Consider the following 44,081-nt stretch of genomic DNA (forward strand, 5'->3'; position numbering starts at 1 on the left):
GGTGCCGCGCAACGACCCGACCCTCATGTTCACCAATGCGGGCATGGTGCAGTTCAAGAACGTCTTCACCGGGCTGGAGAAGCGCCCGTATCAGCGCGCCACCACGTCGCAGAAATGCGTCCGCGCCGGCGGCAAGCACAATGACCTCGACAATGTCGGCTACACCGCCCGGCATCTCACCTTCTTCGAGATGCTCGGCAACTTCTCGTTCGGCGATTACTTCAAGGAACGCGCGATCGAGCTCGCCTGGAATCTGATCACCAAGGATTTCGGCCTGAAGAAGGACAAGCTGCTCGTCACCGTGTACCACACCGACGACGAGGCGGCGAACTACTGGAAGAAGATCGCCGGCTTCTCCGACGACCGCATCATCCGCATCCCGACCTCCGACAATTTCTGGGCGATGGGCGACACCGGTCCGTGCGGTCCGTGCTCGGAGATCTTCATCGATCGCGGCGAGCACATCTTCGGCGGCCCGCCCGGAAGCCCCGACGAGGACGGCGATCGCTTCCTCGAATTCTGGAATCTGGTGTTCATGCAGTACGACCAGGTGACGAAGGACGAGCGCGTGCCGCTGCCGCGTCCGTCGATCGACACCGGCATGGGCCTGGAGCGCATGGCGTCCATCCTGCAGGGCGTCGACAGTGTGTTCGAGACCGATCTGTTCCGCAATCTGATCGACGCGACCTCGTCGGCGCTCGGCCGTGGGCCGGGCGAACAGGACGCGGCGTCGTTCCGTGTCATCGCCGATCACCTGCGCTCGTCTTCGTTCCTGATCGCCGACGGCGTGCTGCCATCGAACGAAGGCCGCGGCTACGTGCTGCGCCGGATCATGCGCCGCGCGATGCGCCACGCGCAGCTGCTCGGCGCCAAGGAGCCGCTGATGTGGCGGCTGGTGTGGGCGCTGGTGCGCGAGATGGGCCAGGCCTATCCCGAGCTGGTGCGCGCCGAGGCGATGATCGAGGAGACGATGCGGCTCGAAGAGACGCGCTTCCGCAAGACGCTGGAGCGCGGCCTGTCGATCCTCGACGAGAAGAGCGCGACCCTGAAGAAGGGCGACATGTTCGACGGCGAGACCGCGTTCACGCTGTACGACACCTACGGCTTCCCGCTCGATCTGACGCAGGACGCGCTACGCAACCGCGGTATCAACGTCGACATCGCGTCGTTCACCGACGCGATGGACCGCCAGCGTGCCAAGGCGCGTGCCTCATGGGCTGGTAGCGGCGAGGCGGCGACAGAGGCGGTGTGGTTCGGCCTGCGCGACAAGCACGGCGCCACCGAATTTTTGGGCTACGACACCGAGACCGCCGAGGGCGTCGTCACTGCGCTGGTGAGGGACGGTGCCGAAGTCGACGCGCTGAAGGCCGGCGAGCAAGGGGCGATCGTGTTCAACCAGACGCCGTTCTACGCCGAGTCCGGCGGTCAGGTCGGCGACACCGGTGTGCTGACCGCCGACGGCGTGCGCTTCCGCGTCACCGACACGATGAAGAAGGCCGGGGATCTGTTCGTGCATTTCGGCACCGTCGAGGAGGGCGCCATTTCGCTCGGCGATGCGCTTGCGCTCGAGGTCGATCACGCCCGCCGCTCGGCGATCCGCGCCAATCACTCGGCGACCCATCTGCTGCACGAGGCGCTGCGCCAGGTGCTCGGCGATCACATCGCCCAGAAGGGCTCGATGGTCGCGCCCGACCGGCTGCGCTTCGACTTCGTGCACCAGAAGCCGATCACGCCGGACGAGCTGCGCCAGGTCGAAGACATCGCCAACGACATCGTGCTGGAGAACGACGAGGTCGTGACCCGGCTGATGGCCGTCGACGACGCCCGCGAGGCCGGCGCCCGCGCGTTGTTCGGCGAGAAGTACGGCGACGAGGTTCGCGTCGTCTCGATGGGCAAGGCCGCGCGCGATCACGGCTCGAACGTGTTCGGCTGGTCGGTCGAACTCTGCGGCGGCACGCACGTCAAGCGCACCGGCGACATCGGCCTGGTGTCAATCACCGGCGAGAGCGCGGTGGCCTCCGGCGTTCGCCGCATCGAGGCGCTGACCGGCCGGCAGGCGCGGCAGGCGCTGAACAATCTGCGCAACGATCTGCGCGTGGTGTCGGCGGAGCTCAACGCATCGCTCGGCGATGTCACGTCGCGCGCCAGTGCCATCGTGCAGGAACGCAAGAAACTCGAACGCGAACTCGCCGAGGCGCGCAAGAAGCTGGCGATGGGCGGTGGTGGTGCGGCCGCCGGCGGCAGCGGCGATGTGCGCGACATCGGCGGCGTCAAGCTGATGGCGCGCGCGGTCGAAGGCATCGAGATCAAGGATCTCAAGAGCCTGGTCGATCAGGGAAAGAAGCAGATCGGCTCCGGCGTGATCGCGCTGATCGCCAAGAGCGAGGATGGCAAGGGCTCGATCGTGGTCGGCGTCACGCCCGATCTGGTGTCGCGGTTCTCGGCCGTCGATCTGGTCCGCAAGGCGTCCGAAGTGCTCGGCGGCAAGGGCGGCGGCGGTAAGCCCGACATGGCGCAGGCCGGCGGCCCGGATGGGTCCAAGGCTGATGCCGCGCTCGAAGCGATCGCGGCCGCGATCGGCGGATAGCATGACCAGCGGCATGGCGTGGCGGGCCGAGCAGGCCTGCCTCGACGCCTGGCCCAGCCTGCGCAGCGCGATGCGCGGCGACTGGCTGCTGCGGTTTGGCGAAGGCGTCTCGCGCCGCGCCAACTCGGTCAATCCGCTGCACGAGCGCGCGACGTCGATCGCGCCGCATCTCGCCGACTTCGCCGCGCTCTATCGACATCATGGCCAACCGCTGATCGTCCGCGTGCCGACGCTGCTGGCCGGCGCGGCGCAGATCGATCGCGAACTCGATCAGCACGGCTTTTCGCGCGAGGGCGAGACCTGCACGCTGCTGCGCGACTTTGCCGGCGAGCGTTTCGAAAGCAGTCCGCCTCTTTCAGATGCGTCAGCTGCAGATGCGTCAGCTGCTGCGCCGGCCATCATCATCACCCCACGCGCCGACGCCTCCTGGCTCGCGGCGATCGCGCGGCTGCAGGCACAGTCGAGCTCGCATGCGGCTGTCTACGCCCGTGTCATCGACGCAATCGCTGTACCGACCGGCTTCCTCGCGCTCCACCAGCACGGCCACATCGTCGCCACCGCCTACGGCGCGCTGCACGGCGACCTGTTGGTGGTCGAGTCGGTGGTCGTCGACGAGTTGCTCCGCGGCCAGGGCTTGGGCCGGCGCATGATGCAAGCTCTCTTTGCCTGGGCCACCAGTCACGGCGCCACAGCCGCCTGTCTGCAGGTCATCGCCGACAACACCGCCGGCTGCGCGCTGTATGCCAGCCTCGGCTTCGACCACGAGCTATATCGCTACCACTACCGCCGCGCCCCGGCGAGGTAACAACCTCACTCCATGTCACACCGTCGCCCGCAGCGAAGCTACGCGACCCCGGAATGACAAGGGAAAGTGTCGGGCATGAAGGGGGCAGCGTTGTGCCTCCGCCTCTCCCCGCGTCATTCCGGGGCACGCAGCGAAGCTGCGTGAACCCGGAATCTCGAGGTTGTTACGAAGGCCGTACCCAACAGCTGTGAGATTCCGGGTTCGCGCTACGCGCGCCCCGGAATGACGAGGGGGAAGTGTGCTGCGCGCGCCCCGGAATGACGGTGAGGGGCCAACCCGCTTCGCCGGTACGCCTCACACCGCCACGCTGGACAGCGGTTGCTCGATGGTCTGCGGAGGCGGGGCGGCGGTGGCTTCGTCGAGACAGAACGCGACGGCGTCGTGCAGGTTGAGCACGATCGTGTCAGCCTGTACGGAGCCTTGTCCGTCCTGTCCCGTCGTGCCGGTCGCCGACAGCAGCGCCACCATGATCTTCGCCTGCGGCGCCTTGCGGCGGAGGCGGCGAACGGCGTAGCGGATGTGCGTGCTGTTCGGGATCTCCAGATAGGTCAGGCAAATCAGCGCGACGTTCGACACGTCGAGACCGAAGATGTTCTTGGTCGACAGCGCGCTCGGCGCGTCGGCCCGGGAGCCGAGGCCGTGTACGCGGCACAGATGCGACAGCATCAGGGCGGCGGCCTCGTCGAGCTCGGAGCGTGCGCCGATGCACAACACCGCGGCCGCGCCTTGCCATTGCGGTTCGAGTTCGGTCGGCTTCAGCGTCGGCAGCCCGTCATTGGCATGGTCTTCCGGCGTGTCGTCGACGGCGGCGGCCGCCTCGGCGTCCTCGGTCGATTGTTCGCCGTCCGGTTCGTGCTCGACCTCGTCGGTGAGGTCCTCGGTGAAATCCAGCACCGTCTCCTTGATCCGGGCCAGCCGCACCGTGTCGAGCGCGTCGCGTTCGAGATCCGCCTGTGCGAGTTGCAGGCCCTTCATCGCGACGTCGTCGTAGTACGATGACAGCGAGCGTTCCTTGAGAAACTGCTCGGCCTTTTCGGCGGCCTCGGTCGGGTCGCCGGCCAGCATCCGCTGATAGAAGATCTCCGGCGGAGAAAGCGCCGGCCGGTCGCCGAACATCACGTCGAGAAACGCCAGCCGCTCGACATGCCGTCCCAGAACGACCAGGCAGACCGTCAGCGGCGTGGCAAGTACCAGCCCGATCGGTCCCCATAGCGCCGTCCAGAACGTTGCCGAAATCACCACCGCGACCGGTGATAATCCTGTGCTGCGGCCATACATCCACGGCTCTACGACATGTGCGATCGCCGGTTCGATGATGAAGAAAAGCGCTGCCGTCCAGATCAGCATCGACCAGCCCGGATCCACCGCCACGGCCAGCGTCATCGGAAACGCCGCCGCGATAATCGAGCCGATGTAGGGCACGAAGCGCAGCACCGCGGCCAGGATGCCCCACAGTGCCGGGCTCGGCACGCCGATGATCCACAGTCCGGTGCCGATCAGCACACCGAAGCCGGAGTTGAGCAGCAGCTGATTGAGGAACAGCCGGCTTAGTCTGCCGGCCGCATCGTCGAGTGCCGCGGTGGTGCGCTGCAGATCGCGGGTGCCGGCGAGACGGATCAGCCGGTTCCTCAGGTCTTCCTTCTGCAGCAGAATGAAAACGACGAAGATCACGATGATGCCGGTCATCGCCAGCGGAGAGATCAGCGGCGCGATCAGCGAGCGAAGGTTGGCCAGCGTCCCCGGATCGGGCTGCAGCACCTCGACGGGGACCGGTGCGACGGGACCTCCCGCCGACGTGGTCGGCGACGGGTTGCTCAGCGACGGCGTCGCTCTGTTGGGCTTGTTGAGCTCCTTGCTGAGATCCTGCAGCATGCCTTCGGCACGCTCCAGGGTGGAGGAGCCGCCGGTGACGCCGCGCAGCGAGGTGATCTTGGACTGGATCGTCGACTGATATTGCGGCAGGTCGTTGGCGAGGCGCGACAGCTGCGTGGCGATCAGGCTGCCGAGCGCGAAGATCACCACGAAGGCGAGCAGCACGGTTGTGATCGCCGCCACCGCGCGCGGCACCCGTATCGACTGCAGCAGATTGACCGGCCGTGCCAGCACGAAGCTGAGGAGGATCGCCAGCGCCACTGGCACGAACACCTCGCGGCCGACATACAGCGCCGAAATGATAATGACGGCCAGGATGGTGACGGCGCAGGCCCCGACCAGGCCGGCAACGTCTTCCAGGCTTTGCGCTTTCCCCAGCTTCATCCGTTCGACGCTTTCGATGCCGTTGCGATCGGACGAAGCGCCGACCTCCCACGACCAGCCGCCTCGAACGAGGCAGCAGCCGCACCGATCGATAAGTAAGCTCGTGAAACTCCGTTCCGCTCGCGCAGCGGAACAGGCGCGCTCTCCCTAACGCACTGCCTCTCCGCGATTCATTCCGGGCCGCGCAGCGCACCTGCGTGAACCCGGAATCCCGAAGTTGCTGCGAAGGAAGTTGCTGCGAAGACTGTGCCCCCGACTACGAGATTCCGGGGCCGATGGCGCCCCCGGTCATTCCGGCGCGCCCGCGCGGCCCGCAAATCCGCACTTCGTTCGCGGCGGAATCAATGACTTCCGCACGGACTAGAACGCCGTCGATGGCTTGCTCGTTCGGGTTGGTAGATCGGATCCAAGTCTGGAAGGTAGAGGTATTCTATTCCCACTCGGGTTCCGGGCATACGGAACTCTGGATATACCCCGTTGAGCAGGTCGACACGTCGACCTGTTGGGGGCGACCTATGAAAACAACAAGCCATGCGATGACGCGTGCTGCGATTTCCTGTGCCGCAGGCACGATGATTGTCGTCCTGATGGACGTCTCTCCCGCCTTCCCGCAAGGCACCGCAACGCCGCTTCCATCTGTCACCGTCGACGCGCCGCAGCAGGCACGTCGATCGACATCCGCCTCGCGCGGCCGTAGCAGTTCGTCGACGTTGCGGCGCATCGTGCGCGCACGCCAGCCGTCTAACCAGCTGCCGCAAGCTACGCGCACCGCGACTGCTGCGCGCGAGACTGCGTGGGGACATGTCGACGGCATTGTCGCTACCCGCAGCGGCACCGGCACCAAGACCGATACGCCGTTGATCGAGACGCCGCAGTCGATCTCCGTCGTGACGCAGGATCAGATTCAGGCGCAGGCGTTCCAGAGCGCGGGGCAGGCGGTCCGGTACCTGCCGGGAGTGCGCAGCGAAGTCACCGGCGCCGATGCTCGCTTCGACGCGGTATACATTAGAGGCTTCCTCGGTGATCAGTATCTCGACGGCTTGCGGCTGCTGAATTTCGGCATCTACAACTACACCATCGTTGATCCGTTCAATCTCGAGCGCATCGAAGTGCTGCGCGGTCCGGCCTCGATTCTGTACGGGCAGGCGTCACCCGGCGGCATCGTCAATATGGTCAGCAAACGACCGAGCTTCGAGCCCAATCACGAGATGTTCGTGTCGACCGGCACGCGCGGCCGGATTCAGAGTGGCGTCGATCTCAGCGGCCCGCTCGACAGTAACAAGGAGCTTGCCTATCGGCTGACCGCGTCCGGCTTCGACGTCGGCAGCCAGGTCGACTACCAGGGCTATCAGCGGGTTTCCATCGCACCGTCCTTGACCTGGCGCCCGACCAACGACACCACGCTCACCGTCCTCGGCACCTATCAGCGCGATCCTAGGGCTGGATTCTACAATCAGATTTCGCCTTACGGGATCGGCACGATCTATCCCTATAAGGGGCAGACGATTCCGACCAGCTTCTTCTCCGGCGAACCCGGGTTCGATCACACCTCGCGCAGCTACGGTTCGATCGGCTATCTGTTGGAGCACAATGTCGGTAACGGCCTGACGCTGAGGCAGAACTTGCGCTACATGGACAGCGACACCGACATCGCGGTGACATCGCCGAATTTTTCGACCGATCCGACCAAGCTGACGCGCGGCGCCTATACCACGCGGGAGTACATCAAGTCGTTCTCCGTCGATACGCAGGCGGAGGGCAGGTTCCGGATCGGATCGTTCGAGCACACCACGCTGTTCGGCATCGATTATCGCAACGCTTCGGACAAGGCTTACAACGGCACCGGAACGGCGACGACGATCAATGCCTTCGCGCCCGTCTACGGCACCATTCCCGTCGTCAATCCGGTTTCCGCGAACGGCCAGAACGTCCAGCAGTTCGGCGTCTATGCCCAGGATCAGATCAAGGTCGACAACTGGGTCGCGCTGCTCGGCATTCGCCGCGATCAGGCGGATTCTCAGACCAAAAATCTCTACAGCGGCGTTCAGACCGCTGACAAATCGGACTCCGCCATCACCAAGCGGGGCGCGCTCTTGTACAAGTTCGACAACGGCGTGTCGCCCTACGTTCAGTACACCGAGTCGTTCCAGCCCACGGTAGGAACGGATTTCTTCGGCAACGCCTTCGTGCCGACCCGCGGCCAGCAATACGAGGCAGGCGTCAAATACCAGCCGAATCCGAAATCGCTGTACACGCTGGCGTATTTCGATCTGACCCAGCAAAACGTGCTGACGACCGATCCCGACCCGACGCATGTCGGCAAGAGCGTGCAGACCGGTGAGATCCGTTCGCGCGGCGTAGAGGTGGAGGCCAAGGCGGAGGTGAACGCCAACCTCACCGCGCTGGCGTCCTACACCTATCTGGATCTCACCGTCACCAAGTCCAACAATGCGGCGCAGCTCGGCAAGCGTCCGATCGGTATACCCACCCATTCGGCGAGCGCCTGGGCGGACTACACCTTCCACAGCGGCCCGCTGGACGGCTTCGGCGTGGCGGGCGGCGTGCGCTACATCGGAGAGAGCGCCGGCACCACCTCGAACTATCTGCCGAACTCCACGACGCCGTTCAACGTGCCGGCGGTGACGCTGGTCGACGCGGCGATCCACTACGACCTGAGCGCGCTCGGCAAGCAGTTCATCGGGATGAAACTGTCGGTCAACGCCACCAATCTGTTCGACAAAATCTATGTCGGCATCTGCCAGGATTTCGGCTGCTATTACGGCCTGCGTCGCGAAGTGATCGCGACCCTGCGCTATCGGTGGTGAACCAGGCTTGAGGACCGGAGCGGTGAGGCGGGCTACCCTGCTGAAATGGCTGTGGATACACAAGTGGAGCAGCCTGATCTGCACCGTGTTTCTGCTGCTGATCTGCGTCACCGGGCTCCCGCTGGTCTTTGAAGACGAAATCGCCGATCTGTTCGACGACGCGCTCCCTTACGCTGCCATGCCGCCGGACGCGGCCCGCATCGATCTCGATCGGCTGATTGCGAAAAGCCGGGCCGCCTATCCGGACCAGACTGTGATGTTCGCGGTCGTCGGCGACGACGAGCCGAAGGTCGTGGTGTCGCTGGCGCCGTCGTGGGAGGCGTTTCAGGCCGACCGGCGGTCCATGCGCCAGATCCGGTTCGACGCGCGCACGGGAGACGTGCTCAAGAACGGGGCGCCCCTCGATGGGCGAGCAGCGTCGGTCATGAACGTGGTGCGGCAACTCCACGTCGATCTGTTCGCGGGCCTGCCGGGCGAACTGTTTCTGGGCGCGATGGGGCTGCTGTTCGTCGTCGCGATCGTCTCAGGCGCGGTGGTGTACGGCCCCTTCATGCGGCGGCTGGAGTTCGCCACGATCCGGTCGGGGCGCTCGCGTCGGCTGAAATGGCTCGATCTGCACAATCTGCTCGGTGTCGTTCCGCTGGTGTGGCTGCTGGTGGTCGGTGTCACCGGCGTGATCAATGAACTGTCGAAGCCGATGTTCTCGTTGTGGCAAATGACGGAGGTGCGGGCCATGCTTGCTTCGTTCGCGGGATCGCCGATCCCGGCACAGCCGTCATCGCCCCGCGCCGCGCTTGAGGTCGCAGAAGCCGCAACGCCGGGGATGACTCCGGTCAGTGTCACATTTCCGGGATCGCCGTTCGGTTCGCCCTATCACTACATCGTCTGGACCAAGGGGCACGACCCGCTGACCTCGCGGTTGTTCAAGCCGGTGCTGGTCGATGCGCGTAACGGCAAGCTGGCGGCGGTCGTGCAGATGCCGTGGTATCTGACCGCGCTACAGGTCTCGCGCCCATTGCATTTTGGTGATTATGGCGGGATGCCGCTGAAGATCATTTGGGCGCTGCTCGATTGCGTCACCATCGTGGTACTCGGCAGCGGCTTGTATCTCTGGTGGGCGCGTCGCAGCGACTTCGCCGGCGCAGCCGAGATTGCTCCCGCCGCCGGCACAGCGGCCGCCGACACAGCGAATGTGCTGTCGCCGGGGCCCGCCGAATGAGAGCGCAAACGCTGTTGCGGATTTGGCGCTGGCCGCTCGCGCTCGCGGCTCTGATCGCGGCGGGGCTCGCGGCAGCGTTGCTCGGCAACGATGCGATCTGGCGGTCGTTGTCCTGGGCGGCGCTTGCCGTCCCGCTGATCATTATCGTGATCGCGCTGTCGCGTGGCGGCTTCGGCCGCGCCCGTTAATCCACCGCTGCTATCCCCTCGCGGACCTGTTTCTTCCGCGTATCGCGCTCATCGTGGATGATGGCGATGACCTTGCCGACCGGGGTGCCGAGGGTCTGCAGCACGGTGGAGGCGATTTCGAAGCTGGCTTCGAGAACCTCGCGGACCACGTCGGTGGCGCCGAGCTTGAACAGCCGGCGCGCGTGTTCGGCGTCGCGGGCGCGGACGATCACCGGCAAGTCGGGGCGCTCGGCCCGCGCAGCGGCGACGACGTGCTCGGCCGCCACCGCATCGTGCATCGTCACCACCAGCGCCGGCGCTTCGGCGAGCCCGCATTTGCGCAGGAACGCGCGCTGCGTGGCGTCGCCGTAAACCAGATTGCGCCCGGCGCGGCGTGCCCGCCCCACCGTCTCGGGATCGATCTCGATGCCGATGAACGGCTTGTCCTGCTTAGTCAGGATGTCGCCGAGGATGCGGCCGACGCGGCCATAGCCGACGATGATGATGCGGCCCTCCTCGGCGGGGCCTGGATCAGCGTGACCATCGGCCAGCGCGGTCGCGTTGCGGACGCGCTTGCTGGCCTTGCGCGCCAGCCGCGCCAGATATGGCGTCAACATCATCGTGCCCGACGACACCAGCAGCATGAACTGCTCGACCTCGTGAGTGACCAGTCCCGACGAGCTGGCGAGCCCGAGCACCAGGAATGCGAATTCGCCGCCGCCGGCGAGCAGCAGGCTCGCTTCGGCCACCACCGGCCAGGACAGGCCGAACGCGCGGGTCAGCCCGGCGACCAGCGCCGCCTTCAGCGTCACCATGCCGAACACCGAGGCCGCCACCATCAGCGGGTAGCGCGCGACTTCGGCGAGATCGATCCGCATCCCGACCGAGATGAAGAACAGCCCGAGCAGCATGCCCTTGAACGGCTCGATGTCGACTTCGACCTGGCGGCGAAACTCCGTCTCGGCCAACACCAGCCCGGCCAGGAAGGCGCCGAGCGCCATCGACAGCCCGGCGACGTGAGTCAGCAACGAAGTGCCGACCACCACGAACAGGATGGTGGCCATGAACAATTCGCGGTTGCGGGTATGCGCCACCAGTCGGAACAGCCGTCGCAACACCAGACGTCCGAAGCCGACGATCAGCAGGACCGCGGCGATAGCCTGGATCAGCGCCATCGCCAGACCGAACCATACCGAGCTGGCGGCGTTCGCGCCTTGCACGGCCCCGCCATTGGCGTTGCCCAGCACGACGATCAGAAACAGGATTGGCACCACCGCCAGATCCTGAGCCAGCAGCACCGCGAAGATGCTGCGCCCCGCCAGCGTCGTCAGCCGCTTCTGCTCCGCGAGAAGCTGCAGCACGATCGCGGTCGAGGAGAGCGCCAGACAGGCGCCGATCACCAGACTGGCCTCGACCGTGTTGCCGAAGCCGATGGCGATGCCGGCGATCGCCGCGGTGGTCAGCACCACCTGCAGCATGCCGAGTCCGAACACCAGCCGGCGCATCGTCCAAAGCCGGTCGAACGACAGTTCGAGCCCGATGGTGAACAGCAGAAAGGCGACGCCGAGTTCGGCGAGCCGATCGACCGCTTCCTGCGAGGTGATGGTGATGGCCTGCAGCCAGGGTATTCCGTCGCCGAGTCGTCCAAGGCTATAGGGGCCGAGCACGAGGCCGGCGACCAGAAAGCCGAGGACCGGGCTGATGCGCAGCCGCGTCATCAGCGGAATCACTACGCCGGCGGTCCCGAGAAACACCAGGGCTTCGCGGTAGACGCCGATATCGCTTGCAGTTGTCATTTTGATTCCAGATCACGCGACCGGTGTTTCGGCGCGGGGCTCGATCAAATTCCACCGGCGTGCGTCAAAAGATCGCAATGCCCCATGCGCGTCGTCGGCCGGATCTCGTTCGGCGCGGAGCCCGCATGCGACGCGGCGATGAGTTGAAGCGCGGCGGGTGGCACCTCTCGTCGTCATGTCGAAGAACGGTTGATATGGAACATAGCACGCCGCTGATTTCGACCATCGTCGCTGGCGTGGTGCCGGCGTTTATTTTCAGCGGTGTGGCACAGCGGATCCGTCCGGTCTGGCGCGATCGTCCGTCCAAACGCTCTGTTGTGTCGTCCGCCTAGAGATTATCGGTCGCGCCGCCGTCGCCGGCGTGCGAGCCACAGCCAGAGCCCGGTCAGATAGAGCGTCGGCAGCGCGATCCCGCACAGCAGGACGATGATGCTCCCAGGCAGGCCGAGACGCAGATCGGCATGCAGCGGGCTCAGCCAGTCTCGTCGCAGGGCCGGGACCGTATCTGCTGCCTCGACTACCGGACTGGTGCATCCGGTTCTCACGGCTATCGCGAGGTCACCGCGCCGAGAGGATGGCGAGCGCATATTGACCTGGTAAGCGCCATCGGGTCCTCGCGGAAGAAGGACGCCGACGATCTCGGCATCTGGATGCGCCAGAGCTGCGGCCGCAAGTGCGCCGCGCAGATCCGAGCCGGCGGGACAGACAATCGCCGCAGACCGGCCGGAGACCGATTTCGTCGGCGCCGCGCCCGACAAGCCCAGCCATTGCGGCTTGGTGAGCGCGAGGCCTGTCGTCGCCAGCACCAGCAACGGTGCCAGCAGATACGCCGCCGACACGCCGTGCCATTCGATCAGACGGCGCTGGCCGGCGGCGGATCCACCGATCCACAACGACCGCCACCATTTGCGCTGCCGCGGCCACCACAGATACGCGCCCGACAGCAGCGACAGCGCCAGGGCGACGCCGCAGCAGCCGACCACGCTGGCGCCCAGCGGGCCCGGCAGCAGCAGCCGGCGATGCAGATTCACTGCCGCGGCGAACCACGATCGATCGAACGCGAACAGCCCGAGCGGCTCGCCGCTCTGGCGCTGCACGAACACCACGCCGAGGTCGCCTTCGGGCAGGCGGCCGAACACGATCGCGGCGTCGCCGGGCAGGAATCCCGTACCCGGCGCGTTGGCTCCGATCACCTTGAGCTCCGGATACCGTTCGCTCGCCCGCGCGATCCAGACGTCCGCGCCGGCATCCGGCCGCCCCGCGATGTGCGGCGGCTTGACGATTTCCCGCCCGACTTCGAGGGCGACCAGCGGCTCCTTCAGCACCAGCAGCGCGCCGCTCGCGCCGATCAAAGCGAGGCCGGTACCGACGGTGAGTGCGAGCAGAAGATGCAGCGCACGCCAGATGCGGCGAGCCGACAGCCGCGCGGCGTGATCGGAACGCTTCGTCACTGCGACAGCAGCTTCAACGTGCCGTTACGATAGATCGGCCCCTGCACCTTGCCGCCGGTGAGCACGTTGGTCTGATATTGCTGGCTGACGCCGTCGAGGGCCGTCGACAGTTCGGCACGAAAGCTGGCGAAGCCGGCCGAATCGATCTGCTTCGGCACTTCACCTTTCGCAAACAGCCGCTGCTTGGCTTCGTCGGGCGCCTGTGCGCGGATCCCGCCGCTCACCATGAGGTCGACGATCAGGCGGTCGCCCCGCCACCGGGCGGAGCCGCTGGCTCCGAGTTCGGCGTCGTCGAGCAGCAGCGATCCGGCGACCAGATAGTCGCCGCTCGGCACCGCGGTGAAGCCGAGGCGCAAGGTGCCGGTCTCGCCGTCCTCCGACCGCCACGCCCAGCGATGTTCGCCACGATAGGTGACGGCGGTTTGCGTCAGGCCGGGCCTGAGTTCGTACGCCGAAGCGGGGCAGGGCATCGTCGACGCCCACACCGCGACGATCGCGGCTCGGGCCAGATGAGACATGAAGCGCATCGTCTGATCTCCTGAACGGTTCACCAGCGGTAGCGAAGGCTGGCGATGACCGAGCGGTCGAAGCCGGCGTTGCAACTCGTGGCCGAACAGCTCACGTAGTACTGCTTGTTGGTGAGGTTGGTGGCGTTGACGGCGAGCCGCATCCCCTTCAGATCGCGATGAAGCTGGCCGAGGTCGTAATGGACCGCGGCGTCGAACAGCACGTAGGACGGCACGCCGATGGTATTGGCAGAATCCGCGAAGCTCTCGCCGACATAGCGCGTGCCGAGGCCTGCGCCGAAGCCGGCCAGCGGCCCGCTCTGGAACGTGTAGTCGCCCCACAGCGACGCGGAGTCCGCCGGCAGCCCGGTCGGACGATTGCCGAGCTCGGCGGCACTGTTGCTTTTGGTTACGGTGAGATCTGCGTGGGTGTAGGAGGCCACGAGATTGAGGCCGGCGATCGGGTTGGCGACGCCCTGAAGCTCGAATCCGCGGGACCGCACCTCGCCCACTTGAAGACGATTGAGCGAGTTGTTCGGATCGGTGGTCTGCACGTTCTCCTGATAGAGATCGAACACCGACATGGTGACGAAGCTGGTCGCCCCGGCCGGCTGGAATTTGACGCCGATCTCCGCCTGTCGCCCGGTGGTCGGCTTGTAGGACTGGCCGTAGAAGTCGGTCCCGAGCACCGGGCTGAACGAAGTCGAGTAACCGATATAAGGCGCAAGACCGACGTCGCTCAGATAGACGAGCCCCGCCCGGTAAGTGAACGCCTTGTCGTCCTGCGTCGCGGTCGAGCCCTTCAGCCGATTGTCCGTTGCGGTGTTCGACCAGTCCTGCCGACCGCCGAAGCTCAGCACCCAATGGCGATCGAATTTGATCTGCTGCTGGCCGTAGATTCCGACCTGGTCGGAGGTCTGCCAGGTCGAGGCCATCGGCGTGGTCGCCGCGCCGATCGGCTGATTGTAGACCGGGTTGAAGATGTCGATCGACGGGGCGCGGCCGCTATTGAGGTAGTAATCCTCGGTCGACCGACGATAGTCGACGCCGGCCAGCGACACGAACTGCGTCGAGCCCATCCACCAGTCGGCCTGAATCTGATTGTCGGACGCGTAGGTGTCGCCGACGATGCGGAATTGATACAGCGCGCGATTGAGCGTCCGCTGGTCGGCCGCGAGACTCATGCCCGACGCGGTGTTGGTCAAAAGGTCGACATGGCCGTAGCGGAAGTTCGACCGCATCGTGAACGTGTCATCGAGACGATGTTCGAACAGATATCCGGCTGAATACTGCGTGCGATCGTTGTCGAGACCGGGCTGGTCGAGGAACTGGTTGCGCGGCAGCTGCCCGTTCTTGTTGGGAAGCAGTGTGCCCTGGATCGGAATGTAGGGGCGCGGCGGCCCGAACTTTTCGTGGCTGTAGTCGGTCAGGATCGTCAGCGTGGTGTCGATGTCCGGCCGCCAGGTGAACGCGGGCGCGATGAACACCTTGTCGTCCGGGACCGCCTTGAACTGGGTGTTGCTGTCGCGCGCCAGTCCGGTCAGCCGGTAGAGAAACTGGCCGTCCTTGTCGATCGGCCCGCTGAGATCGAACTGCCCCTGCAGCCGGTCGAAGCTGCCGCCCTGCAGCATCACTTCGTGGAAAGGCTTGTCGAGCGGTCGCTTGGTGATGAGGTTGACCAGCCCGCCCGGCGAGTTCTGGCCGTACAGCACCGAACTCGGCCCGCGCAGAACCTCGACGCGTTCGAGACCGTAAGGCTCGGTCTTCGGCCACGCCTGGGCGGTGGTGCCGCGCAGGCCGTCGCGCAGGATTCCGCTGCTGCTGGCATCGAAGCCGCGAATGCTGAACGTGTCGAAACGCTGTGAGATCGCCGGTGTCGTCGCCACCACGCCGGCCGAGTAGCGCAAGGCGTCGGTCACCGATTGAACGTTCTGCGCGTCCATCTGTTGGCGATTGATCACCGAGATCGACTGCGGCGTCTCGATCAGCGGTGTGTTGGTCTTGGTCCCCGTCGTGCTGGCCCGGGCGACGAACCCGGATGCGTCCGCGTCACGTGCGTAGGTCGCCCGCGAGGTCGGGCGGGGGAGCGCTGCGGGAGCCGCGGTCACGGTCGGTCGTGTAGCTCTCCGCTTCGGCTTGCTCTGCTTCGGGGCGCTGACGACCACGGCAGGCAGCGCGTTCACGGCCGGGGAGGCGGGCGCAACTGCCGTCGCCTGGGCCCGCGCATCCTCGGCCGCCGCGCCGATCAGCAGCAATGCACTCATCGGCAGCGACGTGGCGTATCTGCGGCTGCGCCGCATCGCTCGCTGGCGTGAAGCAGTTAGTTCGGCTGGACGCGGCTGTGTGGTCATCGTGATATTCCTCCAGGACGCGGCACAGAAGCGTGACTGCGAGGAATGCGACAAGCCGTCGGACTTTTGATTTCCGGACGAATTCTTACGATTACAAACGTTCTACGTCGTCGGGCGGGGTAAGGCGGCCGCGGAGTGGAATTACAGCAGATCGCGCGGAGAAATTCCGAAGCGCTTTCGGAACACCGCCGAGAAGTAAGCGGGCGTGTAGCCGACGCGATGCGCGGCCTCCGAGACGTTGGTGGCGCCGCTCGACAGCAGCCGATACGCCTCGTTCAAACGTGCGTCCTGCAGGAAGTCGTTCACGGTGGTGCCGAAGGCTGCCTGGAATCCATCCGTCAGCTTGCGGGTGTTCAGCCCCACCGCGGCCGCCAGAGCCGGCAAATTCGGCGGAGCCCCGAGCCGTTCCAGGAGGATGGCGCGGGCTTTCTTCAAGCGCTCGACATCGCCGAGCGACGGCCGCAGCGTCTCGATCGCGGAGTTGGTGTCGACCGCGTCGCAGGCCAAAGCGAGGATCTCGATCGCCTTTGCGGACAGGAACAGATCCCGCGCCGCGCCGACGAAGGGGCACACCTCAAGCTGTGAGCACAGCGCCTGCAGGGCACGCGGCGCCTCGATGTGTTGCAGGCTCGGGCGATCGGTGCAGAACAGCGGCGTCAGCGGATCGCGTTCGCCCTCGCCGCCCGGTGAAAAGGCGGCCTTGACCATCACGTAGTGCAACGGCTCGTCGGCCGTCACCATCTGGCGACCGGAGGCATGGGCCGGCGAACGGATCACGCACACCGTGGGACCGGCGATGCTGAACTCACTGCCGCAGCCGTCGATCCGCGCCCGCATCGCGCCGCGCAGGATGACGACCACCTTGGTGCCGTGATGCAGCTGTTCGTCGACCCAATCGCCATCGGGCTGCTGCAGAACGCCGCTGGCCAGATCGAGCTGCGAGATCGCGCCCGTCCACCTGTGCTCCAATGTCATGCTTCCGCCGTCGAACACCGCTGGTGACAAGGAACAACACTATGACACCGAAGCCTGGCGACGGCACCGGGACGACGCGGGGCGGAGTCGAGAAAAGCTCGAAGGTGGCCGAGGCGAAATGGCGCTGGTGGCATTCGCCGTTCACGCTGACGCGCGCGTCACGGCAACGATCGTCGCGCCGGCCGCCTTGGAAACGCGGGATGCGACCGGCGCCGCGAGCCCCCGCAGCTTTTCGGCCGGATCGGCTTACGCCGGCAGCGAGCGTGGCGCGAACAGGATCACGCTCATCCCGACCAGGCAAATCGCGGCGCCGATCATGTCCCAACTGTCTGGCCGGTGGCCCTCGATCGCCCAGCCCCACAGCAGCGCCGCGGTGATGTAGATCCCGCCATAGGCGGCGTAGGCGCGACCAGCCAGCGGACTGTTGGCCAGCGTCAGCAGATAGGCGAACAGCGCCAGCGCGACGATCCCGGGGATCAGCCACAGCGGCGAGCGGTCCAGCCGCAGCCAGGCCCAGAACGCAAAGCAGCCGGCGATCTCCATCACCGCGGCGGCACAGAAGGTGAGGAGGGAGGTCATGGGCGGCGAGGACTTTCAGGGACGGAACCGGGCGTCGAGGCGTCCAGCATAAAGCGCACGGCTTGCGGGGAAAGGGGCGCGCCCGACAAAGAAAAAGGCGCGGAGGGCATCCGCGCCTTTTTGATTCAGTGGTGCGCCGCGACTTAGGCGGCCCGGTTTTCGCTCATCGCCTTGTTGAGGTTCTGCGCGACCTTGTCGAGGAAGCCCTCGGTCGACAGCCAGCGCTGGTCGGCGCCGACCAGCAGCGCGAGGTCCTTGGTCATCGCGCCGGCTTCGACGGTCTCGACGCAGACCTTCTCGAGCAGGTCGGCGAAGCGGGCGAGCTCTTCGTTGCTGTCGAGCTTGGCGCGATGCGCGAGGCCGCGGGTCCAGGCGAAGATCGAGGCGATCGAGTTGGTCGAGGTCGCCTTGCCCTTCTGGTGCTCGCGATAGTGGCGGGTGACGGTGCCGTGGGCGGCTTCGGCTTCCACCGTCTTGCCGTCCGGCGTCATCAGCACCGAGGTCATCAGGCCGAGCGAGCCGTAGCCCTGCGCCACGGTGTCGGACTGCACGTCGCCGTCGTAGTTCTTACAGGCCCAGACGTAGCCGCCCGACCATTTCAGCGCCGAGGCGACCATGTCGTCGATCAGGCGGTGCTCGTAGGTCAGACCCTTGGCGTCGTATTCTTTCTTGAACTCGGCCTGGAAGATCTCTTCGAAGATGTCCTTGAAGCGCCCATCATAGACTTTCATGATGGTGTTCTTGGTCGAGAGATACACCGGGTAGTTCCGCATCAGGCCGTAGTTCAGCGAGGCGCGGGCGAAGTCCTTGATCGACTCGTCGAGGTTGTACATCGACATCGCGACGCCGGCGCCGGGCGCCTTGAACACTTCGCGCTCGATCACCTGGCCGTCCTCGCCGACGAACTTCATCGTCAGCGTGCCGGGGCCGGGGAACTTGATATCGGTCGCGCGATACTGGTCGCCATAGGCGTGGCGGCCGATCACGATCGGCTTGGTCCAGCCCGGCACGAGCCGCGGCACGTTCTTGCAGATGATCGGCTCGCGGAAGATCACGCCGCCGAGGATGTTGCGGATCGTGCCGTTCGGCGACTTCCACATGTTCTTGAGGCCGAATTCCTTCACCCGCGCTTCGTCCGGGGTGATGGTGGCGCACTTCACGCCGACGCCGACCTGCTTGATCGCGTTCGCCGCATCGATCGTGACCTGGTCGTCGGTCTTGTCGCGATACTCCATCCCAAGGTCGAAATACATCAGTTCCAGGTCGAGGAACGGCGTGATCAGCTTGTCCTTGATCATCTGCCAAATGATGCGGGTCATCTCATCGCCGTCGAGTTCGACGACGGGATTTTTCACCTTGATTTTCGCCATGCGGGATCGGGCCTTCTTTGGGACAGCGCTTCGTTCTGGGCGGGATTGGGCTTGAGCCGCGCCCGCTATAGCACCGGGTGCGCTGCGCCGAAAGGTGAATGGACGGGCAAAGGCGCAGGTTTTGCAACGTTCCAGCGGACGCCGGCGCACCGCTCCGGCAGGGCCGCGCGCGAACCGCTCCGCAGCTTCAACCTCATGTGAAGAATGAAGCGCCGCTCGCGTTCTTAACGAACCGTCAAAAGTCTTGGTAAACAATTTATTTCGCTTGAGAAAAGCCCTCAGCCTTGGCAACCCAAGAGCGCCGAAAGCAAGGCCGGAGGCGGCCTGGTTCAAGCTCCGCTATAATCTCACACCGCTCTCGCCCGGCTCATCGGCCGCGACCTGAGGGCGCTCATCCGAAAGCTTAGAAGATGGCCGGTTCAGGCACCGATAAATCCAAGCGCCAGACCGACCTAGCCGGTCCTGTTGTGATCCTGGTTGAGCCCCAGCTCGGCGAGAACATCGGGATGTGCGCCCGCGCCATGGGTAATTTCGGCCTGAAGCGTTTACGTCTGGTAAAACCGCGCGACGGCTGGCCAAATATCGCCGCGACGCGCGCCTCCGCGGGCGCCGACCACATCCTCGATGCGGTGGAGCTGTTCGACAGCGTCGAGGCCGCGGTGGCCGATTGCGCGCTGCTGTTCGCCACCACCGCGCGCGCGCACGATCAGGCCAAGCCGGTGCGCGGGCCGGAGGCCGCCGCGCAGGAGATCGTCGCCGCGACCGCGACGGGCGCGACGGCGGGCATCATGTTCGGCCGCGAGCGCCATGGCCTCGAGAATGATGAGGTCGCGCTCGCCAACCGAATCGTCACCTTCCCGGTGAACCCCGCCTTCGCCTCGCTCAATCTGGCGCAGGCGGTGCTGCTGATGGGCTACGAATGGTTCAAGCACGCCACCGGCGGCGCGCTGCCGTTCGACATGCCGGAGCGCTCCGAGCCGGCATCGCAGCATCAGATGCAGGCGTTCTTCGACAACCTCGTCGCCGAACTCGATCGCGTCGAGTTCCTCCGCCCGCCGGAGAAGCGCGACACCATGCTGGTGAACCTGCGCAACATCTTCACCCGGATGGACCCGACCAAGCAGGACATCCACACCCTGCACGGCGCCATCATGGCGATCGCCGAGGGCCGCAAGGGCCCGGCCAAGGGCGGTGTGCTCGACGGCGAGCAGGCGACCCGGCTGCGCGCGCTGCTGGCCGAGCGCGCGGCGGCCGGCGGCGGCGACGCCGACGGCGGGTCGCTGCGCGGGCTCGCCCGCATGCTCCGCCGCAACCCGACCGACGCCGAGCGGCTGCTGTGGGAACATCTGCGCAAGGACCGCCGCTTCGCCGGCACCTTCAAGCGCCAGACCCCGGTCGGCCGCCATATCCCCGATTTCGTCTCGTTTCCCCACCGCATCGCGATCGAACTGGTCAACCCGGACGAGAGCGACGCGATCGCCACCGACCGCACGGCGCGCAAGGACTGGCTGGAGGCACGCGACTACCGCGTCGTTCTGATCGAGGCCGCGGCGGTCGAGCGGGATATCGCCGACGTGCTGGGTCGGCTTGAGGTGGTGGTGAAGGGATAGGAACCACCGCCGGCGCCCGGATCGCCGCCCGCCGCGCCCTTCGACGATTGGCGCCTGGAGGGACGAAGCGAAATCCGGGATCGGGCGTTAGGTCATGTCGGCCGCGCAATCGCGCGGTTCGGATCGGATGTCACCTCGGGCGCTGGCCGCCTTTGACCACGGAGTTTTAAGTGAGCGTCGCCTTCACCAAGGAAGAAAGTGCCGAAACCGCATCGGAGACGATGCTGCCGGATCGGCCGATTTCCGAGCATCCCAATCTCGTCACCGCAGCCGGGCTGAAGGCGCTCGAAGCCCAGCTCGCGGAGGCGCGCGCAGGCGTCGAGGCTGCGGCCAAGATCGAAGACGTCAACGAACGCCGCCGCGCCGAGGCAATCCCCGCCCGCGACCTCCGCTATTTCGACATCCGCGTCCGCAGCGCGCAGCTGATGCCGGAGCCCGAGTCGAACGACGTTGTCGCGTTCGGCAGCACCGTCACCTTCCGCCGCCCCGACGGCCGCGTCCAGACCTACCGCATCGTCGGCGAAGACGAAGCCGATCCGAAGCAGGGCACGATCTCGTTCGCGGCGCCGGTCGCACGGCTGCTGATGGGGAAGGAAGTCGGCGACATGGTCGGGAAGGGCGCGCAGGAGCTGGAAGTGGTGGGGATCGGGTAGGCCGCGCAGGCAGGCGCGCCGACTGCCTCAACACAAGTGATCGTAGTGACCGTAGCCCGGGCGAGCGAAGCGACCCCGGGATTTATGCTGACCCTGCATATCGCTGCGCTCATGCAGGCTACTGGCTCCACCGGCGGCGTTAACTCTTTCGTCTCGCGCGGCGGCTGGGCGCGAACATCTAGCTCCTAGATCTGGCGTGCAAATGTGATCCTGCGCCGCAACATGCAGCCGTATCGTCTCGCTAGTCCCGATTCGCTGTGATTCGTCGGCGGTTTGTTCCGCCTGCGTTCCGAACGTTAATGAGGATCGGGCACTCTGTCGCAGGGTGGGACGACGCCGACGGCACCCCGTGTAGCCCGGGCGAGCGAAGCGACCCCGGGGATGATGCTGACGATGAATGTCGTTGCGCTGATGCAGGCAACCGCCACCACCGGCGGCGTTAACTCTTGCGCCTTGCGCTGTAATAGCGTGCGGACAGCGAGCCCCCAGATTTAGCACAATCACGCGCCTGGTGCCGCAACATGAGGACGCGTTTTCCCGCACGGCCCGATTCGCTGTGATTCGTCACCGCTTTGTTCCGCCAGCGTTCTGAACGTTAATGCGGGCGCGAAGCGGCGTCACAAGGTGGGACAGACGTCGCCGCCCGCGCACGTCTTCCTGCCGATTTCGCGGGCCCCATGTCACGTCGCGCCTGTGTCGATCGTCTTCCGCACAGCCGCTGGCCGCGAGGTCGCTCGCCGGCCGTGCTAGCCTGTCTCGAAAATCACGGGAGACGCCGATGACCACCACCTCGCAGAAACGCGCCACGTTTCGCCAACTGCATCAATCGGGCTGCTTCGTGCTGCCCAACCCGTGGGACGTCGGCTCGGCGCGGCTGCTGCAGCAGCTCGGCTTCAAGGCGCTGGCCTCGACCAGCTCGGGCTATGCGTGGTCGACCGGACGCGCCGACAACCGTGTCGGCTGCGACGACGTGCTGGCGCATCTGAGGGCGCTCAGCGCGGCGGTCGATCTGCCGATCAATGCGGATTTCGAAGGCGGCTTCGCCGACGATCCGGAAGGCGTCGCCGCCAATGTCACGCGCGCGGTCGCGACCGGCATCGCCGGCCTGTCGATCGAGAACTCGACCGGCGACGCGGCGCGACCGCTCTACGACGACGCGCTCGGCCTCGACCGTATCAAGGCGGCCCGCGCTGCGATCGACGCCACCGGCGAAGACGTGCTGCTGGTCGCGCGCTGCGAAGGCTTCCTGTGCGGCGAGCGCGACCTCGCCAGGACCGCGGCGCGGCTGGTGGCGTTCGCCGACGCCGGCGCCGATTGCCTCTATGCGCCGGGCATCTCGACCGCAGCCGAGATCACCACGCTGGTGAAAGCCGTCGCGCCGAAGCCGCTCAACGTGCTGATCGTGCAGCCGACCATGACAGTCGTCGCCCTCGCCGACCTCGGCGTCCGCCGCATCAGCGTCGGCGGCGCATTGGCGCGCGCCGCGTGGGCGGGGTTCTTGAATGCAGCCCGCGAGATCGCCGGGGAGGGGACCTTCACGGCCTTCGCCGGGGCGGCGAAGGGGGCGGAGTTGAACGGGTTGTTTGGGGGGAAGTGACGGTTGTCGTTGGCAAGCCTCGAAGCTTGGGTGAGGCGACGCCGACCGCGCGCGGTGAGATCGGACTCTGTCGCGCGGCGGCTCAGGATCGAGCGACTAGACCTCAAGGCCCAAGGCAACAAGGACAACGGTTAGCAAAGTCACCCCAGCCGAGATCACATGCGGCAGCGGCATACGCTTAAACTGCTTATTGGTGGTCTTCCAGTGCTACCGAATATTCTGCATCGGTGCCAGGTTTCGACACCCGCAAGCGTGCACCCAAGGCACGGCGCGCCGTCTGCAAAGAGTCTTGGTAGTCGTCTGCCGCGACGCTCAAACTCTCGGGTGAGAGCGCGCGTTCCACTGCGACGCTATCCCACTCTTTCATCAACTGCTTTGCCAAGGCGTAAACCACGGCCCGCCCGACGCGCAGCATGATTGAACGTTCCGCATTTTGCTGAACGAGTATGCGCATTGCGTCGAGGTCAGCCGCAGAAGCATACTCCATCTCAAGCAATGCTCGCATCTTTTCGATGGCAGGGTATTGCATATTGATGAAGAGCTGACCGGTGTCGATGTAATACCGAGCGGCTCGTCCCTTGACGCCTTTCTCCTCAATCTCTGCATCGTCATGCAAAGGAATAATCTCTGGCGCGCGTTCCATGTTCACAAACATATCAGCACGTTTCGCTCCTGTCGGAATTGCTGTGAGATCCCTGGGTTTGTGTCCCGCTGGGTCACCAGACCCGTTCAAGCGCGAATCGCCGAGGCCGTCGCCTCGAGACTCAGCTCCTGGGCCCTTACCTAGTTCTGCTAAGATGGGGCCGCTTCCCTTAACGCGCGGGCTGGTTCTTTGAACCTGAAGATCGTTCAGTAGTTTCTGTAGTTCGTCTCTGATATCGTTGCTTGATGTGCTTTCGGGTGCAAACGAACGGATGAGATCAAGTAGCCATATAGGCCGGTGATCCCGGACCGTTTCGGCAAAATCTTTCGTTGATATCTGATCCTGTTCGCCTCCGGCGTAGCGAAGAAATTGGCGATAGCCATCAGAAATGACCGGCGCATCGTCGGGCAACTCGATATGCACTGATATGTGTCGAGCGCCGAATGGGATTCCGAAGATTGGCGCATTTTGTGTCCATCCGCGCCCTTTGCCGACATCGTACATTTCGTCGCGATAAACGACTGCACATGTGCTCACAGCCGAAGCGATTGCGCCACTGATGGATCGGTTGTGCCCGGTCGCCTTGTCATAAGGCGCGTCATACAGATAATGAATTTTGATGCCACTAAGGGTGGTGACCGTCTCGTATTTCTCAAAGTGCCGCTCTAAACGCGCGGTGATCGGTTCAAACCCTCGGTTGCCGTCGAGTTTGTTGGTCCCTTTTTTCAGCACCATGCGGACACCCGGGGGGAGCCTATAGAAGCGGTGGTAAAGATATGTCGCTATCCATTGCGTATCTTGGACTGGATCTCCGTCGTAAGGATCGCGCACGGTGTCCTGCTCGGAGCGATTGCCCAGCAGCATAACCTCCGTCCAATCTGAGGATATGTCGCAGCCGTCTGAAACGACGGCAGCGGTCACATCTACAACCTCATGCACCTCGCCATCTTCGTCCTTGCGGCGTAGGCGACCGTATGCCCCCTCGCGTTTGCACAGAATAACCTCCGACACTCTGCCGTCTTTGCAGGAACGATAACGCATGCCATGCTGATTTGAGGGAAGGGAAGCAACTTTTGCGCCCATCCCAAAATTGCCGGTAAGACTCTTTTTCTTTCCGATCGAAGCAGCGATGTCGCACATTTGGTGCAGCTCCAGTGCACTCATGCCGGTCCCGGTATTCCAGATGACAAGCTTGCTCGCGCCATTGTGCTCGTAGGGCCTGATCTCGACCAAGCGTTCATTCTCCGGGGCAAGGCGAGCTGCTTCGAGCGCATTCATCGTGAGTTCTCGCAGCATCATGGTCTTAGGGCATCGCTCGATCATGCTAGCGACAAGGAAGTCCTCATCGCCGACTTTCAGTGGTGCAATTGCCGAATGAGAAGTCATCTCAACCCTCCAGCCAGCATATTTGAGCCAACTTCTTGTAGATTTCAATGATCGGATCACTAATCCTGCCGACTAGGAATCCGCTTGCGGGGCTACTGCTATATCTGGATGCGCCGCATGTAGAACCGGCTGTGCGCGGGGCAGATCGGAGTCACCGGTGATAATGTGTTGCTCGTGGTCTGCAGCGATGACCGCGGCCGCGGCGGTGAGATAGTTCTTCGAGATGGTGACGTCGCCTTTGCGGACGCGCTCGCCCTTCCAACTCGTCAGCGCCATGTTCGGCCGGGACGGATCGGCCCGGGCGACGATCAGTTCGGCGGCGGTCGTCCCGGTGATGGCGAACACCAGCTTGTTCTGGATCGAGGCGAAGAAAGTTTTGGCCGTCGCGGCCTTGGGGTCGTAATCGGCGCTGGTTGCGGCGAATAGGTCGCGGACTTTTTGATAGAATCGTTTCTCGGACGCCCGGATGTCACGGATGCGTTCGAGCAGCTCGTCGAAATAGTCGAAACCGGCAGGGTCCTTCAGGCGCTCGTCGTTCATGACGAAGCCCTTGACCAGATAGTCGTTCAGAACCTCGGTGGCCCAGCGCCGGAACTGAACCCCGCGCGCGCTGCGGACGCGGTAGCCGACCGCCAGGATGGCGGCGAGATTGTAGAGATTCGTTGTCCGACGGACTTGGCGTTCGCCTTCCAGTCGAACTTGTAAGGATTGCTTACAAGTTGCCTCCGGCGTCAGTTCGCCCTGCTGGTAGATGGCGCTCAGATGTTGGGTGATGTTCTGCGGGGTGGTCTCGAACAGCAGCGCGATCTCGGCCTGGGTCAGCCAGACCGTGCCGTCTACCAGACGAAGCTGCAATGCATCGCGGCCATCCTCGGTGCGGTAGAGGATCAGTTCGCCTTCGCCCTTGCCATCCTCAGGTGCCATGCCGCCTCACCGACGCTGTCCCGGCCTCGGAGATGCCGTCTCATCTTGAATCGGTTGGAGCGTGTTTGTGTCCAAGGGCCTCGACCTTCAAGATAAACAAAATGCCCGGGACCAGCCCGGGCATTTTCCAACTCTGCGGCGAAAGCACGAGGCGGGCCGCGGTATCCCGGGACCGCTCGCCTTACTTCCCGGCCTTGATCTCGATCACCGCCTGGGCGAGGAATTCGCCGAGCTTGACGCGGATTTCCGGCTCGGTGACCGTGATGCCCTTGTCGGCGAGGTCCTTAATGACCTTGCGGACGACGTCGGCGTCGCCGGCTTCCTCGAGGTCGGCCACCACGACTTCCTTGGCATAGGCCGCGGCGGCGTCGCCGGTCAGGCCCAGCTTTTCGGCGGTCCACAGGCCGAGCAGCTTGGAGCGGCGAGCTTCGGCCTTGAACTTCAGTTCCTCGTCATGCGCGAACTTCTTCTCGAATCCTTCCTCGCGCTTGTCGAAAGTGGTCATGTCTTGTTCCGATCTGGTCAGCCGGCCGCGGGAATGGGCCGGTTTGCGGTGGGCGGGTTCGATGCCTAGATATCCAGAGCGGAACGACAAGACAACTGCCAACAAGGACGCAGCCGGACGGGTAAAACTTGGCCGTACCCGGCCGGATCGATTGTGCCGGACCGGCCAATCAGCTAGGTTGCGGCGAGGCTAGGTTCTTGTTCTGTTTCCGGTTCCGGCCTTCACGGCAGCTCCGCCGTGGGTCTACATCCTCAGACGGAGCCACCAATCCATGGATTTCAACAAAACACGGTACATCCCCATGAGCCGGCGACGTCGCATTTATGAAGGCAAAGCCAAGGTGCTTTATGAAGGTCCGGAGCCCGGAACCCTGATTCAGCACTTCAAGGACGATGCCACCGCGTTCAACGCCAAGAAGCATCAGGTGATCGAGGGCAAGGGCGTCCTCAACAACCGGATCTCGGAGTACCTGTTTCAGCACCTCAACGACATCGGGGTGCCGACCCATTTCATCCGCCGGCTGAACATGCGCGAGCAACTGATCCGCGAAGTCGAGATCGTGCCGCTCGAAGTGGTGGTGCGCAACGTCGCGGCCGGCTCGCTGTCGCAGCGGCTCGGGATCGAGGAGGGCACCCAGCTGCCGCGCTCGATCATCGAGTTCTACTACAAGAACGATCAGCTCAACGACCCGATGGTCTCGGAAGAGCACATCACGGCGTTCGGCTGGGCGACGCCGCAGGAGATCGACGACATCATGGCGCTGGCGATCCGCGTCAATGATTTCCTGACCGGCCTGTTCCTCGGCATCGGCATCCGTCTGGTCGACTTCAAGATGGAGTGCGGCCGGCTGTTCGAGAACGACATGATGCGGATCATCGTTGCCGACGAGATTTCGCCGGATTCGTGCCGGCTGTGGGACATCAAGTCGAACGAGAAGCTCGACAAGGACCGTTTCCGCCGCGATCTCGGCGGCCTCCTGGAGGCCTACACCGAAGTCGCCAAGCGCCTCGGCATCCTGATGGAAAACGAGCGCCCGGTCGGATCGGGTCCGGTGCTGGTGAAGGGCTGAGGGCGCATCCACACGCACCGTCATTCCGGGGCGCCGCGCAGCGGCGAACCCGGAATCCAGAAGTTGTTACGACGATCGAGATTCCGGGTTCGCGCGCAAAGGGCGCGCGCCCCGGAATGACCAGCGGGGCGAGGCTGCGCCCGGCACGACGAGGGGACCATCGAGGCGATCATGAAGGGACGAGTCACTGTTACCTTGAAGAACGGGATCCTCGATCCCCAGGGCAAGGCGATCGAGGGCGCGCTGAAGTCGCTCGGCGTCGCCGGCATCGCCAGCGTGCGGCAGGGCAAGGTGTTCGACATCGAGCTCGACGGCGCTGCTGATAAAGCCAAAGCCGAAGCCGCGCTGAAAGACGCCGCCGACAAGCTGCTGGCGAACACGGTGATCGAGAATTATCGCGTCGAGGTGCTGGGCTAGGGTCAAATTCAGAGGATCAGGTCATGGCTGAAGTGAGCAATGAGTTGATTTTTGAGGTGCTGAAGCAGGTTCAGCACCGATTGGACAAGGTCGACCACAAGGTCGACGAATTGAAGTCCGAAATGAACGCCGTGCGTGGCTATTTGATCTCCATGCAACAGGACGTCCAGAACGTGTACGCAATCCTCGGTCGCTTCGATGGTCGGCTCGAACACATCGAGCGCCGTCTGGATCTGAACGACGCGCCGACGATGTCGACCTGACACGAAGCAGTGGATTAGATCGTCCCAGACCCGCTCTACGCTAAATCGGAAATTGCATGAAATCCGCTGTCCTCGTCTTCCCCGGCATCAATCGCGAGCGCGACATGGCGCGCGCGCTGAAACTCGTCTCCGGCACCGATGCCGCGATGGTGTGGCACGCCGACACCGAGCTGCCGCAGGGCACCGACCTCGTCGTCGTCCCGGGCGGCTTTTCCTATGGCGATTATCTGCGCTGCGGCGCGATCGCCGCGCGGGCGCCGGTGATGGACGCGGTGCGCAAGTTTGCAGCCGATGGCGGCCTCGTGCTCGGCGTCTGCAACGGCTTCCAGATCCTGTGCGAATCCGGCCTGTTGCCCGGCGTGCTGATGCGTAACGCGCGGCTGAAATTCATCTGCCGCGACGTGCATCTGCGGGTCGAGCGCGCCGACAGCCCGTTCACCCGCGGCTACACCGCCGGACAGGTGATCAAGGTCCCGGTGGCGCACGGCGAAGGCAACTACGAAGCCGACGAAGAGACGGTGAAGCGCCTCGAGGGCGACGGCCGCGTGCTGTATCGCTACTGCTCGCCCGAGGGGGAGATCGGCGAGAGCCACAACATCAACGGCGCCGCCGCCTCGATCGCCGGCATCGTCAACGAACGCGGCAACGTGCTTGGCATGATGCCGCATCCGGAAAACCACGTCGAACCGATCATGGGCTCGACCGACGGCCGCGGCCTGTTTGAAGGCCTGGCGGCGCATCTGAAGGCGGCGGCATAGTTAACTGCCGTCATTGCCGAGCTTGACCCGGCAATCCATTGCCGCGCTTCCCTGCCTCTCGTTCGTCATTCCGGGGCGCTCGCGTAGCGAGCGAACCGGCAATCCATAGCCACTGTGCTTTGTTGTGAGTCGCAGCGTCGGCGATGCTGTGCGCCTCCGCGAGTCCAGGGGATATGGATTCCGGGCTCGCGCAAGCCCGTCCCGGAATGACGAACGAGAGGGTCCCGGCGCGGCCGATGCAACCGTTTCCCGTCCCCCGCGTACCTCATCCGGCACCTACCGAACCTGTCGGACCCCTATGCCCCGGATGCGATCCAAAACCGACCTGCCTGAGAAGACCTGCGTGGCCTGCGGCCGGCCGTTCGCGTGGCGCAAGAAGTGGGCGCGGGACTGGGACGGGGTCAAGACCTGCTCGGAGCGCTGCAAGGGCGAGCTACGCCGTGCCAACCGCACCACCGGGACAGCCGCGGACGTCGCCCGCGCATGACGGCATTGCGGCTCGTCCTCGGCGACCAACTGACCCGCGACATCGCGGAGCTGCGTGACGCGGCAGACGGCGACGTGGTGCTGATGGCCGAGGTTGCAGACGAGACCACCTACGTCAAACATCACAAGCAGAAGATCGCCTTCGTGCTGTCGGCGATGCGGCACTTCGCCGGGGAGCTGCGCGCCGACGGCCTCCGTGTCGACTACATCGAGCTGAATGCGCGCGGTAACACCGGTTCGATCGCCGGCGAGCTGAAACGGGCGGTGAAGCGCCACAAGGCGTCGCGCGTCGTCCTCACCGCGCCGGGCGAATGGCGGCTGATGGCGGAGTTTCGCGCGCTGGATCTCGGCGTGCCGGTCGAGATCCGCGAGGATGACCGCTTCTTTGCCACCACGGCGCGGTTCGCCCGATGGGCCGCCGAGCGCAAGGCGCTGCGGATGGAGTTCTTCTATCGCGAGATGCGGCGCGAGACCGATCTGTTGATGCGAGGTGACGAGCCCGCCGGCGGGCAGTGGAATTACGACAGTGACAACCGCAAGAGGTTGCCAACGTCGGTGGCGGTGCCGCAGCGTTTCGGCGTCAAGCCGGACGCCATCACTCGCGAAGTGATCAAGCTGGTTGCGGCGCGGTTCGGTGATCATTTCGGCGACCTCGACCCGTTCGAATGGGCGGTGACCCGCGCCGACGCGCTGCGGGCCTTCGAGGCGTTTCTCGAACACGCGCTGCCGAATTTCGGTGCCTATCAGGATGCGATGGCGACCGGCGAGCCGTTCGTGTTTCACGCGGCGATCTCACCCTATCTCAACGCCGGCCTGCTGACGCCGCGCGAAGTCTGCGTCGCGGCCGAACGCGAATACATCGCAAAGCGCGCACCGCTGAACGCGGTCGAAGGCTTCATCCGCCAGATCCTCGGCTGGCGCGAATATGTCCGCGGCGTGTACTGGCTGAAGATGCCGGACTACGCGCAGACCAACGCACTCAAAGCCACGCGCGATCTGCCCTGGCTGTACTGGTCGGGCGAGACCGAGATGCACTGCATGGCCGAGGCGATCGATCACACCCGGCGGCACGCCTATTCGCACCACATTCAGCGCCTGATGGTGACGGGCAATTTCGCGCTTCTCGCCGGCGTCGATCCCAAGCAGATCGCCGAATGGTACCTGGTCGTCTATGCCGACGCGTATGAGTGGGTCGAGCTGCCGAATGTGCAGGGCATGTCGCAATTCGCCGATGGCGGGTTGCTCGCCTCGAAGCCCTATGCGTCGTCCGGCGCCTATATCGATCGGATGTCGGACTTCTGCAAAAGCTGCGCTTACGATGTGAAGCAGAAGTCGGGACCGAAGGCCTGCCCGTTCAACTATCTGTACTGGGCCTTCCTGATCCGCAACGCGCCTCAGCTGCGCGGCAATCAGCGTTTGGCGATGCCCTATCGCAGGCTGGCCGGCTGGGATGAGGCGCGCAAGGCAGCGATTACGGCAGAGGCGGAGGCGTTTCTCGACGGGCTGCCGACGAAGTAGCCTAGGCCACCCACGAAGTCCTTGCTGCGCTTCTCCGCGCCACAAACCTCTCGTTCGTCATTCCGGGGCGCGCGCAGCGCGAACCCAGAATCCATACCCCCTTGCGATGCTGATTGAGTCCGGCGTGGCTACTGAAGGTGAGTAACCGCGAGTGCGGTGGTTATCGATTCCGGACTTGCGCGCGGCCCCGGTGGCGCGCAATCCGGAATGACGGGGAGGGGCGGTGCTTGGCAACTTCGGGATTCCGGGTTTGCGAGCTGCGCTCGCGCCCCGGAATGAATCGCGGAGCGACAGCTTCCCTCAGTGACTATCCGCGACCTCGGTCGCCGGCACCTTGCGCTTCACGCGCTTGATCGTGCCGGAGAAGGTGAACAGCGGGCGGTCGCCGCTTTTCAGCATGCCGCGGACGAAGATCAGCGACTTGCCGGCGCGGGTGACTTCGCCGAACGCTTCGATCAGCTCGCCTTCGAAAGCCGCGTCGAGGAATTCGGCGCCGAACGCCACCGTTACGCCCGGTCCGTCGAGCTCCCGTGTGGCGATGGCGAACAGGCAGTAGTCGGCGAACGTCATGAAGCAGCCACCGTGCACGGCCTTCATGCCGTTGAGGTGCTTCTTCTCGACCCGGAAGGCGCAGCGGACGCGGCCGTCGTCATCGATGCGGTGCCAGAACGGCCCGTTGTGCGACTCGAAGGTGTCGCGCGTCCAGGTCCGCCAGCCGGCGAACTCGCCCTCGGTCGCGATCGTCAGGTCCGGGCGGTGGGAGCGGGTGTCGGCGGTCTGCTGCACGGCGGAATTATCCTTTGGTCGAGCTCTCTCCATAAATCCGATGATGCGCTGCAATGCAATCGCCGCCGGGCACGGAGCTGCGTCATTCAATTGACACGGCGCAATTGGCAGGCCGGTCCGCGCTGTAATACCCTCCCGGCCACACAATGGGCCGCCTGAGGGAGAACAGAATGAGCGACCAGATCAAGTACGTCCTGGACGAGGAGAACATCCCGAAGTCCTGGTACAACCTCAATGCCGACTTCCCGACGCCGGTGCCTGCGGTCCTGCATCCGGGCACGCATCAGCCGGTCGGCCCGAGCGATCTGGAGCCGCTGTTTCCGATGGAGCTGATCCTCCAGGAGGTCGCGACCGATCGCTATATCGATATCCCTGCGCCGGTGCGCGACATCTTCCGGATGTGGCGGCCGTCGCCGCTGGTGCGGGCGCGCCGCCTCGAGCAGGCGCTCGGCACGCCGGCCAAGATCTACTACAAGTACGAGGGCGTCTCGCCCGCCGGCTCGCACAAGCCGAACACCGCGGTGCCGCAGGCGTGGTACAACAAGCAGGCCGGCATCAAGAAGCTGTCGACCGAGACCGGCGCCGGGCAGTGGGGCTCGTCGCTGGCGTTCGCCGGCTCGCTGTTCGATCTCGACGTGCTGGTGTTCCAGGTCCGCGTCTCGTTCGACCAGAAGCCGTATCGCCGCGCGCTGATGGAAACCTACGGCGCACGCTGCATCGCCTCGCCGTCGACGGAGACCGACTCCGGCCGCGCCATCCTGGCGCAGAATCCGGACAGCCCCGGCTCGCTCGGCATCGCGATCTCCGAAGCGGTCGAGGTCGCGGCGAAGAATCCGGACATCAAATACGCGCTCGGCTCGGTGCTCAATCACGTGATGCTGCACCAGACCATCATCGGCCAGGAAGCCATCGCGCAATGCGAAATGGCGGGCGACGATCCCGACGTGATCATCGGCTGCGCCGGTGGCGGCTCGAACTTCGCCGGCCTCGCGTTCCCGTTCCTCGGCCTGCAGCTGCGCGGCGGCCGCTCGCGTCGGATCATTGCGGTCGAGCCGGCGGCGTGCCCGACGCTGACCCGCGGCACCTACGCCTACGATTTCGGCGACACCGCGCATCTCACGCCGCTGGTGAAGATGCACACGCTCGGCTCGACCTTCATCCCGCCGGGCTTCCACGCCGGCGGCCTGCGCTATCACGGCATGAGCGGGATGGTGTCGCACGCCTACGAGCTCGGCCTGATCGAAGCGCGCGCCTACAAGCAGGTCGGCTGCTTCGAAGCCGGCGTGCAGTTCGCCCGCACCGAGGGCATCGTGCCGGCGCCGGAATCGACCCACGCGGTGCGCTGCGCGATCGACGAGGCGTTGCGCTGCAAGGCCGAGGGCAAGGCGGAAACCATCCTGTTCAACCTCTCCGGCCACGGCCATTTCGACATGCAGGCCTACATCAACTACTTCGAAGGCAAGCTGGTCGATCAGGACTACGACGAAGCCGACCTCGAAACGGCACTGGCGGCGTTGCCGGCGGTGGCGGCTTAAGCCACGAGGCACTGCCTAACCTCTCCCCGCATTGCGGGGAGAGGTCGGATTGCGCAGCAATCCGGGTGAGGGGCCAGGCACAGCATCAACCCGGGCCTGCCTTCTCGGGTCAGCACGCGCGCTGCGCGGCGCCGTGCGCCTCCGCACCATCTTGCTCGACGCTGGCTCACTGCCATGCCCCTCATCCCACCCTTCTCCCCGCAAGGGCGGGGAGAAGGAGCCGGCCGCGGCTGGGGCGGCTGTTTCGGCCGTCAACCCCACGAAAGCTGCTGGAAAACCGGCCAGAAAACCCTTTCCCCACAGGGCCGATCTTTCTACATAACAGCCAGCCGCGCCGGCCCCTCCGGCGCGCCGAGGAATGCTGCCCTATGTCCGCTCCCGAGCCGAAGATCACCCCGGAACTGATCGCCAGCCATGGCCTCAAGCCGGACGAATATCAGCGCATTCTCGACCTGATCGGGCGTGAGCCGACCTTCACCGAGCTCGGCATCTTCTCGGCGATGTGGAACGAGCACTGCTCGTACAAATCCTCGCGCATCCACCTGAAGGGGCTGCCGACCAAGGCGCCGTGGGTGCTGCAGGGGCCGGGCGAGAACGCCGGCGTGATCGACATCGGCGACAATCAGGCGGTGGTCTTCAAGATGGAGAGCCACAACCACCCGAGCTATATCGAGCCGTATCAGGGCGCCACCACCGGCGTCGGCGGCATTTTGCGCGACGTCTTCACGATGGGGGCGCGGCCGATCGCCTGCCTCAATGCGCTGAGCTTCGGCGATCCGAAGCATCCCAAGACGCGGCACCTGGTGTCCGGCGTCGTCGCCGGCGTCGGCGGCTACGGCAATTCGTTCGGCGTGCCGACGGTTGGCGGCCAGACCCGTTTCCACACCCGCTATGACGGCAATATCCTGGTCAACGCGATGGCGGTCGGCCTCGCGGATGCCGACAAGATCTTCCTCGCGGCCGCTTCCGGCGTCGGCATGCCGATCGTCTATCTCGGCTCCAAGACCGGCCGCGACGGCATGGGCGGTGCCACCATGGCGTCGGCGGAGTTCGACGAGGGCTCGGAAGAGAAACGCCCGACCGTGCAGGTCGGGGATCCCTTCGCCGAGAAGCTGCTGCTCGAGGCCTGCCTCGAGATCATGGCCAAGGATTGCGTCATCGCCATCCAGGACATGGGCGCGGCGGGCCTGACATGTTCCGCCGTGGAGATGGGCGCCAAGGGCGACCTCGGCGTCGAGCTCGATCTCGACGCGGTGCCGACCCGCGAGACCGGCATGACCGCCTACGAGATGATGCTCTCGGAAAGCCAGGAGCGCATGCTCATGGTGCTGAAGCCGGAGAAGGAAAAGGAAGCCGAGGACATCTTCCGCAAATGGGGCCTCGACTTCGCGATCGTCGGCTACACCACGCCGACCAAGCGCTTCGTCGTCAAGCACGGCGGCGAGGTGAAGGCCGACCTGCCGATCAAGGAGCTCGGCGACGAGGCGCCGCTCTACGATCGCCCATGGACCGAATCGCCGAAGCTGCCGGTGATCCACGCCCGCGACATCAACGCGCCGATGGGCGCCGCCGAGGCTCTGGAGAAGCTGCTGGCGACGCCGGACCTGTGCAGCAAGCGCTGGGTCTGGGAGCAGTACGACCACGTCATCGGCGGCAACACGCTGCAGCGCCCCGGCGGCGACGCCGCGGTGGTCCGTGTCGAAGACGGACCGAAGGGTCTCGCGCTCACCGTCGACGTCACGCCGCGCTATTGCGAGGCCGATCCGTTCGAGGGCGGCAAGCAGGCGGTGACGGAAGCCTATCGCAACATCACCGCGGTCGGCGGCAAGCCGCTGGCGATCACCGACAATCTGAACTTCGGCAATCCGGAGCGGCCCGAGATCATGGGTCAGCTGGTCGGCTGCCTGAAGGGCATCGCCGAAGCCTGCATCGCGCTCGATGCGCCGATCGTGTCCGGCAACGTCTCGCTCTACAACGAGACCTCGGGCCGCGGCATCCTGCCGACCCCGTCGATCGGCGGCGTCGGCGTGCTCGACGACTTCGCCAAGTCGGCGACGCTGGCGTTCAAGGCCGAAGGCGAGGCGATCCTGCTGATCGGCGAGACCAAGGGCTGGCTCGGCCAGTCGGTGTACTTGCGCGACATCTGCGGCCGCGAAGAAGGCGCACCGCCGCCGGTCGATCTCGCCTGCGAAAAGCGCCACGGCGACGTCGTTCGCGGCATGATCCACGCCGGCACGGTGACGGCGGTGCACGACCTCTCCGACGGCGGGTTGTTGGTTGCGCTGGCCGAGATGGCCATCAGCGGCAACATCGGCGCCTCCCTCGACGCGCCTCCCGGCGAGACCGTGTCGCACGCCTGGTGGTTCGGCGAGGATCAGGCCCGCTACGTCGTCACCGTGAAGCAGGACGATCTGCTCACCACGCTGTCGAAGCTGAAAAACGTCGGCGTCCCCTGCACCCAGATCGGCACCACCGGCGGCCACACGCTGAAGATCGAAGGCGAACGCACCGTCGATCTCAAGGCACTGCGGCATGCGCATGAGCATTGGCTGCCGGACTACATGGCGGGGAAGGCGTAGACGCTTTCAAGGTCCGATCCGTCGTGCCTAAGTAACAAGCCGCAGGGGTTATGGATTCCGGGTTGGCGCCAAGAGGCGCGCCCCGGAATGACGAAAGAGACGTGGGCGTCACAAGCCTTGCAGCATGCCTCTGCGTTTAGCCCTCGGCGGCTGTGCGGACCGCCATCTCGAGTCGTGACATCTTGTGGCCTTGCCCGGACCGGCTCAACGCAACAAAGAATTCGCCGCCAATCGTCTCGACGAACGCGGCCTCGCGTAGTTTGGTCAGGCCGAGGTCGTGGAGATCGCCGAGCATCAGCCGGAAGCTGGACGGCGTGAAGCACCACGAATGCAGATCGAGGAATGCGCCACCGCGCAGGGCGGCCGAGCCGCTGACAGCATCCGGCATGCCGTGGATGAACGACAGCGTTTCAGCCGTGGCTTCCGTCCAGGATGATGTCGGGGCGAGCCGGCAAACGTTCAAGTAATAATCGATGGCGGTTCCCACCGAGTGGTTCGACCGCTTGGCTTCGTGTGCATCGATCACGGCCGCGAGCGAGGTCGTGCGTCGCAGGTGGTCGAAGCAGAACCGCTTGTCGGGGATCGCCAACGCCAGCATGCCGTCCCCGGTCAGGACCTCCTCGCAGCTCTGCAGAAAGGCGATGAGGTCGGGTGAATGTTCGATGACGTGGGACGCGACGATCCAGCCGTAGCCACCGGGTTTACCGGTGAGGTCCGCGTAGCTTTCCCCATGCCAGACGTGATCGACGAGCTCGATCGCATCGAGATCGACGCCGTGTTCGGCGTATTTCTCGCGCAGGCCTTCGGCGCTCATGTGATCGACGATCTCGACGGAAAATCCTTCGGATTTCGGGCACAATGGTGCGTGGCTCGGACCGATCTCGAGCCCGGGCTGTTCCCTGTCGATGAACGACCTGATGATCGCCTGTCGATCCGCGCCTCCGACGCGTGTCGCCAGTTTGCGCGGCAGAATGTTCGATCTGAGCGCGGCTCGAAGGAGTCCGCCGAGTGTCGCGCGTAACCGCATCAATAATCACCTTGAGATATCCATAGAACGTCACACTCTATGGTCCGGGTGATCGCTCACAACACCCGGTAGGCCCCCGGGATTTTCCGCAGCAGCGCTGTGGTCGCCCAGCTCAGCAGCAGGCCGAGCACGAACACGGTGCTGGCCTTGGCGATCGCCGGCCATTCCAGATCGTACAGCGCGTATTGCAGCCACAGCATGTAGGCGTAGTGAACCAGAAAGATGCCGTAGGCATCGTGCTGCAGCGGGTCGAGGATGCTCCAGCCGGCGCGCTGGAAGCGCAGGAAATAGGCCAAGATGGCGAAGATCACGGTGACGCTGAACGCCGCGAAGGCGAGGCCGTAGCCGGCTTCGTACCACATCGGCAGATCCGGCGGATTGTCGAGGATGCCGCGCTTGATGCCGATGAAGCCCCACATCGCCGCGTAGGGCAGGACTGCGAGCAAAGCCCAGATGTACCATTGCTTCGCCAGCCGGCCGCCGGCGCTGATCACGCCGAATTCAGGATGACAGGCGCCGATTCCGGCACCCATGAAGAAATAAGCCGCATACAGCAGGATGCGGCTTTCCTGCACGGCGAAGGGGCCGAATTCGAGCCATTGGTTGGGCCCGAAATACACCCGCGCCGGCACGTATAGCGCTGCGGTGATCGCGAACGTCGCCACGATGTAGACGAACGGCCGCTGGTAGCCGAGCGACGCGAGCCGGTTGAGCGGATCGAGCGTGTGCCGCGAGATCCGGTACATCGTGCCGCCGATGAAGGTGTAGATGAACAGCACCCACAGAAACCACAGCGGGCCGCTCGGCCATGGACCGACCGTGATCATGTTGCGGTAAAAATCGACGAAGCTCAGCATCGGGTCGGCGCGCAGCGCGATCGCGTAGTAGGCGATCGGAATCACCGTGAAGGCCGCGATCGCGAACGGGATGCCCAGCCGGATCGCGCGGTCGCGCGCCAGCGACCCGATCTGCGGGCGGTGATCCAGGCTCGGCCAAAGAAACAGTCCCGACAGCATGAAGAACATCGCCATGAAGAAGCTGTCGGTGGCGAGCACCACGCAGTCGAAGCCGATCCAGGAGGCCGGGTCGGTGTGGCCGAAATGGGTGTAGGGGATCACCGAATGGTGAATCAGCACCAGGATCGTGAGGAAGGTGCGGGCGCGGTCGAGCGACAGGTCGCGCACGCGAACGGCGGCAGGCGCAGCCGCGGCAAGGCCATCTCGCGTCGGATAGGTTGTGGTCACGGTGTTTCTCCGTCCATCCGCGGCGGAACAATGCCACGAACTGCCGGTCCGGCAAGATGCAATGTGGACAGGTGCAACGACTGTTAGGTCGACATTTCGTCGATTTTGACCTTGTCCGGGTAGAAAGCCAGGAAGCCAGCAATCTCCGTCATGGCTGGAAACGGCGCCTCATAGCTCCAGATGGCATTGTCCAGCGTGGTGCCGCCGGCGTCGATGCTGAAATAGCTGGCGTCGCCCTTGTAGGGGCAGTGGGTGCTGCGCGCGGTCTTGTGCAGCAGCGCCATGTTGGCGTCGGCCCGCGGGATATAGTGCACCGGCGGATAGCTGGCCTCCTTCAAGGTCAGCGCCTGGCTCGATTCGGCGATCACCACATCGCCGGCGGTGACGCGCACCCGCTTCGGATTCGGCGTGATCGTGATCGGGTGATCGGGACCGGGAATTCTCATGGACGTTCCTCGCGATAGGCCGGGCTGCGGCGGGCGCCGCGCTTCAACCAGATGTGCGACCTCGGCGGGCTTTGAAAGGGCCACGCTGCACTATAGTATCTCACAGGTACGGGATGGCAGATGCCGGAGCCACCCTGAATCGATCAAATTTCGGAGGACTTGGAATGCCGATGGATGCCCGCGACATCGAGGCCATGATCAAGGCCGCGATTCCCGACGCGGAAGTGACGATTCGCGACCTCGCCGGCGATGGCGACCATTACGCCGCGACGGTGATCTCCGAGTCGTTCCGGGGCAAGTCGCGGGTGCAGCAGCATCAGATCGTCTACGCCTCGCTGCGCGGCCAGATGGGCGGCGTACTGCACGCCCTCGCGCTGCAGACCGGCGTGCCGGAAGCCTGATGGCCCCTTGGGGCGCCGCATTGTGACGGGCGCCGAGGGCGCCCGCAATCTGCTCCGCGTGCGCAAGCCGCACGAGCACAGCCGCGTCACCTATGTCGAACTGTTCTTCGACCTGGTGTTCGTGTTCGCCGTCACACAAGTCTCGCACTTCCTGCTCGCGCATTTCACACCGATCGGCGCGCTGCAGACGTTGATCCTGATGCTGGCGATCTGGTGGGTGTGGGTCTACACCTCCTGGATCACCAACTGGCTCGATCCCGAACTCACCCGCGTGCGGCTGATGCTGTTCGCGCTGATGAGCGCCGGCCTCTTGCTGTCGACCTCGATTCCGCGCGCGTTCGAGAGCCGCGGCCTGTCGTTCGCGCTGGCCTTCGTGGCGATGCAGGTCGGGCGCAGCGCCTTCGCGACCTTCACGACGCCGCGCTCCGAGCCGCTGCGGCTCAATTTTGTCCGCATCCTGAGCTGGCTGGTGATCAGCGGCGTGTTCTGGCTCGCCGGCGGCGCGCTCGACGGCACCGCGCAGATCGCACTGTGGCTGGTCGCGCTGGCGATCGAATACACCGGCCCGGTGGCCGGCTTCTACGTGCCGTGGATCGGCGCCTCGACCACGCAGGACTGGAGCGTCGAAGGCGGCCACATGGCCGAGCGCTGCGCGCTGTTCATCATCATCGCGCTCGGCGAATCGATCGTGGTGACCGGCTCGACCTTCGCCGGCATCGAATGGACGGTGACGACGTTCGGCGCCTTCGCCTCGACGCTGCTCGGCGCGATCGCGATGTGGTGGATCTACTTCCACATCGGCGTGCATCTCGGCTCCGAGCGGATCTCGCAGTCGAGCGATCCCGGCCGGCTGGCGCGGCTCGCCTACACCTACATCCATCTGCCGATCGTCGCCGGCATCGTCGTCACCGCCGTCAGCGACGAGCAGGTGCTGGCGCATCCCTCGGGCCATTCGAATATCGAAGTCACCCTCAGCACGATCGGCGGCCCGCTGCTGTTTCTGATCGGGGTGCTGCTGTTCAAGCGTGCGGTGCGCGGCCATCTGCAGCCGTCGCACCTGGCCGGGATCGCGGTGCTCCTGGCACTGATCCCGTTCGCGCCGCTGATGGCGCCGCTGGCACTGTCGATCGTCACCACGGCGATCCTGCTGGCGGTAGGCATCTGGGAAGCGGTGTCCCTCGGCGCCGCCGCGCGCTCGCCGGTGGAGTGATGGGCGGGGAGTGGGCTAGAGACGTCGTCGAGTTGGCGTGAGTATCGCTGAGGTCCGCTAAGGGCCAGAAGCGGACGACAGGGAAGCCCCTATGGGCCGCGCCGACTTGATTCGAGTGCAGCATATTGCAAACAACATCTAGACTAAGCCAACCTCAGACAGGTAGCGCCGCAATAACGCCCGTAAGCGGATCGTGTCCATGAATCCCAGACCATCGATGATTTTGTAGCTTGAGTCCACGATTGTTCTAACGGCACTGCCGACTCGTAGTGGGTCAAGACCAAATGGCGCTCCAAATGCCCCTCCAACGACACCGGCAATCGTCGAATCGAATCTACGATCAGGTAGTTTCGATACTGGTTCCAACCATTTCCATTGTTCGTCAAAGAGTAGTTCATATCTCAGAATTCGAACGGCTTCGGCGAACGTCGGAAGATTGTTCTTCGCACACCAATCAAACAACCTATTCGCAAGATATTCCCGATAATACATTGCGAAACTTCTAAGCGGATTGTGGGTCGATACGATCTGAGCAATCCTTATATCCGAGAGCGCAATCCAAGCGATTTGCCTCACACCAATCCCGTTCATAACTGCTGCAAATAGATACGGGTTCATCGGACTAACGCTCCAGCGATCAATCACCGGGCGATCTACTTGGTGCCGCATGGCTCTAGAGATGTCCGGCTTTGTGAATAGAGAAGCGTTATGGGCGCCGCCGTTGGCCAATTGGTACAGCGCGGTAGTTCGCGTCAGCAATTTGTCTATCGAGCCAAAAGTAACATCGGCCGAAAGAATCTCATCCTCAACAGTGGCGCGACTGAAATGATTGCGTGCGCTTCGGTCGGCCAGAGACATCATATGATAGTCTGCGAGATCGCGACCTCTATGACTGAATTTCGCTCCAAATCCGAACTCCGCCAATCGCCTGATGCTTCCGCCGTCACTCAATGCTTCGGCGTCCTCAACAATCAGCCCTCGGAACAGCCGTTCAACGCTGTCAATCCGAGGCTCGACGCGCATTTGAGGTCCTATGTAGCGCTGCCAATTAAGTGCGCTTTTGCCAGGTTGCTCAGCAATAAATGCGCTTGTTGGCCGAAGTGTCAGCTGCTTTGCTAGCCTAGTGTCAGACTCGCGCTCTAGAAAATAGTCATTGACACTCCCAAGACCCGGCCGACTTGTCAAAGTCGGGCCAACTGCAGGATCATCAAACAGGAGTTGAAATTCGCTCACGGCAGCAAGAGACGGTTGGGACTGCCAGACGAAAGGAGTCCCTACCAAAATCTTGAAGCCCAATATCGAAAGAACAATGAATTCAAATGATAATTGCTGTGTAGCCCTTGCAGGCTCGCCTTGCGCTGCGTTGTCCGCGGTTCCCAGATAGATGGGCGCGTTTAAATCAGGATAAAGCATCACCGAATCGTATTGGTCGCAATGTCATAGGCTTTATGCACCAAGGGGCAAAGCCGTTCGCAGCGACTACAGCCAGTCTCTTTGCTGTCCATTACGCAACTTTGTCTCGCTGCTCGACGATTTGCGATGAGTTGCTCCTCCCGCATAGCATCTTCGCAATAACTGGTCGACGCGACTTGCGCCGCTACAAGAGCCGCTTGCAGCCCTTCCTGCATTTGCCTAAGATTTGGGACGCCACCTTGGTGCTCCACAGCGGTTATCGCATTTATCACTCCGCCGCGACTAAGGCTCATAAATTGAGCTGCTCCTATCGCGCTGGCGATATGGTCGCCAATCGGGTAACGGTCGCTGACCATTGGGCCGAGTGGCATCGGCGGAACATCGAGGGGTTCGATAAGGCGCCAATAATCACTCAATTGGTCTGCGCGAATGTGCCCTGGTCCCTCAAGGACAACCTTGACGCCCTGGCTTCGCGCCACCTCGACATATTCAGCTTGAATTCGGATTTCTTCTTTCACTACGTCATCCAGTCCATCTGCCACGGTCGCCGATCGAAAGGCAGTCCCAAGATTAATAACTGTCCCTGCGTCGCTAGCGATTCGGCATATGTCGGGAAAGAGCAAAGCAAAAATACTACGCTTGCGGTCATTTATAAGCATATCGCGAATTACTACGCCTCCGCCGCGACTCGTCGTAGGTATCTTGCGTACCCTGCAGGCGAGTTCGAATAATTGGCGAGTTGGAGAGCAGTGGATTGTAATGAAATTTACGCCTCGGGAGGTGACATTCCTAATTCGCTCAAGAAGGGCGTCTTCCTCGAGTCCGCGAGATTCGGAGAATAATGTGTAGTGGGGCAACATGCCAATTGGACCTGAGAAAACACTGCGAATGACGGCCCAAGGCTCCGGATCAATCGCCTCGATGCTAAGATCCATCAACAGGTCGGGCCGAAGAGAGCCACCAAGCAGGGCACTGATTTTGGAAATCTCGCGATGAGCTTTAGAGGAGTTCTCGACCCCAAAACTCAGGTTGACCCGAACCGGCAAGCCGGCGCCTACGCGAAGTCGGTCCGGAGAATTATAGGTAACATGCGCCATGTCGGCCTCGCCCTTTTACAATCAGCAGTATACAATCTATAGAGTGATTTCCAGCGGTTGTAGGCTGGCCTGTTGCCGTGGCACGAGATCTAATCGTACCCCCCCCAAAAACCGCTTAGGGTCAAAACCGGAAGACTCAAGGCGATCCGCGAGTGGAGTGACGGGCGCAGCAGATTCGGAGCGGGATGTGCGGGCTGAACCCGGCGCGGCGATCTAGCATCGTTGCCCTTGATTCTACTGCCGCTGACTCTTGCATCTTGACCATACGATCATCGCCGAACCGACCGTCAGCAAGGCGGACACGATCCAGATCGGCGCCAACATGAAGATGGCGATCGCGCCCTGGCCGCAGTTAGTGGCAAGGCACGCGGCCCCGAACAAGTATGGAAAGCCCCCGAGCAGGAGCAGGAGGGAGAGGGCGGTGCTGAGCCAGATTCCTTTGGCGCCCCATCGCGCCCCGAATAGCCACGGCAGGGCGGGAAAGCCGAACGACAGAACAACCAGAGCAATCATCAGATGATCGAACATGCTGTTGGTCTGTGGCGCGAGGCAAGCAGTTCAAGCGGCGAGCGTGCTCTTGTCTCGTCACTTGCTATCCCGAGTTCGGCAGCGGGACCGAATGCCGACAAGTCATGCGTCCACTCGACGACGGACCGCGTCGCCGAACGCTTGGCGGTTGACGCGCGGGCGCGCAGCCTTAACGAAGGCTTTAGGGCGACGCGGCACCGTGGCTCGGAGCGGAGGGGCTGGGTTGTCGAACTGGCGGGACGAGAAGGCGAAGGCCAATGCGCAGGCGCTGGCGCGGCTGAGCAAGCGGCTGCCGGACGCGTTTCCGCAGGCCGTGCTGGTGCGGGCGCGCAGCTGTGCGTGGGCGCCGTCGACGCTGCGGGTGGCGATCGACGGCTATTGGCGCGCGCATCCCTTGCGCGCCGAGCGGCTCGCCCGCGCACTCGCCGCCCGCAGCGGCGCGCCGGAAGGATGGCGCTGGCAGATCGGCGGCGATCCGGACGCGGGCCTGCCCACCAGCTTTCGTGCGCCGCCGGCGCCGTATCGCGAAAAAGCCTTCGCGAAAGGCGCTGGCTTCTGCTGCGTCTGCGGCCAAGCAGTGTACCGGTTCGGCTGGCACGCCGATCTGTGGGATGCCGGCCCCAACAAGAACGCCACGTGGCACAGCGCTTGTGTGGTCGCCTGGCAGCTGTGGAATGCGCCGAGCGCCCAGGCCAAGCTGCTGCGCAAGCTGCAGGGCCGGCGCTGCGGCACCACCAACCGGCGCCTGTTGAAGACCTCGGAGGTCGATCATCAGGTGCCGCTGTTTAAGGTCTGGCGCCAGCACCGCGACACGCCATGGCCGCAACTGCTCGGCTATTGGGGCCTGCCCAACCTGCAAGTCATCAACCGCGAAGTCCACGCCGCCAAATGCGCCGAGGAAACACGCGCGCGTAGCGCGGCCCGCGTAGCAGCATCGACCGAGTCTGCGACCGCGTAGAAGCCTCTCCCCGTCATGCCCCGGTGCAATCGTTCGTGCCAGCCACGGGCGCTTCTTTACCCTCCCCTGGAGGGGGAGGGTCGGACCGCATCTCGCGAAGCGAGATACGGTCCGGGGTGGGGTGAGCCGCGGGCACAGCGG

Annotated in this window: 37 protein-coding genes (1 of these 37 cut by a window edge); 19 read left to right on the forward strand and 18 right to left on the reverse strand. The window is 64.3% G+C overall.

Translation table 11 applies throughout. The features are described from left to right. Positions 1–2,587, forward strand: partial view of an alanine--tRNA ligase gene (gene alaS / locus LPW26_RS08055; protein ID WP_238734095.1) — the 3' portion only. It extends 83 nt beyond the left edge of the window; the window shows 2,587 of its 2,670 coding nt (coding positions 84–2,670); its start codon lies off the left edge, out of view; its stop codon occupies positions 2,585–2,587. Position 2,588: 1 nt separating this feature from the next. Beyond that, on the forward strand, positions 2,589–3,392 hold the full coding sequence (locus LPW26_RS08060) for a GNAT family N-acetyltransferase (protein ID WP_238734097.1): 804 nt from the start codon (positions 2,589–2,591) through the stop codon (positions 3,390–3,392). Between the two features lie 294 nt (positions 3,393–3,686). Here the strand turns inward: LPW26_RS08060 and LPW26_RS08065 are convergent, their stop codons facing one another. Further along, a complete protein-coding gene (locus LPW26_RS08065) occupies positions 3,687–5,648 on the reverse strand; it encodes an AI-2E family transporter (protein WP_238734099.1) in 1,962 nt (653 codons plus the stop codon). Positions 5,649–6,220: 572 nt separating this feature from the next. On the opposite strand from LPW26_RS08065, the gene LPW26_RS08070 reads away from it, so the two are divergent. From LPW26_RS08070 to LPW26_RS08080, 3 genes are read left to right on the forward strand one after another with little or no spacing between them, the layout of a single operon-like run. Continuing rightward, entirely contained in the window at positions 6,221–8,473 is a 2,253-nt protein-coding gene (locus tag LPW26_RS08070) for a TonB-dependent siderophore receptor (protein WP_238734100.1), read from the forward strand. A gap of 22 nt (positions 8,474–8,495) precedes the next feature. After that, on the forward strand, positions 8,496–9,692 hold the full coding sequence (locus LPW26_RS08075; RefSeq protein WP_238734101.1) for a PepSY-associated TM helix domain-containing protein: 1,197 nt from the start codon (positions 8,496–8,498) through the stop codon (positions 9,690–9,692). Continuing rightward, complete coding sequence (locus tag LPW26_RS08080; protein ID WP_238734102.1) at positions 9,689–9,880, forward strand: hypothetical protein; 192 nt, start codon at positions 9,689–9,691, stop codon at positions 9,878–9,880. Before LPW26_RS08075 ends, LPW26_RS08080 begins: the two co-directional genes overlap by 4 nt. Here the strand turns inward: LPW26_RS08080 and LPW26_RS08085 are convergent. The 7 genes from LPW26_RS08085 to LPW26_RS08115 form a co-directional block, all read right to left on the reverse strand. After that, entirely contained in the window at positions 9,877–11,655 is a 1,779-nt protein-coding gene (locus LPW26_RS08085) for a cation:proton antiporter domain-containing protein (RefSeq protein WP_238734103.1), read from the reverse strand. The genes LPW26_RS08080 and LPW26_RS08085 overlap by 4 nt on opposite strands. A gap of 335 nt (positions 11,656–11,990) precedes the next feature. Next, positions 11,991–13,106, reverse strand: a complete 1,116-nt coding sequence (locus LPW26_RS08090; protein ID WP_238734104.1) for a PepSY-associated TM helix domain-containing protein — start codon at positions 13,104–13,106, stop codon at positions 11,991–11,993. Further along, positions 13,103–13,633: a hypothetical protein gene (locus LPW26_RS08095; protein WP_238734105.1), complete on the reverse strand. Its 531-nt coding sequence runs from the start codon at positions 13,631–13,633 to the stop codon at positions 13,103–13,105. Before LPW26_RS08095 ends, LPW26_RS08090 begins: the two co-directional genes overlap by 4 nt. A gap of 20 nt (positions 13,634–13,653) precedes the next feature. Next, positions 13,654–15,963: a TonB-dependent siderophore receptor gene (locus LPW26_RS08100; RefSeq protein ID WP_238734106.1), complete on the reverse strand. Its 2,310-nt coding sequence runs from the start codon at positions 15,961–15,963 to the stop codon at positions 13,654–13,656. Positions 15,964–16,104: 141 nt separating this feature from the next. Then, positions 16,105–16,938 carry a helix-turn-helix transcriptional regulator gene (locus tag LPW26_RS08105; protein ID WP_238734107.1) on the reverse strand — a complete coding sequence of 278 codons (834 nt, stop codon included), beginning with the start codon at positions 16,936–16,938 and terminating at the stop codon, positions 16,105–16,107. 246 nt (positions 16,939–17,184) lie between these two features. Next, positions 17,185–17,517 (reverse strand): YnfA family protein, encoded by a 333-nt coding sequence (locus tag LPW26_RS08110; protein ID WP_238734109.1) that lies wholly within the window; start codon positions 17,515–17,517, stop codon positions 17,185–17,187. 143 nt (positions 17,518–17,660) lie between these two features. Next, positions 17,661–18,887, reverse strand: a complete 1,227-nt coding sequence (locus tag LPW26_RS08115; protein WP_238734111.1) for an NADP-dependent isocitrate dehydrogenase — start codon at positions 18,885–18,887, stop codon at positions 17,661–17,663. A gap of 410 nt (positions 18,888–19,297) precedes the next feature. Between LPW26_RS08115 and LPW26_RS08120 the strand changes: the two genes are divergently transcribed. From LPW26_RS08120 to LPW26_RS08130, 3 genes are all read left to right on the forward strand, one after another. Beyond that, on the forward strand, positions 19,298–20,497 hold the full coding sequence (locus LPW26_RS08120; RefSeq protein ID WP_238734113.1) for a TrmJ/YjtD family RNA methyltransferase: 1,200 nt from the start codon (positions 19,298–19,300) through the stop codon (positions 20,495–20,497). 170 nt (positions 20,498–20,667) lie between these two features. Beyond that, entirely contained in the window at positions 20,668–21,150 is a 483-nt protein-coding gene (gene greA / locus LPW26_RS08125; RefSeq protein WP_238734115.1) for a transcription elongation factor GreA, read from the forward strand. Positions 21,151–21,928: 778 nt separating this feature from the next. Next, a complete protein-coding gene (locus tag LPW26_RS08130) occupies positions 21,929–22,747 on the forward strand; it encodes an isocitrate lyase/PEP mutase family protein (protein ID WP_238734117.1) in 819 nt (272 codons plus the stop codon). Positions 22,748–22,934: 187 nt separating this feature from the next. Here the strand turns inward: LPW26_RS08130 and LPW26_RS08135 are convergent, their stop codons facing one another. From LPW26_RS08135 to LPW26_RS08145, 3 genes are all read right to left on the reverse strand, one after another. Next, positions 22,935–24,776: an ATP-binding protein gene (locus tag LPW26_RS08135; RefSeq protein WP_238734119.1), complete on the reverse strand. Its 1,842-nt coding sequence runs from the start codon at positions 24,774–24,776 to the stop codon at positions 22,935–22,937. 72 nt (positions 24,777–24,848) lie between these two features. Further along, positions 24,849–25,631 (reverse strand): RhuM family protein, encoded by a 783-nt coding sequence (gene rhuM / locus LPW26_RS08140; RefSeq protein ID WP_238734121.1) that lies wholly within the window; start codon positions 25,629–25,631, stop codon positions 24,849–24,851. A gap of 250 nt (positions 25,632–25,881) precedes the next feature. Next, a complete protein-coding gene (locus LPW26_RS08145) occupies positions 25,882–26,205 on the reverse strand; it encodes a DUF1476 domain-containing protein (protein ID WP_238734122.1) in 324 nt (107 codons plus the stop codon). 301 nt (positions 26,206–26,506) lie between these two features. On the opposite strand from LPW26_RS08145, the gene purC reads away from it, so the two are divergent. The 6 genes from purC (at position 26,507) to LPW26_RS08175 (ending at position 30,716) form a co-directional block, all read left to right on the forward strand. Next, positions 26,507–27,274 (forward strand): phosphoribosylaminoimidazolesuccinocarboxamide synthase, encoded by a 768-nt coding sequence (gene purC / locus LPW26_RS08150; RefSeq protein WP_182915243.1) that lies wholly within the window; start codon positions 26,507–26,509, stop codon positions 27,272–27,274. Positions 27,275–27,445: 171 nt separating this feature from the next. Next, on the forward strand, positions 27,446–27,691 hold the full coding sequence (purS, locus tag LPW26_RS08155) for a phosphoribosylformylglycinamidine synthase subunit PurS (RefSeq protein ID WP_238734124.1): 246 nt from the start codon (positions 27,446–27,448) through the stop codon (positions 27,689–27,691). A 23-nt stretch (positions 27,692–27,714) separates the two neighbouring features. Beyond that, on the forward strand, positions 27,715–27,954 hold the full coding sequence (locus LPW26_RS08160; RefSeq protein WP_238734126.1) for a DUF1664 domain-containing protein: 240 nt from the start codon (positions 27,715–27,717) through the stop codon (positions 27,952–27,954). A 56-nt stretch (positions 27,955–28,010) separates the two neighbouring features. Further along, positions 28,011–28,712 carry a phosphoribosylformylglycinamidine synthase subunit PurQ gene (gene purQ, locus LPW26_RS08165; RefSeq protein WP_238734127.1) on the forward strand — a complete coding sequence of 234 codons (702 nt, stop codon included), beginning with the start codon at positions 28,011–28,013 and terminating at the stop codon, positions 28,710–28,712. 298 nt (positions 28,713–29,010) lie between these two features. Continuing rightward, positions 29,011–29,199 carry a DUF2256 domain-containing protein gene (locus LPW26_RS08170; protein ID WP_238734128.1) on the forward strand — a complete coding sequence of 63 codons (189 nt, stop codon included), beginning with the start codon at positions 29,011–29,013 and terminating at the stop codon, positions 29,197–29,199. Beyond that, on the forward strand, positions 29,196–30,716 hold the full coding sequence (locus LPW26_RS08175; RefSeq protein ID WP_238734129.1) for a cryptochrome/photolyase family protein: 1,521 nt from the start codon (positions 29,196–29,198) through the stop codon (positions 30,714–30,716). Before LPW26_RS08170 ends, LPW26_RS08175 begins: the two co-directional genes overlap by 4 nt. A gap of 300 nt (positions 30,717–31,016) precedes the next feature. On the opposite strand, the gene LPW26_RS08180 is transcribed toward LPW26_RS08175, so the two are convergent. Then, the gene (locus LPW26_RS08180; protein WP_238734130.1) at positions 31,017–31,535 is read right to left on the reverse strand and encodes a PaaI family thioesterase; all 519 of its coding nucleotides are present in this window, start codon (positions 31,533–31,535) and stop codon (positions 31,017–31,019) included. A 137-nt stretch (positions 31,536–31,672) separates the two neighbouring features. Here LPW26_RS08180 and LPW26_RS08185 point away from each other — a divergent pair, with 137 nt between their 5' ends. Together LPW26_RS08185 and purL are read left to right on the forward strand one after the other, a co-directional pair. Further along, positions 31,673–33,037: a TrpB-like pyridoxal phosphate-dependent enzyme gene (locus LPW26_RS08185; protein ID WP_238734132.1), complete on the forward strand. Its 1,365-nt coding sequence runs from the start codon at positions 31,673–31,675 to the stop codon at positions 33,035–33,037. 368 nt (positions 33,038–33,405) lie between these two features. Continuing rightward, positions 33,406–35,616: a phosphoribosylformylglycinamidine synthase subunit PurL gene (purL, locus tag LPW26_RS08190; RefSeq protein WP_238734134.1), complete on the forward strand. Its 2,211-nt coding sequence runs from the start codon at positions 33,406–33,408 to the stop codon at positions 35,614–35,616. 136 nt (positions 35,617–35,752) lie between these two features. Here purL and LPW26_RS08195 read toward each other — a convergent pair whose 3' ends face one another. The 3 genes from LPW26_RS08195 to LPW26_RS08205 all read right to left on the reverse strand — a co-directional run bounded on the left by LPW26_RS08195 (position 35,753) and on the right by LPW26_RS08205 (position 38,333). Then, entirely contained in the window at positions 35,753–36,430 is a 678-nt protein-coding gene (locus tag LPW26_RS08195) for a hypothetical protein (RefSeq protein WP_238734136.1), read from the reverse strand. A 269-nt stretch (positions 36,431–36,699) separates the two neighbouring features. Beyond that, positions 36,700–37,887, reverse strand: coding sequence for an acyltransferase family protein (locus LPW26_RS08200; RefSeq protein ID WP_238734138.1), 1,188 nt, complete (start codon positions 37,885–37,887; stop codon positions 36,700–36,702). An 83-nt stretch (positions 37,888–37,970) separates the two neighbouring features. Beyond that, a complete protein-coding gene (locus tag LPW26_RS08205; RefSeq protein WP_238734140.1) occupies positions 37,971–38,333 on the reverse strand; it encodes a DUF427 domain-containing protein in 363 nt (120 codons plus the stop codon). Between the two features lie 164 nt (positions 38,334–38,497). Between LPW26_RS08205 and LPW26_RS08210 the strand changes: the two genes are divergently transcribed. Both LPW26_RS08210 and LPW26_RS08215 read left to right on the forward strand, forming a co-directional pair. After that, positions 38,498–38,734, forward strand: coding sequence for a BolA family protein (locus LPW26_RS08210; protein ID WP_238734141.1), 237 nt, complete (start codon positions 38,498–38,500; stop codon positions 38,732–38,734). Between the two features lie 7 nt (positions 38,735–38,741). Then, the gene (locus LPW26_RS08215) at positions 38,742–39,944 is read left to right on the forward strand and encodes a low temperature requirement protein A (RefSeq protein ID WP_238734143.1); all 1,203 of its coding nucleotides are present in this window, start codon (positions 38,742–38,744) and stop codon (positions 39,942–39,944) included. 138 nt (positions 39,945–40,082) lie between these two features. On the opposite strand, the gene LPW26_RS08220 is transcribed toward LPW26_RS08215, so the two are convergent. From LPW26_RS08220 to LPW26_RS08230, 3 genes are all read right to left on the reverse strand, one after another. Beyond that, the gene (locus LPW26_RS08220) at positions 40,083–41,357 is read right to left on the reverse strand and encodes a hypothetical protein (RefSeq protein WP_238734144.1); all 1,275 of its coding nucleotides are present in this window, start codon (positions 41,355–41,357) and stop codon (positions 40,083–40,085) included. Beyond that, positions 41,357–42,454: a phosphomethylpyrimidine synthase ThiC gene (locus tag LPW26_RS08225; protein ID WP_238734146.1), complete on the reverse strand. Its 1,098-nt coding sequence runs from the start codon at positions 42,452–42,454 to the stop codon at positions 41,357–41,359. The genes LPW26_RS08220 and LPW26_RS08225 overlap by 1 nt, the downstream gene beginning before the upstream one ends. A 234-nt stretch (positions 42,455–42,688) precedes the next feature. Beyond that, positions 42,689–42,982, reverse strand: a complete 294-nt coding sequence (locus LPW26_RS08230) for a hypothetical protein (protein WP_238734147.1) — start codon at positions 42,980–42,982, stop codon at positions 42,689–42,691. A gap of 223 nt (positions 42,983–43,205) precedes the next feature. On the opposite strand from LPW26_RS08230, the gene LPW26_RS08235 reads away from it, so the two are divergent. Next, positions 43,206–43,940, forward strand: a complete 735-nt coding sequence (locus tag LPW26_RS08235; protein WP_238734148.1) for a hypothetical protein — start codon at positions 43,206–43,208, stop codon at positions 43,938–43,940. Positions 43,941–44,081 lie beyond the last annotated feature (141 nt).

It is taken from the genome of Rhodopseudomonas infernalis, from assembly GCF_022271405.1.
GTDB classification, from domain to species: Bacteria; Pseudomonadota; Alphaproteobacteria; order Rhizobiales; family Xanthobacteraceae; genus Rhodopseudomonas; species Rhodopseudomonas infernalis.

Excerpts from the sequence above, each read along its gene's own strand:
- LPW26_RS08195 (WP_238734136.1), bottom strand. The coding sequence starts at position 36,430 with ATGAGCGCCGAAGGCCTGCGCGAGAAATACGCCGAACACGGCGTCGAT.
- LPW26_RS08205 (WP_238734140.1), bottom strand. The coding sequence starts at position 38,333 with ATGAGAATTCCCGGTCCCGATCACCCGATCACGATCACGCCGAATCCG.
- LPW26_RS08135 (WP_238734119.1), bottom strand. The coding sequence starts at position 24,776 with ATGACTTCTCATTCGGCAATTGCACCACTGAAAGTCGGCGATGAGGAC.
- purQ (WP_238734127.1), top strand. The coding sequence starts at position 28,011 with ATGAAATCCGCTGTCCTCGTCTTCCCCGGCATCAATCGCGAGCGCGAC.
- LPW26_RS08060 (WP_238734097.1), top strand. The coding sequence starts at position 2,589 with ATGACCAGCGGCATGGCGTGGCGGGCCGAGCAGGCCTGCCTCGACGCC.
- LPW26_RS08115 (WP_238734111.1), bottom strand. The coding sequence starts at position 18,887 with ATGGCGAAAATCAAGGTGAAAAATCCCGTCGTCGAACTCGACGGCGAT.
- LPW26_RS08105 (WP_238734107.1), bottom strand. The coding sequence starts at position 16,938 with ATGACATTGGAGCACAGGTGGACGGGCGCGATCTCGCAGCTCGATCTG.
- LPW26_RS08065 (WP_238734099.1), bottom strand. The coding sequence starts at position 5,648 with ATGAAGCTGGGGAAAGCGCAAAGCCTGGAAGACGTTGCCGGCCTGGTC.
- LPW26_RS08080 (WP_238734102.1), top strand. The coding sequence starts at position 9,689 with ATGAGAGCGCAAACGCTGTTGCGGATTTGGCGCTGGCCGCTCGCGCTC.
- LPW26_RS08120 (WP_238734113.1), top strand. The coding sequence starts at position 19,298 with ATGGCCGGTTCAGGCACCGATAAATCCAAGCGCCAGACCGACCTAGCC.
- LPW26_RS08220 (WP_238734144.1), bottom strand. The coding sequence starts at position 41,357 with ATGCTTTATCCTGATTTAAACGCGCCCATCTATCTGGGAACCGCGGAC.
- LPW26_RS08160 (WP_238734126.1), top strand. The coding sequence starts at position 27,715 with ATGGCTGAAGTGAGCAATGAGTTGATTTTTGAGGTGCTGAAGCAGGTT.
- LPW26_RS08145 (WP_238734122.1), bottom strand. The coding sequence starts at position 26,205 with ATGACCACTTTCGACAAGCGCGAGGAAGGATTCGAGAAGAAGTTCGCG.
- LPW26_RS08170 (WP_238734128.1), top strand. The coding sequence starts at position 29,011 with ATGCCCCGGATGCGATCCAAAACCGACCTGCCTGAGAAGACCTGCGTG.
- LPW26_RS08175 (WP_238734129.1), top strand. The coding sequence starts at position 29,196 with ATGACGGCATTGCGGCTCGTCCTCGGCGACCAACTGACCCGCGACATC.
- LPW26_RS08225 (WP_238734146.1), bottom strand. The coding sequence starts at position 42,454 with ATGGCGCATGTTACCTATAATTCTCCGGACCGACTTCGCGTAGGCGCC.
- LPW26_RS08180 (WP_238734130.1), bottom strand. The coding sequence starts at position 31,535 with ATGGAGAGAGCTCGACCAAAGGATAATTCCGCCGTGCAGCAGACCGCC.
- LPW26_RS08110 (WP_238734109.1), bottom strand. The coding sequence starts at position 17,517 with ATGACCTCCCTCCTCACCTTCTGTGCCGCCGCGGTGATGGAGATCGCC.
- purL (WP_238734134.1), top strand. The coding sequence starts at position 33,406 with ATGTCCGCTCCCGAGCCGAAGATCACCCCGGAACTGATCGCCAGCCAT.
- LPW26_RS08230 (WP_238734147.1), bottom strand. The coding sequence starts at position 42,982 with ATGTTCGATCATCTGATGATTGCTCTGGTTGTTCTGTCGTTCGGCTTT.
- LPW26_RS08085 (WP_238734103.1), bottom strand. The coding sequence starts at position 11,655 with ATGACAACTGCAAGCGATATCGGCGTCTACCGCGAAGCCCTGGTGTTT.
- LPW26_RS08185 (WP_238734132.1), top strand. The coding sequence starts at position 31,673 with ATGAGCGACCAGATCAAGTACGTCCTGGACGAGGAGAACATCCCGAAG.
- LPW26_RS08210 (WP_238734141.1), top strand. The coding sequence starts at position 38,498 with ATGCCGATGGATGCCCGCGACATCGAGGCCATGATCAAGGCCGCGATT.
- purC (WP_182915243.1), top strand. The coding sequence starts at position 26,507 with ATGAGCCGGCGACGTCGCATTTATGAAGGCAAAGCCAAGGTGCTTTAT.
- LPW26_RS08100 (WP_238734106.1), bottom strand. The coding sequence starts at position 15,963 with ATGACCACACAGCCGCGTCCAGCCGAACTAACTGCTTCACGCCAGCGA.
- LPW26_RS08095 (WP_238734105.1), bottom strand. The coding sequence starts at position 13,633 with ATGCGCTTCATGTCTCATCTGGCCCGAGCCGCGATCGTCGCGGTGTGG.
- purS (WP_238734124.1), top strand. The coding sequence starts at position 27,446 with ATGAAGGGACGAGTCACTGTTACCTTGAAGAACGGGATCCTCGATCCC.
- LPW26_RS08070 (WP_238734100.1), top strand. The coding sequence starts at position 6,221 with ATGATTGTCGTCCTGATGGACGTCTCTCCCGCCTTCCCGCAAGGCACC.
- LPW26_RS08130 (WP_238734117.1), top strand. The coding sequence starts at position 21,929 with ATGACCACCACCTCGCAGAAACGCGCCACGTTTCGCCAACTGCATCAA.